This window comes from Mycobacterium sp. ZZG, assembly GCF_054786995.1.
Map to the genome: position 1 here is coordinate 1 of NZ_JBTBFV010000024.1, position 57,671 is coordinate 57,671.

44 protein-coding genes, 1 tRNA gene and 3 pseudogenes (1 of these 48 running past the window's edge) are annotated in these 57,671 nt (G+C 67.9%); 23 read left to right on the forward strand and 25 right to left on the reverse strand.

Annotated elements, in window-relative coordinates; all coding sequences use genetic code 11:
• Positions 1 to 167: pseudogene (locus ACXMYJ_RS15090) on the forward strand (methylmalonate-semialdehyde dehydrogenase (CoA acylating)); the annotation flags it as partial.
• Between the two features lie 131 nt (positions 168 to 298).
• The gene (locus tag ACXMYJ_RS15095) at positions 299 to 1,693 is read left to right on the forward strand and encodes an aminotransferase class III-fold pyridoxal phosphate-dependent enzyme (RefSeq protein WP_460357286.1); all 1,395 of its coding nucleotides are present in this window, start codon (positions 299 to 301) and stop codon (positions 1,691 to 1,693) included.
• A gap of 311 nt (positions 1,694 to 2,004) precedes the next feature.
• Here the strand turns inward: ACXMYJ_RS15095 and ACXMYJ_RS15100 are convergent, their stop codons facing one another.
• The 4 genes and pseudogenes from ACXMYJ_RS15100 to ACXMYJ_RS15115 all read right to left on the reverse strand — a co-directional run.
• Positions 2,005 to 3,054 carry a substrate-binding domain-containing protein gene (locus tag ACXMYJ_RS15100; RefSeq protein ID WP_443187824.1) on the reverse strand — a complete coding sequence of 350 codons (1,050 nt, stop codon included), beginning with the start codon at positions 3,052 to 3,054 and terminating at the stop codon, positions 2,005 to 2,007.
• Between the two features lie 67 nt (positions 3,055 to 3,121).
• Positions 3,122 to 4,163, reverse strand: a pseudogene (locus ACXMYJ_RS15105) (ABC transporter permease).
• Positions 4,160 to 5,728 (reverse strand): sugar ABC transporter ATP-binding protein, encoded by a 1,569-nt coding sequence (locus ACXMYJ_RS15110; RefSeq protein WP_260751024.1) that lies wholly within the window; start codon positions 5,726 to 5,728, stop codon positions 4,160 to 4,162. The pseudogene ACXMYJ_RS15105 and the gene ACXMYJ_RS15110 overlap by 4 nt, the downstream one beginning before the upstream one ends.
• A pseudogene (locus ACXMYJ_RS15115) lies at positions 5,725 to 6,075 on the reverse strand (zinc-binding dehydrogenase); the annotation flags it as partial. The gene ACXMYJ_RS15110 and the pseudogene ACXMYJ_RS15115, both read right to left, overlap by 4 nt.
• 40 nt (positions 6,076 to 6,115) lie before the next feature.
• Between ACXMYJ_RS15115 and ACXMYJ_RS15120 the strand changes: the two are divergent.
• Positions 6,116 to 6,889: an SDR family oxidoreductase gene (locus tag ACXMYJ_RS15120; RefSeq protein ID WP_443187822.1), complete on the forward strand. Its 774-nt coding sequence runs from the start codon at positions 6,116 to 6,118 to the stop codon at positions 6,887 to 6,889.
• Positions 6,890 to 7,185: 296 nt separating this feature from the next.
• On the opposite strand, the gene ACXMYJ_RS15125 is transcribed toward ACXMYJ_RS15120, so the two are convergent.
• On the reverse strand, positions 7,186 to 8,796 hold the full coding sequence (locus ACXMYJ_RS15125) for an FAD-dependent oxidoreductase (protein WP_443187821.1): 1,611 nt from the start codon (positions 8,794 to 8,796) through the stop codon (positions 7,186 to 7,188).
• A gap of 391 nt (positions 8,797 to 9,187) precedes the next feature.
• Here ACXMYJ_RS15125 and ACXMYJ_RS15130 point away from each other — a divergent pair, with 391 nt between their 5' ends.
• Positions 9,188 to 9,859 (forward strand): TetR/AcrR family transcriptional regulator, encoded by a 672-nt coding sequence (locus ACXMYJ_RS15130; protein ID WP_460357290.1) that lies wholly within the window; start codon positions 9,188 to 9,190, stop codon positions 9,857 to 9,859.
• A gap of 208 nt (positions 9,860 to 10,067) precedes the next feature.
• Here ACXMYJ_RS15130 and ACXMYJ_RS15135 read toward each other — a convergent pair whose 3' ends face one another.
• Together ACXMYJ_RS15135 and ACXMYJ_RS15140 are read right to left on the reverse strand one after the other, a co-directional pair.
• Positions 10,068 to 11,330 carry a cytochrome P450 gene (locus tag ACXMYJ_RS15135; RefSeq protein WP_460357377.1) on the reverse strand — a complete coding sequence of 421 codons (1,263 nt, stop codon included), beginning with the start codon at positions 11,328 to 11,330 and terminating at the stop codon, positions 10,068 to 10,070.
• Between the two features lie 32 nt (positions 11,331 to 11,362).
• Positions 11,363 to 12,322 (reverse strand): alpha/beta hydrolase, encoded by a 960-nt coding sequence (locus ACXMYJ_RS15140; RefSeq protein WP_460357292.1) that lies wholly within the window; start codon positions 12,320 to 12,322, stop codon positions 11,363 to 11,365.
• Between the two features lie 241 nt (positions 12,323 to 12,563).
• Here ACXMYJ_RS15140 and ACXMYJ_RS15145 point away from each other — a divergent pair, with 241 nt between their 5' ends.
• The 8 genes from ACXMYJ_RS15145 to ACXMYJ_RS15180 all read left to right on the forward strand — a co-directional run bounded on the left by ACXMYJ_RS15145 (position 12,564) and on the right by ACXMYJ_RS15180 (position 21,356).
• Entirely contained in the window at positions 12,564 to 13,115 is a 552-nt protein-coding gene (locus ACXMYJ_RS15145; protein WP_460357295.1) for a TetR/AcrR family transcriptional regulator, read from the forward strand.
• A 226-nt stretch (positions 13,116 to 13,341) separates the two neighbouring features.
• Positions 13,342 to 14,571 carry an MCE family protein gene (locus ACXMYJ_RS15150; protein ID WP_460357298.1) on the forward strand — a complete coding sequence of 410 codons (1,230 nt, stop codon included), beginning with the start codon at positions 13,342 to 13,344 and terminating at the stop codon, positions 14,569 to 14,571.
• Entirely contained in the window at positions 14,568 to 15,593 is a 1,026-nt protein-coding gene (locus ACXMYJ_RS15155) for an MCE family protein (protein ID WP_260751015.1), read from the forward strand. Before ACXMYJ_RS15150 ends, ACXMYJ_RS15155 begins: the two co-directional genes overlap by 4 nt.
• Positions 15,593 to 16,687 carry an MCE family protein gene (locus ACXMYJ_RS15160; RefSeq protein ID WP_460357301.1) on the forward strand — a complete coding sequence of 365 codons (1,095 nt, stop codon included), beginning with the start codon at positions 15,593 to 15,595 and terminating at the stop codon, positions 16,685 to 16,687. Before ACXMYJ_RS15155 ends, ACXMYJ_RS15160 begins: the two co-directional genes overlap by 1 nt.
• Positions 16,684 to 18,051, forward strand: a complete 1,368-nt coding sequence (locus tag ACXMYJ_RS15165) for an MCE family protein (protein WP_260751013.1) — start codon at positions 16,684 to 16,686, stop codon at positions 18,049 to 18,051. Before ACXMYJ_RS15160 ends, ACXMYJ_RS15165 begins: the two co-directional genes overlap by 4 nt.
• Positions 18,052 to 18,065: 14 nt before the next feature.
• The gene (locus ACXMYJ_RS15170; protein ID WP_443187832.1) at positions 18,066 to 19,241 is read left to right on the forward strand and encodes an MCE family protein; all 1,176 of its coding nucleotides are present in this window, start codon (positions 18,066 to 18,068) and stop codon (positions 19,239 to 19,241) included.
• Positions 19,241 to 20,809 (forward strand): MCE family protein, encoded by a 1,569-nt coding sequence (locus ACXMYJ_RS15175; protein ID WP_460357304.1) that lies wholly within the window; start codon positions 19,241 to 19,243, stop codon positions 20,807 to 20,809. Before ACXMYJ_RS15170 ends, ACXMYJ_RS15175 begins: the two co-directional genes overlap by 1 nt.
• Before the next feature lie 37 nt (positions 20,810 to 20,846).
• Positions 20,847 to 21,356, forward strand: a complete 510-nt coding sequence (locus ACXMYJ_RS15180) for an Rv2253/PknI dimerization domain-containing protein (protein ID WP_460357307.1) — start codon at positions 20,847 to 20,849, stop codon at positions 21,354 to 21,356.
• A 180-nt stretch (positions 21,357 to 21,536) separates the two neighbouring features.
• Here the strand turns inward: ACXMYJ_RS15180 and ACXMYJ_RS15185 are convergent.
• The 6 genes from ACXMYJ_RS15185 to ACXMYJ_RS15210 all read right to left on the reverse strand — a co-directional run bounded on the left by ACXMYJ_RS15185 (position 21,537) and on the right by ACXMYJ_RS15210 (position 31,707).
• Positions 21,537 to 21,610, reverse strand: a tRNA-Met gene (locus ACXMYJ_RS15185).
• 146 nt (positions 21,611 to 21,756) lie between these two features.
• On the reverse strand, positions 21,757 to 23,145 hold the full coding sequence (locus ACXMYJ_RS15190; protein WP_460357310.1) for an FAD-binding oxidoreductase: 1,389 nt from the start codon (positions 23,143 to 23,145) through the stop codon (positions 21,757 to 21,759).
• A 194-nt stretch (positions 23,146 to 23,339) separates the two neighbouring features.
• Positions 23,340 to 23,960: a hypothetical protein gene (locus ACXMYJ_RS15195; RefSeq protein ID WP_460357313.1), complete on the reverse strand. Its 621-nt coding sequence runs from the start codon at positions 23,958 to 23,960 to the stop codon at positions 23,340 to 23,342.
• Positions 23,961 to 24,138: 178 nt separating this feature from the next.
• A complete protein-coding gene (locus ACXMYJ_RS15200) occupies positions 24,139 to 27,564 on the reverse strand; it encodes a BTAD domain-containing putative transcriptional regulator (protein WP_460357315.1) in 3,426 nt (1,141 codons plus the stop codon).
• Positions 27,565 to 27,576: 12 nt separating this feature from the next.
• Positions 27,577 to 30,597, reverse strand: a complete 3,021-nt coding sequence (locus tag ACXMYJ_RS15205) for a UPF0182 family protein (protein WP_460357318.1) — start codon at positions 30,595 to 30,597, stop codon at positions 27,577 to 27,579.
• 87 nt (positions 30,598 to 30,684) lie between these two features.
• Positions 30,685 to 31,707: a YlbL family protein gene (locus ACXMYJ_RS15210; RefSeq protein WP_443187806.1), complete on the reverse strand. Its 1,023-nt coding sequence runs from the start codon at positions 31,705 to 31,707 to the stop codon at positions 30,685 to 30,687.
• Positions 31,708 to 31,820: 113 nt separating this feature from the next.
• Here ACXMYJ_RS15210 and ACXMYJ_RS15215 point away from each other — a divergent pair, with 113 nt between their 5' ends.
• From ACXMYJ_RS15215 to ACXMYJ_RS15225, 3 genes are all read left to right on the forward strand, one after another.
• Complete coding sequence (locus ACXMYJ_RS15215) at positions 31,821 to 33,227, forward strand: zinc-dependent metalloprotease (RefSeq protein ID WP_460357321.1); 1,407 nt, start codon at positions 31,821 to 31,823, stop codon at positions 33,225 to 33,227.
• A gap of 249 nt (positions 33,228 to 33,476) precedes the next feature.
• Positions 33,477 to 34,295, forward strand: a complete 819-nt coding sequence (locus ACXMYJ_RS15220) for a cyclodehydratase (RefSeq protein WP_460357324.1) — start codon at positions 33,477 to 33,479, stop codon at positions 34,293 to 34,295.
• Positions 34,296 to 34,337: 42 nt separating this feature from the next.
• Positions 34,338 to 35,675: a macrolide-binding ATPase MABP-1 gene (locus ACXMYJ_RS15225; protein ID WP_460357327.1), complete on the forward strand. Its 1,338-nt coding sequence runs from the start codon at positions 34,338 to 34,340 to the stop codon at positions 35,673 to 35,675.
• Positions 35,676 to 35,695: 20 nt separating this feature from the next.
• Here ACXMYJ_RS15225 and ACXMYJ_RS15230 read toward each other — a convergent pair whose 3' ends face one another.
• The 3 genes from ACXMYJ_RS15230 to ACXMYJ_RS15240 all read right to left on the reverse strand — a co-directional run bounded on the left by ACXMYJ_RS15230 (position 35,696) and on the right by ACXMYJ_RS15240 (position 38,495).
• Positions 35,696 to 35,971 (reverse strand): WhiB family transcriptional regulator, encoded by a 276-nt coding sequence (locus ACXMYJ_RS15230; RefSeq protein ID WP_260757767.1) that lies wholly within the window; start codon positions 35,969 to 35,971, stop codon positions 35,696 to 35,698.
• 131 nt (positions 35,972 to 36,102) lie between these two features.
• Positions 36,103 to 36,276, reverse strand: a complete 174-nt coding sequence (locus ACXMYJ_RS15235) for a hypothetical protein (RefSeq protein WP_443187802.1) — start codon at positions 36,274 to 36,276, stop codon at positions 36,103 to 36,105.
• A 107-nt stretch (positions 36,277 to 36,383) separates the two neighbouring features.
• Positions 36,384 to 38,495 carry an ATP-dependent DNA helicase UvrD2 gene (locus ACXMYJ_RS15240; protein WP_460357331.1) on the reverse strand — a complete coding sequence of 704 codons (2,112 nt, stop codon included), beginning with the start codon at positions 38,493 to 38,495 and terminating at the stop codon, positions 36,384 to 36,386.
• Positions 38,496 to 38,577: 82 nt separating this feature from the next.
• On the opposite strand from ACXMYJ_RS15240, the gene mrx1 reads away from it, so the two are divergent.
• A complete protein-coding gene (gene mrx1, locus ACXMYJ_RS15245; protein WP_260757764.1) occupies positions 38,578 to 38,829 on the forward strand; it encodes a mycoredoxin Mrx1 in 252 nt (83 codons plus the stop codon).
• Positions 38,830 to 38,854: 25 nt separating this feature from the next.
• Here mrx1 and nudC read toward each other — a convergent pair whose 3' ends face one another.
• Positions 38,855 to 39,781, reverse strand: a complete 927-nt coding sequence (nudC, locus tag ACXMYJ_RS15250; RefSeq protein ID WP_460357334.1) for an NAD(+) diphosphatase — start codon at positions 39,779 to 39,781, stop codon at positions 38,855 to 38,857.
• A gap of 126 nt (positions 39,782 to 39,907) precedes the next feature.
• Positions 39,908 to 40,987, reverse strand: a complete 1,080-nt coding sequence (locus ACXMYJ_RS15255) for a potassium channel family protein (protein ID WP_260757762.1) — start codon at positions 40,985 to 40,987, stop codon at positions 39,908 to 39,910.
• A gap of 46 nt (positions 40,988 to 41,033) precedes the next feature.
• Between ACXMYJ_RS15255 and ACXMYJ_RS15260 the strand changes: the two genes are divergently transcribed.
• The gene (locus tag ACXMYJ_RS15260) at positions 41,034 to 41,438 is read left to right on the forward strand and encodes a DoxX family protein (protein WP_260757761.1); all 405 of its coding nucleotides are present in this window, start codon (positions 41,034 to 41,036) and stop codon (positions 41,436 to 41,438) included.
• Here ACXMYJ_RS15260 and ACXMYJ_RS15265 read toward each other — a convergent pair.
• Both ACXMYJ_RS15265 and ACXMYJ_RS15270 read right to left on the reverse strand, forming a co-directional pair.
• Positions 41,423 to 44,713 carry an ATP-dependent helicase gene (locus ACXMYJ_RS15265; RefSeq protein WP_260757760.1) on the reverse strand — a complete coding sequence of 1,097 codons (3,291 nt, stop codon included), beginning with the start codon at positions 44,711 to 44,713 and terminating at the stop codon, positions 41,423 to 41,425. The two genes, ACXMYJ_RS15260 and ACXMYJ_RS15265, sit on opposite strands and share 16 nt — an antisense overlap.
• Complete coding sequence (locus ACXMYJ_RS15270; protein ID WP_460357339.1) at positions 44,710 to 47,829, reverse strand: ATP-dependent helicase; 3,120 nt, start codon at positions 47,827 to 47,829, stop codon at positions 44,710 to 44,712. The genes ACXMYJ_RS15265 and ACXMYJ_RS15270 overlap by 4 nt, the downstream gene beginning before the upstream one ends.
• A gap of 78 nt (positions 47,830 to 47,907) precedes the next feature.
• Between ACXMYJ_RS15270 and ACXMYJ_RS15275 the strand changes: the two genes are divergently transcribed.
• Both ACXMYJ_RS15275 and ACXMYJ_RS15280 read left to right on the forward strand, forming a co-directional pair.
• Positions 47,908 to 48,690, forward strand: a complete 783-nt coding sequence (locus ACXMYJ_RS15275; RefSeq protein ID WP_260757758.1) for an alpha/beta fold hydrolase — start codon at positions 47,908 to 47,910, stop codon at positions 48,688 to 48,690.
• A gap of 2 nt (positions 48,691 to 48,692) precedes the next feature.
• The gene (locus ACXMYJ_RS15280; protein WP_260757757.1) at positions 48,693 to 48,989 is read left to right on the forward strand and encodes an MGMT family protein; all 297 of its coding nucleotides are present in this window, start codon (positions 48,693 to 48,695) and stop codon (positions 48,987 to 48,989) included.
• A 79-nt stretch (positions 48,990 to 49,068) separates the two neighbouring features.
• Here the strand turns inward: ACXMYJ_RS15280 and ACXMYJ_RS15285 are convergent, their stop codons facing one another.
• The 3 genes from ACXMYJ_RS15285 to ACXMYJ_RS15295 all read right to left on the reverse strand — a co-directional run bounded on the left by ACXMYJ_RS15285 (position 49,069) and on the right by ACXMYJ_RS15295 (position 52,292).
• Positions 49,069 to 49,923: a TIGR02569 family protein gene (locus ACXMYJ_RS15285; protein ID WP_260757756.1), complete on the reverse strand. Its 855-nt coding sequence runs from the start codon at positions 49,921 to 49,923 to the stop codon at positions 49,069 to 49,071.
• Between the two features lie 36 nt (positions 49,924 to 49,959).
• The gene (gene moeZ, locus ACXMYJ_RS15290; RefSeq protein ID WP_260757755.1) at positions 49,960 to 51,138 is read right to left on the reverse strand and encodes an adenylyltransferase/sulfurtransferase MoeZ; all 1,179 of its coding nucleotides are present in this window, start codon (positions 51,136 to 51,138) and stop codon (positions 49,960 to 49,962) included.
• A 122-nt stretch (positions 51,139 to 51,260) separates the two neighbouring features.
• Positions 51,261 to 52,292 (reverse strand): DUF3152 domain-containing protein, encoded by a 1,032-nt coding sequence (locus ACXMYJ_RS15295; protein ID WP_460357343.1) that lies wholly within the window; start codon positions 52,290 to 52,292, stop codon positions 51,261 to 51,263.
• 187 nt (positions 52,293 to 52,479) lie between these two features.
• Between ACXMYJ_RS15295 and ACXMYJ_RS15300 the strand changes: the two genes are divergently transcribed.
• The gene (locus tag ACXMYJ_RS15300; protein ID WP_443187793.1) at positions 52,480 to 53,154 is read left to right on the forward strand and encodes a TetR/AcrR family transcriptional regulator; all 675 of its coding nucleotides are present in this window, start codon (positions 52,480 to 52,482) and stop codon (positions 53,152 to 53,154) included.
• Between the two features lie 81 nt (positions 53,155 to 53,235).
• Here ACXMYJ_RS15300 and ACXMYJ_RS15305 read toward each other — a convergent pair whose 3' ends face one another.
• Positions 53,236 to 53,484: a DUF3107 domain-containing protein gene (locus ACXMYJ_RS15305; RefSeq protein WP_260757753.1), complete on the reverse strand. Its 249-nt coding sequence runs from the start codon at positions 53,482 to 53,484 to the stop codon at positions 53,236 to 53,238.
• Positions 53,485 to 53,722: 238 nt separating this feature from the next.
• Here ACXMYJ_RS15305 and ACXMYJ_RS15310 point away from each other — a divergent pair, with 238 nt between their 5' ends.
• Positions 53,723 to 54,520: a hypothetical protein gene (locus tag ACXMYJ_RS15310; RefSeq protein WP_460357347.1), complete on the forward strand. Its 798-nt coding sequence runs from the start codon at positions 53,723 to 53,725 to the stop codon at positions 54,518 to 54,520.
• Positions 54,521 to 54,604: 84 nt separating this feature from the next.
• Here the strand turns inward: ACXMYJ_RS15310 and ACXMYJ_RS15315 are convergent, their stop codons facing one another.
• A complete protein-coding gene (locus ACXMYJ_RS15315; RefSeq protein ID WP_443187791.1) occupies positions 54,605 to 55,318 on the reverse strand; it encodes a ferritin-like fold-containing protein in 714 nt (237 codons plus the stop codon).
• A 248-nt stretch (positions 55,319 to 55,566) separates the two neighbouring features.
• Between ACXMYJ_RS15315 and ACXMYJ_RS15320 the strand changes: the two genes are divergently transcribed.
• A complete protein-coding gene (locus ACXMYJ_RS15320) occupies positions 55,567 to 57,060 on the forward strand; it encodes a DEAD/DEAH box helicase (protein WP_460357350.1) in 1,494 nt (497 codons plus the stop codon).
• Between the two features lie 9 nt (positions 57,061 to 57,069).
• A protein-coding gene (locus tag ACXMYJ_RS15325; protein ID WP_460357354.1) for an Rv3212 family protein crosses the window boundary here: on the forward strand, positions 57,070 to 57,671 show its 5' portion. It continues 610 nt past the right edge of the window; only the first 602 of its 1,212 coding nucleotides appear in the window; the start codon lies at positions 57,070 to 57,072; the stop codon falls past the right edge of the window.

Genomic DNA, 57,671 nt, shown 5'->3' on the forward strand with positions numbered 1-57,671 from the left:
TTCCCATGGCCTACTACAGCTTCGGCGGCTGGAAAGCCTCCCTGTTCGGCGACAGCCACGCCCACGGCACCGACGGCGTCCAATTCTTCACCCGCCAAAAAGCCATCACCACCCGCTGGCTCGACCCCAGCCACGGCGGCATCAACCTCGGATTCCCCACCAACTAAGACCACCCCCACAGTCCGCGAGCGTGCGTGTCTGCGACCGACACGCCGCCCGCGGACCCAACTTCACGCACCCTCGCGCCGACGGCTTTCCACGCCCCTCTTGCTGCTCCCCTCGTGCCAAAGGATCGATTGTGACCATCACCGAACAGCCCACCGACCTCACCTCGCTGCCCACCGGCGAGGACATCGATGCGGCCATCGCCCGCGGGCAGCGCGCCTACGAACTGGACCGCAAGCACGTGTTCCATTCGTGGTCGGCGCAGGCGCAGATCAACCCGATGACGGTGCTGGCCGCGCAGGGTTCCTACGTCTGGGACGGCGACGGCAACAAGCTGCTGGACTTCTCGTCGCAGCTGGTGAACACCAACATCGGCCATCAGCACCCGAAAGTCGTTGCCGCCATTGCCGAGCAGGCCGCGAAGCTGTGCACGATCGCCCCTCAGCACGTCAACGACGCGCGGTCGGAAGCGGCCCGACTGGTCGCCGAGCGCACCCCGGGTGACCTGAACCGGATCTTCTTCACCAACGGCGGCGCGGACGCCGTCGAGCACGCGGTGCGGATGGCCCGGCTGCACACCGGCCGCTACAAGGTGCTCTCGCGCTACCGCTCCTATCACGGTGGCACCGAGACCGCGATCAACCTCACCGGTGACCCCCGCCGCTGGCCCAACGACCACGGCAACGCCGGGATCGTGCACTTCAACGGCCCGTTCCTGTACCGGTCGACGTTCCACGCCGAGACCGAGGAGCAGGAAAGCCAGCGCGCGCTGGAGTATCTCGACCGGTTGATCCAGATGGAAGGACCGTCGACGATCGCGGCGATCATCCTGGAGTCGGTTCCGGGCACCGCGGGCATCATGGTGCCCCCGCCCGGCTACATGGCCGGGGTCCGCGACATCTGTGACCGCTACGGCATCGTGTTCATCGCCGACGAGGTGATGGCCGGCTTCGGCCGTACCGGAACGTGGTTCGCCATCGAGAACTTCGACGTCGTGCCCGATCTGATCACCTTCGCCAAGGGCGTCACCTCCGGTTACATCCCGCTCGGCGGCGTCGCGATCAACGATGCGATCTACTCGACCTTCGCCGACCGGGCTTATCCGGGTGGCCTGACCTACTCCGGCCATCCGCTGGCGACCGCCTGCGCGGTCGCGACGATCAACGCGATGGAAGACGAAGGCATGGTGGCCAACGCTGCCCGCATCGGCGAGCAGGTGCTCGGACCGGGGCTGCGCGATCTCGCCGCCCGGCACCGCTCGGTCGGCGAAGTCCGCGGCCTCGGGGTCTTCTGGGCGATCGAGCTGGTCGCCGACCAGGCGACCCGCGAGCCGCTCGCTCCCTACGGCGGGTCCAGCCCGGCGATGGCGGCGGTGCTGGCGGCGTGCAAGTCGGGCGGCATGCTGCCGTTCGCGAACTTCAACCGCATCCATGCCGTGCCGCCGTGCAATGTCACCGACGACGAAGTGGCCGAAGGACTTCAGATCCTGGACGCCGCGCTGACCGTCGCCGACGAGTACGCCGTCTGAGTCACCCGTCCCGCACCTGACGTATTGGCGATCGCCCTTCCTCCACCCGTTGCCCGGGTGGCGGAGGGGCGATCTGCGTATCCGAGGACGTCAACCGGCACACAGGTATCCGCGTTCGACGATGGGCGCTGACGAGGGCCTGTCGGTGCCTCCCCTTGAACACTGCGACGAATTGATGTCGCCCAACCTGATCCGAGCGGTGACCGACGCGGACTGAGTGGCATCGACACGACGTGTGAGCGCGGTGTCCTCCAACGACAACGAGGACCGGCCACCGATGGTGGGCCGGTCCTCGTCGCGGATGGCTGCGATCAGGGCTGCGTCTGCCCCGGAATCCCCTCGTAGGCGATATCGCCGGTCTCCAGGTTCTTCTTGATCAGCTCGGACAACCCGTCGAGGAACTGCTGCCGCTCGGTCACCACGTGCTGGATCGCGACGTCGACGTTGTCCTTGGTGATGGCGGGCATGATGTACACCGGCTCGGTGTTGACTTCCTCGCCCTTCGCCAGCGCGTTGGCCACGGCAAGGCCGGCCGCCAGTTCGACGGTGCCGTTCTGCAGCGACGTCCCGATGAACTCACCGCTCTTGACGGCGTTGAGGCCGTCCTCGATGCCGTCGATACCCACGATCGGCACGCCGGTGCGGCCGGACTCCTTGAGCGCCTGCAGCGCTCCCAGACCCATGTCGTCGTTCTCGGCGACCACACCGTCGATCTGGTTGCCGAAGCCGGAGATCCAGTTCTTCATCTTGTTGACGGCCTCATCGCGCTTCCAGTTCGCGGTGTCCATGGCCAGCACCTTGATATCCGGGTAGTTGGCCAGCACGTTGTTGATGCCCTTGGTGCGATCGATCTCACCGGACTGTCCCAGCGGTCCCTGCAGGATCACGATGTTGCCGCGACCACCGAGCGCATCGGCCATCATCTGCATTTCCTGCTCACCGGCGGCCACATCGTCGGGCTGCACGTTACCGGCGACGTCCGGGCTGTTCAGCGCCGCGTTCACCGGCACCAACGGAATGCCCTTCTCCTTGGCGGTGGCCACCTGCGGGCCCAACGAATCCGCCTGCACCGGAACGACGATGATCGCGTCGACACCCTGGTTGATCATCGAGTCGACCTGGTTGGCCTGGGTGGAGACGTCCAGATTGGCCGAGTTCCAGATCAGTTCGATGTTGTTGTCCTTGGCGTAGGCCTCCATGCCTTCCTTGCCCGCGGTGATGAACGAACTCATGTCGTACACCGAGACACCGATGCGGGTGGTGTCATTGTTGGCCGTCGTGTCACCCGCGCCGCAGGCGGTCAGGCCGAGGCCGAGGGCGCCCACCGAGGCGATCGCCGCGATTCTGGTGGTCAGTCTCATGTCATTCTCTCTTTTCGATTGCAGTGATTCGAGGTTGAAAGGCCCTGCGACGGTCAGTGTTCGGTAGTCAGGTTCGCCTCCTGGATGACCACACGTCGACCGCGACCGCGGCGACGATCAACACGCCTTTGATGACGTCCTGCCAGTAGGCGGGGACCACGAGGATGTCGAGACCGTTGTTCAGCGTCATGATCATGAACAGCCCGAGCGTCGTGCCCCAGATACTGCCGCGACCACCCATCAGGCTGGCACCACCGATCACCACGGCGGCGATGGCGTCGAGTTCGTAACCGTGTCCGAGGTTGGGCGGTCCCGAGATGACGCGCGAAGCCAGCATCACGCCGGAGAGCCCGGCCAGCAGACCCGAGAACGCATACACGCTGAACAGCACGTTCTTGGCGTTGATGCCGGCGAGTTCGGCGGCGTTGCGGTTGCCGCCGACGGCGTACACCCGCATGCCGTAGGACGTGCGTTTCATGATGATGGCGAGCGAGACGATGCCGATGATCATCAGCAGCACCGGGATCTGCAGGCCCAGGATCTTGGTGTTCGCGATCGAGCCGAATTCGGCTGGCAGGCCGTTTGATCGGTGCGCCGCCGCCGATGACGTAGGCCACGCCGGAGCCGGCCGTCAAGGTGCCCAGCGTCGCGATGAACGGTGGCACGTTGATGCGCGACACCAGAACTCCGTTGATGCAGCCAAATGCCAGACCGACGGCCATCGCCACCGTGACCGTCATCCAGACCTGCCCGGGGTTCGCCTTGGCCGTCGCCGCACCAGCCATCGCCGACACCGCGATCACGCTGCCCACCGACAGGTCGATGCCGCCGGTGAGGATCACCAGCGTCTGGCCCAGTGCGATCAACGCGAAGGGAGCGGCCGCGACCAGGATGGTCACGAGATTCTCGGGTGTCGCGAAACGCGCGCTGCGGTAGCTGAAGTAAGCGATCACCAGCAGCACCACGATCACCATCGAGTAGCGCAATGCAACGCCCGAGAACCATTGCCGCGAGAAGAGTTTCACCGGCTCGCCGGTGACCGGCGACGCCACCGTCGGGGCCTTGGACGGCCCGGGGGGCTGCTGGTCTGCGTCGACGTCGGTCGTCATGGTGCCTCCTGCTGCGTCGTGGTCTTGGTTCCGCCGTCCAGTGCCGTCGCCAGGCGGAACACCGATTCCTGCACTTCGGGATGATCGAGGGCATCACGGTCGAGCTCGCCGACCAGGGCGCCGCCCCGCATGACGAAGGCCCGGTGTGACAGGCCCACGATCTCGGGCATATCCGACGACGCCATCAGCACCGCCATCCCCTGGGCAGCGAATTCGGTTACTATACGGTAAATCTCACTGCGCGCACCGACGTCGACTCCTCGAGTGGGCTCATCCAGCAGCAGCACGTTCACATCGCCGGTGAGCCAGCGCGCGAGCACCACCTTCTGCTGGTTGCCGCCGGACAGCGTGCCGACCTCCTGTCCGAGCCCGCGGCTGCGCAGCCCCACCGACGACATCACATCCGACACCGCCTTGGTGCGGGCTTTACCGCGCAACCAGCCCGCAAGGGAGAACGACGACAACCGCGGCAAAGTCCCGTTGTCCAGCACGCTCATCGACAGCACGGCACCGGAGAGCTTGCGGTCTTCGGGCACGATGGCCATACCGGCGGTGATCGCCGCGGCGGGATGATTGCGTTTGACCACCTTGCCCCGCACGGTGATCACACCCGCAGTGCTGGTGCGGGCACCGAAGATCGCTTCCAGCAGTTCGGTTCGTCCGGCTCCGACAAGGCCTGCCAGCCCGACGATCTCACCCGCCTTCACCGTGAATGAGACGGGCCCGGTAGCACCTTCGACCTGAAGATCGCGCACCTCCAGTACCGGCTCGGTGCCCGGGGTCGGCCGGTCGGGGAACACCGCGTCGAGTTCCCGGCCGATCATCGCGGTGACGATCTCGTCGTCGGTGATGTCATCGATGCCCTTGTCGAGGATCAGCCCACCGTCACGCAGCACCACCACCCGGTCGGCGATGGCGCGGATCTCGGCCATCTTGTGGGTGGTGTAGACCATCGCGACGCCGTGCTCACGCAGGGTGCGCACCACTTTGTAGAGGCCTTCCACCTCGCGCTCGGAGATCGCCGATGTGGGTTCGTCGAGCATGACGACCCGGGCGCCGGTGCGGGCAGCCTTGACGATCTCGACGATCTGACGAAGGCCGACGGGCAGACTGCCCATCCGCGCCGACGGGTTGATCTCGAGGCCGAACACGCCCAGCGCGTCACGGGCCTCGTCGATCATCGCTCGCCGATTCAGGAATGGACCGATCTTGAGTTCCCTACCGACGTAGAGGTTCTCATAGACCGTCATGTCCTCGATCGAGGCCAATTCCTGCGGCACGATCGCCACCCCATGCCGGACCGCGTCCTTGGTGTTACCCGGGGTCAGGGTGGTTTCCCCCACCTGCACCACACCGTGATCGGCGGTGTACTGCCCGCTGATGATCTTCATCAGTGTCGACTTGCCGGCCCCGTTCTCACCGGCCAGCGCGGTGACGGTGCCGGGGTGCAGTTCCAGCTCGATACCTTTGAGCACCGGCACCCCACCGAAGCTCTTGTGAATGTCGGTGCAGCGCAACAGCGACTGCGTGACGGTACCCGATGCCGGGGCATGTGCAGCGTTCACGCGGGCACCACGATCGATTTGAGGCTGGCCGGATCGGAGTCGCTGTCGAGTGCGTCACCGACGTGCTCGAGGTCGTAGCGGCCTGTCACCATACCGTCCAGGTCGATGGCGCCACTGACGACGAGATGAATTGCGGCGGGCCAAGTGTCGGTGTAACGGAACACCCCGGTCACGGTGATCTCATGGTTCGCGATGTGGCTGACCGGCAGCGCATATTCGTCGGCGCCCATGCCGACGAGCACCACGTGTCCGGCCGGCCCGACCGCCTTGATTCCGCTGACGACGGCGGCCGGCACGCCGGTGGCATCGACGAAGGCGTCGACCGGCTCGATCGCGGTGACGTCCACGATACCCCTGCCGATCATTCGACGAGGACAAGGACGACACATGACACCCAACACCGAACCGGTTGTGGACCTGGACTTTCCATTGAGCGACAAGGTTGCGGTGGTGACCGGCGGCGGCTCAGGCATCGGCGCGGCGATCGTCGCCGCATTCGCGGCGAAGGGCGCCCGGATAGCCGTCGTCGACCTCGACGGCGCGGCCGCCGCGGCACGGGCCGCCGAGGCCGGACCGGACAGTCGCGGATTCGCCTGCGACGTAGCCGATCCCACCTCCGTAACCGCCACGGTGAATTCCGTGGTCGACGCTTTCGGCCGCATCGACATTCTGGTCAACAGCGCCGGGGTCGTCATGCTCGCCCCCGCCGAAGATCTGCCGCTCGACGCCTGGGACAAGACCATCGACATCAACCTCAAGGGCACCTTCCTGATGTGTCAGGCCGCGGGCAGGCACATGCTCGCGGCGGGCCGCGGCGCGATCGTGAACACGGCGTCACAGGCGGCAACGGTCGCCCTTGATCAGCACGTCGCCTACTGCGCGTCGAAATTCGGTGTGGTCGGGGCCTCGAAGGTGCTGGCGGCCGAGTGGGGTCCCCGCGGCGTCCGCGTCAACACGATCTCACCGACAGTGGTGCTCACCGAACTCGGCCGCAAGGCCGGGGACGGACCGCGCGGCGACGAACTGAAGAAGCTCATCCCGATGGGCCGCTTCGCCTACCCCGACGAGATCGCGGCGGCCGCAGTGTATCTCGCCTCAGACGCGGCGGGCATGATCACCGGTGCCGACCTGCTCATCGACGGCGGCTACACCATCAAGTGAATTGACGGTGGGCGCACACCAGTCCAGTCGTGCGGCCGGAACCCCGCGCCGCCGCCAACTGCTCCCCCGTCCCCGCACGAACGCCATATGGGCAGGAAGTGCAGCTGCTGCGGCTGTGTTAGCGAGGGTTTCAAGATCGGCGATGACTACTTCCCTGCCAAAGCCGTTCAACCGGTGAACCGTGGCGGATACGACGAGGCCGAAGCCGACGGTATCAAGCACCGCTTCCGATATGAACAAGGATTCGGCGCGAACGCACCGCGGGCGTCCCGTGCATGGAGTTCGCCGCCGGTGTTCTACATGCGCTCGGCGGCAGCGTCAGTCATCTCTTTGACGGCTAGGAATTTGTTCCGCGGTCGCGTATACCGTTCGCCGCGAACACGTTCAGCCCGGTCGATCCGCTTCCATCCTTGCCAGTCAACGGGTTCTGCTCCGCGCTCCGCCATCAAGCTGTCGAGGGCGGTACGTTCTGGGCGGGGGGTATCCGGTAACACACCGGCGTTGAAGTCGGCGAGAAGCGCCGCGACGGTTTCGGCGGCGCACATCCGGTTTGAGCCGATGACTCCGCGTGGTCCGCGCTTGATCCATCCCGTGACGTAGACGCCCGGCAACGGAGCGCCGGCATCGTCCACGACGCGGCCGCCATCATTGGGCACGGTCGCTGTCGCGGCGTCGAACGGCAGGTTCGGAATCGGCCTGCCGGAGTATCCGATCGAGTGGAGCACCAGACCAGCAGCGAGGTCGTCGGTGACGCCGTCGCGCGATACGCGGACGCCCTCTGCATGGCCACTGCCCAGGACTTCGAGTGGGGTGGAGTGGAAACGGAAGACGATGGTCTTGTTACCGGGATGGTTGGGTGTCTCTGCATATTCGCGGCAGAGTTGCAGTTTGGTTTTGGTGATCATGTCGTCGCCATCTGAGGGATCCAAACTTGAGGGCGCACAGTCGATAGCGACGTCTACGCCGTCGAGGTGCGCGAGAGCGAGAAACTCGCCGACGGAGAATGCTGCATCGCGTGGGCCGCGCCGGCCGATGATGACGACTTCCTCGATACCGGACTGTGCGACGGCGTTGAGGGCATGGTCCGCGATATCGGTGGCGGCGAGCTGTTGCCGGTCAGCGAGCAGTACTCGTGCCATGTCAAGTGCGACGTTGCCGTTGCCGAGGATGACCGCGCGCGACGATCCGAGGTCGAATTGATGGTCAGCGTGGTCGGGGTGGCCGTTGTACCAGCCGACGAAATCTGCCGCAGCGTGACTACCAGTCATGTCCGCGCCAGGTATGTCCAACGTCCTGCCCGAGGAAGCGCCAACAGCGTAGATCACGGCGTGGTGGTGTTCGAGCAGCTCATCGTGGCTGATCTGTTGTCCGACTTCGACGTTGAAATAGCACTGCGCGCGCGTCGATGCTAGGGCTCGATCGAAGAGACCGACGACGGCCTTGGTGGCCTGGTGATCTGGGGCGACTCCGGCGCGGATGAGACCAAAAGGTGTGGGTAAGCGCTCGAACATCGAAATTTCTACCCCGTCTACGGCGATGAGGTCGGCCGCGGCATAGCAGGCGGCCGGCCCCGCGCCCACGATCGCTACGCGAAGCGCTCCCGTAGCGACCGGGCTGTGCTGCTGCTCCACCCAGGGACCGTCAGCCCCTTCCTGATGTTGCTCGAAGTAGGCCGCATTGATGTCGGCGAAACGCGCCTGGCTGGGCGGCAGGTCGTCGACATAGTCGATGGCGCCGACAGGACACTCCTCCATGCACGCCCCGCAGTCGATGCATGCCTCTGGATCGATGTACAGCATCTCCGCGCCCGCCAGCGCTGCGCCCCCAGTGGGGCGGATGCAGTCGACCGGACACACGGGAACGCAACTGGCGTCCTTGCAGCAGTTCTGCGTGATTACGTAAGCCACGGCGTGCTCCTGTCTTTCCTCGGACTGAATGCCCCTACCGGCTTCGTCACCGGATGTCGGCCAATCCCCATGCCAAGCTGACCACTACTTGCGACGCCATAAACTGGACACTTGTCTAGCATAATAGGGTCTATGATAACTTTGCAAAAAGAGGCTCGTGGTGCTGTTTCATTGCAGCTAGAGGGCTATTACTGCCACCTTCGAACTTGCAGACAGCCAGCAGTCGATAGATCAGCGATGACCGTACGCACCCAACAAATAGACAGGTGTCCAATGCAGCTCCGGACGGTTCAATCGAAGGGTGCCGACGTTGCCTTCGCCTAGTGAGTTCCGCGGCCCCAACAATGACGGCGATTGGCTGGGAAGTTCCACCCCCGGCGACGGTCAAGGTGTGGCCCTGCCCGAAGATGCCTTGACCACCGACAGTCAGCGCACGCGACGATCACGGATTCTGGACGCCGCGGTCGAGCTCGCGGGGCGCGGTGGTTACGACCGTGTGCACATGCGCGACATTGCCGAAGTGGCAGACGTCTCGCTCGCCACGGTCTATCACTACTTTCCGTCGAAAGTGCATTTGTTGACCATCGCGTTGTCGCGGGAGCTGCTGCGCTTCGACTCATTTCTGCTCGATGACTTGCAGGGCGTCGAAGACCCCTTCGCGCGGTTGAGGCTTGTTGTATGGCGCCTCATCAACGGCATGGAGGAGTCCGACCGGGTGACCGAGGCACTGGCTCACGCATACGTGGCTTCACACGCCGCGGCTGCAGCGGAAGCCGATACGGTGCGCCGCCAGACCACTGAGCTGTTCGCCCATCAGATAAGTCGTTGTTCGCACGCCGATTTCGTGCCGATGAGCGTCACCGCCGAAGTGCTCGCCGATGTCTGGACCTCAGAGATTCTCGGCCTGGTGCAGGGACCCAGGACCTACGCGGACATACGCCGCCGCCTGAGCACAGTCATCGACCTGGTCGCCCGAGGGCGCAGCGCCGGTGCACACCAAGCAACCCCGATGGGCTTCGCCGACAGCGCCGCACCAATCGAGAGCAACGGTTCACATGACTGAGATGACAGCCGGCTTCGACACCAACGGGTACCTGGAGGCAATGCTGGGCGGATACCGCGCCCGTGTCGCCCCGGTCAATGTGAACCATCGCTACGTCGGCGCCCAATCTGTTCCCGAATCGACGGCAGCTTCGCGACGGGGGCCCCGCCCGAGGGGATGTGCAGCGCTGGCTCATCCTCACCCGGGCCGCCTGTACCCGGCGACCTCGTCAGTCGGTGTGGAAGATGACCGGAAGGTGTGTGGGGCCGCGAAGTGAACTGTTCGTCGACCAGGACGTGGGTCCGGCCGGCGAGATTCGGCTGACGCGGTTGACAAGCTCGCGCAACACGGCGTGGGCTTCCATGCGCGCGAGTGGAGCGCCGAGGCACATGTGGGCACCGTAGCCGAACGCCACGTGCATGCGGGGGTTGCGATCCACGCGATAGGTGTCGGGGTCGTCGAATACGAGGGGGTCGCGGTTGGCGGCTCCAAACGACAGCAGCACTCGTGAGCCGGACGGAATGGTTACCTCCCCCACCTCATACGGCGCCCGGGTGTAGCGGTAGAGGTTTTGAATGGGGCTGGTGTAGCGCAGCTGCTCCTCGATGGCCATGGGAATGAGCTCAGGTTGAGCGCGAATCCTGCTGTACTGATCGGGCTCTCGCGCCAGTGTGTCGATGAGGCCGCCGATCAGATTGGTGGTGGTCTCGTTGCCGGCAATGAGCAGCAGAATCGCGATGTAGAACAGTTGATCGTCGGTAAGGCTGCCGTCGGAGCTGTGCTCGAGCAGCCGCCCGAGGACGGTGTTCGATCCTTTGAGGTCGCCGGTGGCGAGGTGGTCGAGGAAGTAGCGGCGCAAAGCGGCGGCGGCACGAAGGGATCGGCCGGTGTTGAGGACACCTTTGATGGTGGGTGTGAAGTCGATCAGGCGCACGCTGTCTTCTGACCACCTGCGGAAGTCGCTGATGTCAGTGTCGGGGATGCCGAGGATGGCCGCGATCACGCGCAGGGGCATCGGAATCGCCAGTTGGGCTACCGCATCGCTTCCGGGCTGGGCGATCATTGTGTCGACGAGTTCGACAGCGAGCTCGTCGATGATGGTGCGCCAGCTGTCAAGAGCCTTCTTGGTGAAGGCCGGTTGAACCTGTTTGCGCAGACGGCTGTGCTGTTCACCGTCGGTGACGACGACGAGATCGGCGGCCATCCGGACTCTGGTGACGCCGACGCTGCTGGTCACCTGGTCGGTGTCGCGGAGGGCGGCGCGCACATCGTCGAGGCGGTGAAGTATCCAGGTGTGACGGCGCGGGCTGTAGTGCACCCGGCCGCCGCGGTGCAGCGCAGCGTAGGCCGTGAATGGCTGGGCCGCTGTGTGGGGGTCGAGCGGGTCGTAGTCGGTGTTGACCGCGCCGCACCATGCGCTGTAGCCGCGGCGTCGTTGTCTGATCGCGGCGGCGAGGTTGAGTTGGATTGCCGAGGTCAAGGGTTTGAGCATCGAGGTGGCGCCTTGTGCTGGGTTCGTCAGCGTCATGACGCGCGACCTTTCGACGATATGGATGGGGCACCGGAATCTGCGCTCTGCGGGCCGGCAGCGCGGAAGGCGTGGTCGAGAGCGAGACACTGCCGAGCGAAGAACGACTGAGCCACAGACGTTTTGGGGGCAATTGCGTCGAAGCCGTGAAACGCTCCGCCAATCACCTCAAGCGCAGCGGTGACGCCAGCGGCGCGCAATCGCTGTGCGTAGGCGACGCATTCTTCGTAGAAGAGATCCAACGATCCGACTCCGATCCACGCGGGCGCGACGCCGGCGAGATCCTCGTGACGGGCGGGTACCGCTTCGGCGGGGTCAGCCCCAGCGAGGTAGGCGCGCCAGGAGAATTCGTTCGAAGTCTGATTCCAGAAGCGGTACCGCGAGGCCAGAGGGTGCGGCGCGGCAGAGGAACGGTCATCGAGCATCGGATAAGCGAGCAGTTGCAGTACCGGAGCGTAATCGTCGAGGTCGCGGAGACGGAGCGCGAGCGCGGCAGCCAATCCCGCCCCCGCGCTGAGACCACCGATCGCAATGCGCGCCGGGTCAACGTCGGGAAGATGGGCAAGCCGCCTCCACGCGGCATGACAGTCGAGTACTGCGGCGGGGTAGGGATGTTCCGGTGCGAGGCGATAGTCGACCGAGGCCACCGTGATGCCCAACGCGTCGGCAAATGATCGGCAGAGCCGGTCGTCGAGATCGGCGCGGCCCATGACGTACCCGCCCCCGTGCATCCACAGCAGTGCTGGCGCAGGCACGTCATTGGCACCCTGATAGAGACGCATGGTGGCGGCGGTGCCCAGTCGCTCGATGCTGACACCGTCCCCGCGCGGCCTCCGCATAGTCGTCAATCGACGCATGATCTTGAGGGCTACGGTGTTGGGGATCGTGCCTCTCGGCGCCACGCGCGCAACGCCGCGCAGTTCCGGATGGATGACCCCCCGGTCGACCTTCGTCACATCCGTCGAACGCCAGGGCGGGGTCGCAATGCGCAATCACACATGCCGTCAGGCTGCGGGGTGTGACGCCGCTGCGTCAATACGCGAGGACCAGGTTGAGAAGGCCGTGTCCGACAGTCGGGTTAGCCCGCTTCTCTTGGCAGCTACCCGAACTCGCGTTACTGTGAGAATTTCTGCCCTGAAGTTCTCACGTCGATAATTCAATGATCGGTGTGATCGTTCGCAGAAGGAGTCCGGTGACATGGTCCGGCAAGACTGGCTGGTCGGTACGGATCGCCGCGCGGAAGCCGTCGAACGAATCCACACGGCCGCCGCAGAACTGATCTCGCGACACGGGTTCGAGGCTTTCAGCATCGATGCGCTCGCGGCCAAGGTGCACTGTTCACCGGCGACGATTTATCGCAATGTCGGTGGCAAGTCGGTCATCATGGAAGGCGTGGTGCGCCGGATGTCGGTGCGCATCGTCGAACGGGTGAAGACGGCAATCGACGGTCTGGAGGGAGCGGAGCGCGTCGAGAAGGCCATCCTCGTCGCGCTGGACCATATCCGCGCCGAACCGCTGGGCCCTCTGATCATGGGCACTATCCGGCCCCACCACGACACCGGATGGCTGACATCATCTCCGCTGGTCGTGGCACTCGCCGAAGAGATGATCGGTCGGAGCGACCCGATCGCGGCGCAGTGGCTCCTTCGTGCCACGCTCGCGCTGTGGTACTGGCCGGTCAAGAACCGCGACGACGAGCACGCCATCGTCGCGCGATTCATCGGTCCCTGCTTCGCCGCAGCGGAGTAATGGTTGGGTCCGGCTCATCGCTTTTTGCACGGTGAGACAAATGGAGGAGTTTTTCTCATCAATCCCGGCTGGTGGTCCCGGTGCGACCCTGTATCGCACATCGAAGGGGCGTCTTCAGGACTTGTCGACTTGCGCGAAGCGGATTGACCCCGTACCGCGGCGACTTCAAGCTGACCCTGTGTGCTCGACAGCGGTGTGCCTGCAACCTGTCGGCTCGGGCTGAGCAGTGGCCGCGCACCAGAGGTCTCGCAGACCGGGGCGGCTCCACGCCTCGGCAGTCAGACCGTTGACCGGGCTCATCTCCGTGCTGGCATTGGGCGTGGTGATCGCGTTGTGTGTCGGATTGTTTCGGGGCACGTTCACCGAAACAGTTCCGGTGACGGTGCTTTCGCCGCGCGCCGGCCTCGTGATGGATCCCGACGCCAAGGTCAAGATGCTCGGGGTGGAGGTGGGGCGCGTCGCGTCGATCAAGTCGAGCGCTCACGGCGACGCAGTACTTCAACTGGCGCTCGATCCCCGACAGCTGGCGACCATTCCGGACAATGTTGAGGTCGACATCGCCTCCACGACGGTCTTCGGCGCCAAATACGTTCAACTGATCCTTCCTGAAACTCCCTCGTCGCAACCACTGCGGCCGGGGCAGATCTTGGCCGCCCAACAGGTCACCGTCGAAATCAACACGCTGTTTCAGAGATTGACCTCGCTGCTGTCGTCCGTCGAGCCGGGAAAGCTCAACGCGACGCTGGCCGCAGTGTCCACCGCCCTCATTGGTCGCGGGGAACAGATCGGCCAGACCTTCGTGGACCTCGACACCCTGCTCGCACGCCTGGAACCGAGCCTGCCGACGCTTGAACACGAATTGTCAGTAGCGCCCTCAGTTGTCGGAGCCTACGCTGACGCAGCACCGGACCTCATGACGGTCGTGTCGACGACGACGCGAGTCGGCCGCACCCTGGTCGACCGGCAACGCGACCTCGACACCGTGCTCATGTCAGCAGTGGGTTTGGCCGATGTCGGTTCGGAGGTGGTGGGGGCCAATCAGCAGCCACTGACCGAGGTACTGGATTTGTTGGTGCCAACCACGGACCTGACGAATCGCTACCGCGAGGGAATCCATTGCGGTTTGGCGGGTTTGATCCCGATCACTGAGAGCCCGCCGTCTCCGGTGCCCGGCGTGGTGGCCAGCCTGGGGTTCTCGTTCGGACTCGACCGCTACCGCTACCCGTCGAACCTGCCGAAGGTGGCTGCCACCGGCGGCCCCTACTGTGCCGATATCGGGCTGCCGGACATGCCGGCCGGATTCAAGCCGAAGTTCGTCCTCGGCGACATCGGCGCCAACCCCAATCAATACGGGAACCAGGGCATCATCCTGAATTCCGACGGGCTCAAGCAATTCCTGTTCGGACCACTGGACGGGCCCCCACGCAACACCGCTCAGATCGGGCAACCCGGATGACGCGATCGACAGGGACGCTGATCAAATTCGCGGCGTTTGCCACCGTCATGACGCTGCTCACCGCCGCGTTGTTCCTCGCCTTCAGCGAGTACCGCGGCGGTTCAGCCAACAGTTATTCAGCGGTGTTCACCGACTCGTCAAGCCTCAAAGAGGGCGATTCGGTCCGTGTGTCGGGCATCCGCGTGGGTGCGGTGTCGTCGATCTCGCTACAGCCCGACAAAACCGTCGTCGTGGAATTCGACGCCGACCGCGACGTGGTTCTGACCACGGCGACCAAAGTGGCGGTGCGTTATCTCAACCTCGTAGGTGACCGCTATCTGGAGCTTCTCGACTCCCCCGGACAGATGCAGATCCTTCCCCCGGGCGCCCAGATCCCGCGGGAGCGTACCGAACCCGCACTGGACCTCGATCTGCTCCTCGGTGGGCTCAAGCCGGTGATCCGCGGATTGAATCCGCAAGACGTCAACGCGTTGACTTCCTCGCTGATCCAGATCTTCCAAGGACAAGGCGGCACGCTCGAGTCCATCCTGTCGAAGACCTCATCCTTCTCAGAAACCATTGCCGACCGCCACGACGCCGTCGAGCGACTCATCGACAATCTCAACACCGTCGCCAAGGCGCTCGCCGACGACGGTCCTGCGTTCTCCGCGACGATCGACAAACTTCAGACGCTCGTCGCCGGCCTGGCCGCCGACCGCGACCCGATCGGTACGGCCATCGAAAAGCTGGATCGCGGCACCGCCTCGGTGGCTGACCTGCTCACCCATGCCCGGCCGCCGCTGAAGGGAACCGTCGACGAACTAAACCGTCTGGCACCGCTTCTCGACACGGACAAGGAACTGATCGACACAGCGCTTCAGAAGGCGCCCAACAATTACCGCAAGCTGGTGCGTCTGGGGGCATACGGCAGCTTCATCAACTACTACATCTGCGCGGTTCAGTTTCGGGCCAGTGACCTGCAGGGCCGCACCGTGGTCTTCCCGTGGATCAAGCAGGATACGGGGAGGTGCGCGGAGCCCTGATGCTGAAATACCTTGGAACGCAGCTCGTCCGCGCCGGGTTCATCGGTGTGGTGCTGGTGGTGTTGACGATCGCTGTGGGGCTCAACCCCGAACGTCTGCTCACCTGGGCCACCAGCGTGCGCTACCAGGCGCAGTTCACTCACGCCGGCGGGCTCGTTGCAGGCAATGAGGTCAAAATCTCCGGAGTCACGGTCGGGTCGGTGTCCGACATCGTGCTGCGGGACGGTGCAGCGCTCGTCACGTTCACCGTAAGGGGCAAGGTCGGTCTGGGCTCAGAAACCACCGCCCACATCCGCACCGGATCTCTCTTGGGCCAACGCGTCATGACCTTGGAGTCCAGCGGCACCTCGGCGCTGTCGCCCAACTCGGTCATTCCGGTGTCGCGCACCGGTTCTCCCTACTCGCTGACAGACGCCATCGGCGAGCTGACCAGCAACACCGCCGCTACTTATACGTCGACCCTCAACCAGTCACTGGACACCCTCTCGGCAACGCTTGACCAGATCGCTCCGCAGCTGGGACCCGCCTTCGACGCGATCGCGCGGCTGTCACGGTCGATCAACAGCCGCGACCAAACCCTCGCCGAGCTGCTGCGCCACACCAGCGCAGTCACCGATGTGCTGGCAGACCGCAGCCAAGCGCTCAATGCGCTCATCCTCAATGCCAACGATCTGGTTGGCGCCCTCACCGAGCGCCGTCAAGCCATCGTCGACCTGCTGGCCAACACCACCGCTGTGGCTCAACAAGTCTCAGGTCTGGTCGCCGACAACGAAGTTCAGCTAGCACCCACTCTGGAGAAGCTGAACTCGGTGGCAGCCATGCTGGAGAAGAATCGCGACAACATCGCCAAAGCGCTGCCGGGGCTGGCGAAGTATCAGGTGACACAGGGCGAAACCGTCGCCAACGGCTGGTACTACAACGCCTACATTCCCAACCTGGCGCTGCCCGAGGTGTTGCAGCCCTTCCTCGACTACGCGTTCGGATTCCGGCGCGGCACCGACCAGGGACAACCCCCCGACGACGCCGGTCCACGCGCAGAAATTCCGTTCCCCTACAACGGAATACCCCAGCCAGGAGACCTTTCGCCGCGATGAACCGACGACGACTGCTCACCCTCACCGCACTCGCGCTCGTAGCTGGCTTGGTCGGCGGCCCCGCCGTGCTCGTCCACCACACCTTCTTCGGCGCGCATACCCTCACCGCATACTTCACCAAAGCGATCGCCATCTACCCCGGTGACACCGTACAAGTCGCCGGTGTCACCGTTGGGCGCATCGACGCCATCGAGCCGGACGGAACCCGGACGAAGATGACGATGACCGTGGACCGCGACGTCCCGATTCCGGCCGACGCCCAGGCGATCATCGTCTCGCAGAACCTCGTCGCAGCACGTTATGTCGAGCTCACTCCGCCCTACGCTCCCGGAGACGGACCTCTGCTGCCCGACGGCGGGCAGATACCGATCAACCGCACCGCAGTGCCCGTGGAGTGGGACCAAGTCAAAGACCAACTGATGCGGCTGGCCACCGATCTGGGCCCCCGCGCCGACGCTCCACCGTCGATCTCGCGCTTCATCGACAGCGCCGCCACCGCACTGGAGGGCAACGGCCCTAAACTCCGCGAGGTCCTCACCCAACTCTCCGGCGTCACGCGGATACTCGCCGAAGGCAGCGGCAACATCGTCGACATCATCGCCAACCTGCAGACCTTCGTCACGGCACTGCGGGACAGCAACACTCAAATCGTGCAATTCCAAGACCGTTTCGCGACACTGACCAGTGTCCTGGACGAAAGCCGCTCCGACCTCGACGCCGCCGTCACCACCCTCTCCGAGGCCGTCACCGAAGTTCAGCGCTTCATCGCCGGCAGCCGCAACCAAACCTCCGAACAAGTTCAACGGCTGGCCAATGTCACCCAGAATCTCGTCGACCACCGCACCGATCTTGAGAACATTCTCCACGTCGCACCGAACGCCGTCGCCAACGCCTACAACATCTGGAACCCGGACTCCGGTGCCGTCAACGGCTCCTTCGTCTTCACCAACTTCTCCAACCCGGTGCAGTTCATCTGCGGGGCCATCGGCGCGGTGGAGAACACCACTGCCCCCGAGACCGCGAAACTGTGTGCCCAATACCTCGGCCCCGGCCTGGACCTGCTGAACTTCAACGGGCTGCCCTTCCCGGTCAACCCGTTCCTGGCGCCCTCCTACGCACCGGAAAACATGATCTACACCGATCCCAAACTCGCCCCCGGCGGTACCGGTCCCACCCCCACCGCGCCCGAACACCCACCGACCTTATCGGCCTATCCCCCGGCGAACCCCACCTCGCTCCCCGGATTACTGTTACCCGCCGCCTCACCCCCCCTCCCCCCGCCGGCACCTGCTCCCGCTGCGCCGTTGCTGCCTGCCGAAATCCCCGGCGCCGCAACACCCGTCGCCTCGGGAGCCGGAGGATGACCCTCCGCGGCCCCCTGGTGCGCGTGCTGACACCGGTCACCTTCGCCCTGACCGTTGCCGGCTGCGCTTTCGGTGGGGTGACATCCCTGCCGCTTCCCGGAACACCCGGACGTGGACCCGACGCCGTCACCTACCACGTCGAAATCGGCAATGTCGGCACGCTGGAATCCAACGCGCCCGTCCTCGTCAACGACGTTGTCGTCGGAAGCGTCTCGACGATGCGCGTCAACAACTGGCACGCTGACGTCAAGGTCACGATCAACCCCGGCGTGGTCATCCCCGCCAACGCCGTCGCGACCGTCGGGCAGACGAGTCTGCTGGGCTCGATGCATCTGGCCCTCGATCCGCCCCCCGGCGAGGTCCCGACCGGAAAACTGGCCCCCGGTACCACAATCGGCCTGAGTCGTGCATCGACGTACCCCTCGACCGAACAGACCCTCTCGGCCCTTTCTCTGCTGATCAATTCAGGCGGCCTCACCCAAATCGGCGACATCATCCACAACACCAACGCCATCCTCGACGGCCGCCAAACCCAGATCCGTGACGCGCTGACCCGCCTGGACACCTTCATCAGTGCCATGGATCGCCAACGCGACAACGTCGCGGCCACCATCGGCACACTCGACCGCCTCACCGGCATCCTCGCCGGCCAAACCGACACCATCACCGAGGCCCTGCGCGACATCCCGCCCGCCCTCGACGTCCTCGAGCAGGCACGTCCGCGCCTCACCGAGGCACTGACCAAGCTGGGCGCGTTCAGCGACGTGACCACGACGCTGATCAGCCAAAGCCAAGACGACCTCGTGACCAACCTGCGCAACCTGCAACCCACCCTGAAGGCCCTGGCCGACATCGGGCCCAAACTCGATGCCGCCCTGGCCCTGGCACCGACCTTTCCGTTCCCGCAGAACGTCATCGACCGCGGCGTACGCGGTGACTACCTCAACCTCTACGCTGTGGTCGACCTGACGTACCCCCGCCTCAAGCGCACCATCTTCCGTGGCACCCGCTTCGCCGACATCGACGCCGACCTCATTCCGGCCCCCGGGGATCCCTACTACCTCCAATACACCTACGACCCGCTCAACGCACCGCTGACCAAGACACTGCCCACCGGCGCCCCCGGATCCGGACAACCAGCGCCCACGGCCCCGCCAGTCCCCCCGGCGCCCTCGAATGGGGGCGGCTGATGTTGACCCGATTCGTTCGTATCCAGCTCGCGATCTTCACCCTCGCGTCGGTGGTCGGCATCGCGGTGATGGTGCTGAACTATCTCCAGCTGCCCACGCTGCTCGGCGTGGGTCGGATAACGGTGACCGTCGAGTTGCCCAACAGCGGTGGGCTCTACCGTTTCGCCAACGTCACCTATCGCGGCGTCAGCGTCGGCAAAGTCAGCGAGATAACTCTCGATCCGGGACCACCCCGGCACGCCAAAGCCGTTCTGTCGCTTGACGGCTCCACACAGATTCCGGCAGCACTGACCGCCGAGGTCCACAGCATCTCCGCCGTCGGTGAACAGTACGTCGACCTCGTCCCCCGCACCGACAACGGACCCTACCTGCGCGACGGCTCGACCATCGCGATGGCGAATACCACCGTCCCGCAACAGGTGGGCTCCGTCCTCGACCAGACCAGTGCGCTACTGGCGAGCATCCCCAAAGACAAACTCAACACACTGCTCGACGAAACATTCAGCGGCCTCAACGGTGCCGGCTACGACCTCGGTTCACTCGCAGACTCCACCTCCCGACTCTCGGCAGACCTCAACAGCGTCGTCGATCGCACACGCACCCTCATCGACGACTCCGCACCGCTGCTCGACGGACAGGCCGCCACCACCGACGCGCTACGCACCTGGGCCCGCAGCCTCGCCGGCGTCACCACCCAGCTCGACGACAACGACCCACAGATGCGGCAGCTGCTCGCGGCCGGTCCCGGTGCCTTCGACGAGGTCTCCGCGCTGCTGACACAACTCAAACCCACTCTGCCGGTGCTTTTGGCCAACCTCACCACGGTCGGGCAGATCGGCCTCACTTACAACCCGTCGCTCCAACAGGTTCTCGTGCTGCTACCGCCGTTCGTGTCGACCATCCAGGCCGCCATGCCCCGCAACAACGCCACCGGCATCCCGACCGGCGGTGAATTCGCCATCACTGCAGGCGATCCCAACCCCTGTACAGTAGGGTTCCTGCCGCCGTCCCAGTGGCGCTCGCCGGGCGATCTCACCGAGATCGATACCCCCGACGGTTTGTACTGCAAACTCCCGCAGGATTCACCGGGAACGGTGCGCGGCGCCAGGAACTACCCGTGCATCGCCCATCCCGGCAAACGCGCACCCACCGTAGAGCTTTGCAACGACCCGCGGGGCTTCCGACCACTGGCCGCCCGCCCCCACATTCTGGGCCCCTACCCCTTTGACCCCAACCTCATCGCCCAAGGCGTCCCACCCGACTCGCGAGTCTCCCGCGACGAGAACATTTTCGCACCACCGGCCGGCACCCCGGCGCCGCCGCCCGCCCTACCTCCACCGTCGCCCCCAGCACAGCAGCCCGCCGCGCCACCTGCTCCCCCGGTCCCCGCGTCGCCGGCTGCGACCCCCAACGCGTTCACCGGGAGTCCTTCGACGCCCAAAGCGGCAGTCGCGCAGTATAATCCGCGAACCGGAAGCTACGTCGGCGCCGACGGGAACCTGTACACCCAAACCGACTTCGCCGACAAACCCGCTCCCGCCTCGTTCGCGGACCTTCTGCCCCACTAACCGCCGCCAACGTCCCCGCGAACATGAAGGAGCCACGGTGAAGACCGTTTCGATGGCAGCAGCCACCACGGCGCTGGTCCTGGCCGGCGGAGCCACCGCCGCCGCGGACTCACCCGAACTGAAGGGCGCCCTCAACGGCACCTTCCGCGCTGTTTCCAACGGCGACTTGGCCAAGAGCAACGAGATGTACTACAACCAACCAACCGTCACCGCGATGTGGACGATCACCAGCACCTGCACGAACCCCACCGACTGCACGGGAACCGTCATCAGCGACCAAGGATGGAGCGCACCGATCTACAAGATGTCGGGCCTGTGGAACGTCAAGCACGTCGTGCCGAACTGGGCGCCCTGCCCCGACGGGACCGCCCCTGACGGCCTCCAGCACTACCGCTTCTACGCCGTCAACGCTCATACCGGGCAGGCCGACTACAGCCAAGACGATCTGTTCGCCGGCCTCGACGACACCACCGGCCCCAGCGGAGCATGCGGGGTCAACAAACCGCTGCTCATCTCGTTGCCTTTCAAACTGAGCCGCATCCTTTAACGACCAGCCTTACCTGCGAGTCCGTGCCGATCAGCGAAGAACCCCGACTCGCGGCGCGCGACCAGACAGCGTGAGGCCTAGCAAGGCGAGCGACGCCGCAGCCGGAGTATCCAGCTCTGCGATGCCTCATCGGAAACAAAAACGGCCCCCGGAGTGATCTCCGGGGGCCGTCTTACCTAGTAGCGGGGACAGGATTCGAACCTGCGACCTCTGGGTTATGAGCCCAGCGAGCTACCGAGCTGCTCCACCCCGCGATGGTGAACGCTACGTTACCGGGGCGGCCGCTTCGGCTCCAAATCGCCTGCTCAGCGCCGCTGTCGGTCCCTCGCGAGCGTGCGCTTTGTCCGGCTTTCTCCCGGTGTGGCGGCCGCAGACACGCACGCTCGCGGCGAGGGGGCGTCTACCGGGGTGTGCGGATCACCTGGCCGGTGGCCAGGACACCGGCGGGGTCGTATCGGTCGGCGAGGGCAGCCAGCCAGTGCAGCGTGTCCTGGTTGTACACCCGCGCCGGGCGGGCCAGGTCATAGGACGGCGCGAAGTTCGGCATCTGCCCGCCGGTGGCCCACGGCGCCACAGCTGCCGTCACCGCGCGGGCGTGCTCGACCACCACGGCTGCGTTCTCCGGCATCGGTGCCCCGATCACCGCGAGCGAGAACGCCGCGTCGCGATGGCAGAACGCGCTGCGGTGCTGCGGCTCACGGGCCAGCGCTCCCCCGAGCAACCGCAACTCGACGAGCACCTGCGGGGAGCCCGAGCCGGGCCCCGCGACTGCCAGCAGCGCGTCGATCGCCTCGGCCGGCAACTCGGACAGCAGCGCCTGGTCCTCGTTGATGGGCATCGGGTCCACCGGGTCGGCGTGCACGGCCCCGATCGCCGCGTACGGCAGCACCCCGACGCTGTCCAGGATCGGGGTCGCGGCCGCCCGCATCGGCGCCAGCAGCCGCTCCGCTTCGGCGAAATCACCGACGGCCGTGTACCGCACCGCGACCGTCATGCGACCGGCCAGCGGTTCGGGCACGCCCGGCGACGGCGGCAGCTGTTGCACCGCGATCGACGTGTTCACCGTCTCGGGCAGTCCGACACTCCACGCGCGCCAGGCGTGCAGCACCTCAGCCGTCGCGGCACCGTCGAAAAACACTGCACCACCGTAGAACTCGGGAATGGGCAGCAGGTCCATCTCGACCGCGGTGACGATGCCGAGGGTGGCTTTGCCGCCGCGCAGGCCCCAGAACAGGTCCGCGTTCTCGTCAGGGGTGGCGCGCAACAGCCGTCCCTCACCGGTCACCACGTCGAACGCCCGGACGTGATCCGACGACAGCCCCGCGGTGCGGACCAGCGGACCGATCCCACCGCCGGTGAGATACCCCACCACGCCGACCCCGGGCGCCGAACCGCACAGCGGCGCAAGGCCGTGCGGGGCCGCGACATCGATGACGTCCTGCCAGCGCGCCCCCGCGCCCACCCGCACCGTGCGATTGAGGACGTCGACCTCGCAGTGCTTCATCGCCGCCGTCAGCACCAAAATGGTGCCGGGCCCCACCCCGACCGCGCCGTGGCCGGTCGCCTGCACCGCGACGGTGAACCCGTGCGTCGCGGCGAACCTGACCGTGCCGGCGACGTCCTCGGCCGAGGTCGCCAACACCACCGCTGCTGGGGTGACCGGTGCGGCCACGTTCCACGGCACGCATCGCTCGTAGCCCGGCTCGCCGGGCAGCGCCACATGGGTGGCGACCTGGTCGCGCAGGGAGCGCAGCGCCTCGTCGCGGCTCAGATCGGTCGGTACGGTCATCGGAGTCCTTTCTCGGATGCTCGGTGTCGCGGACAAGCATCACCGAGCGGCCTTGGCGACCGCTTGGCCGAGAACACCAAGAAAAATCCAAGCGGAATTTACCGCGCGACCAGGGAGTTCGCCCGCGCTACGACGTCGCAAACGGCGCGCACTGCCGCAAATCGCGGCCTGTACGCGTTCTCACGCGCGCGCTGTCAGACCATCTCCGGCACCCGCAGATGTGCCAGCACCAGGTCGCAGTCGCAGGCGTCAAGCACCTCGGCCCCGGCCTCGCCCACCGCGGCCTTCTCGAGCGCGTCGATCGCGGCGTGGTTGTGCCGCAGCGCCTCGGCGCTGTCGAACGTCAGCGACGCGACACCGAATCCCGAATCGCGGTCGACCATCAGGCTGGCACTGCAGAAGCCGTCCATTTCCTCCAGCGCCGGGATGGTGGCCAGCCGGAAGCCATCGATGGCGCGTTCCGCGCCTTCGGGAGCGACGCGGGCCCACGTGACCCGCACGCAGGCGCCGGGTGCCGAGCGGTGGTCGCGGTGCAGCGCGGCGATCTCCCACTCGTCGACCGTGGGGCTGCCACCGAGGATCTCGGCGGCGCGGTTGCGGTACTCGTCGGCAACGCGCCGGCTGGCGTGCATCGCCGTCTCCGATTCCCACGCCGTGGTCACGATGCAGCGGCCCGACTGGCGGTCCACCAGCAGCGACAGACCGACGTAGCCGTCGAGTTCGGTCAGCGCGGGCCACACCGTGTCGTGGATATAGGTGATCCCGGCGTCGATTGCCGAGGACCGCGCGTGGACTGTTGAACTACGCGCATACATGTCTGCCTCCGTCGTCGTTGGCAGCGTCCCAGCGGCGCCGCCGGACCAACCCATCGTCCTCTCCGGCCTGCCTGAGGGCAATGGCCGCGGCAGCCGCGCGCTCGCGAAAGCGCCACCACGGTCGCGGATCCGGCGCGGGAACTACCGTGAAGGCGCTTTCGCGACAAACCGGGGGCGTTCAGCCCAGCCGCGACGCCGCGGCCGCCACCGCCGCCATACCGACCTCGGCGGCCTCTGCCGCCAGCGCCGCGGCGGACGCCGCCCGCCCGGGCGACGGGTCGGTCAGCTCGCACTCCAGCAGGCGGCAGCGCAGCAGCGCGGGGACGCCGGCGGTGCGCTCGGCGATGCCGCGGGCCACCGCCAGATCCTCGAGCGCGCCCGCCCTGTTGCCGCGCAACGCGCGCAGGCGTGCGGTCGCCAGCGCCACCGGCCCGGCCATCCCGACCTGTCCGATCACCGCAATCCGGTCGCGATACGGGTCCAGCTGGGCCAGAAGAGGTTCGGCGAACTCCCTCAGATCGTGGTCGGCGGCCAGATGTGCCAGCAGCGCATGATGGCCCAGCGTCGTCCAGATATGGGCCCGGTCGGTATTCCGCGCCCACTGCCTCAAGGTGGCCAGCGCTTCGGCACGGGCTTGCGAGCCGGTCAGCAAGGTCAGCACCCCGGTCCGGACCACGCCGACCATGCCCAGGCCGCCGGCCTGCCGAGCGTTCAAGTCCGTCCAGCTGGGGTCGACGGGTCCGCCGCGCTCGCGCAGCAGGGTCGCCCGCGCCAGCAGTCCGCTGCCCGCCTCGTACAGTTCGGTCTGCTCGTGCACGTGCGCCGCGATCGCATGGTGCCGTTCGGCTTCGGCGAAGTCTCCCTGCCACACCGCCAGCACCGCCTCCATCCACCGCAACTGCGCGCGCAGTACCGGCAGCTGCAGCTCCTCACTACCGGCGATACCGGCCTGCACATGGCGCCGGGTGCCCTCGACGTCGCCGAGGTTCATCGCCGCCATCGTCGCCACCGAATGCGCGATCACCGCGTCTTCGCGGGACCTGGTGTGCCTCAATGAGTTCAGACGTTCCGCCCACTCCAGCGACTGGGTGCTCAGCGTCGCCACCCCGGAGAAGGTGATCAGCCGGCCGGTCAGGACGTCGGCGATGACATCCGGATCGCCGGTGGCTTCGGCCAGTCGCTCAGCCCGGTCGAGCAGTTCGGGCGCGACCGTCGCGTCGGGGTGGTAGCAGTGCCCCACGGCCAGCGCTGAGAGCACCCGCGCCGCCGAGGCCGGATCGCCCTCCGACAGCGTCGCCGCCCGCGCCAGCAAGGTCAGCAGCTCTCCGGGGTCGTTTCCCGGTGCCAGCCAAGGCCATCCGCCGCTGGCCCGCAACAGCGCGCTCGCCACGCGCCCGGCACTCGCGGCCCGACCGGTGCGCAACGCCTCCCCGAGGTAACGCTGCACGCTGTCGAGCACCAACTGGCCGCGACCGGCCCGCGAATGCGCCTCCAGCAGTTCGACGGTCAGCCCGTCCCGCTGCGCATCGTCGCGTTCGGACACCGGAAGACGGTCGTAGGCGTCCAGTGCCGCCTGCCACCATCGGGCGGCGATATCCGAGCTCCACTGCGCAGTGGCGTGTTCGGCCGCCACTCGGCAGGCCTGCACCACCGTCGCGGGCTCCGCCAGCGGTTGCGCCGCCACCAGGTGCTGCGCGCGCCAGGTCGGCGCATCCGGCAGCGCGCTGTCGGCGAGCACGTCGGCGACCTTGGCGTGCAGCCGCTGTCGACGCAGCGCCGGCATCCCGGTCAGCAATTGCTCGCGCAGCAGGCCGTGGGCGAACACGTATCCGTCACCGGTGTGGGAGGTGACGATGATCCGTTCGTCGGCGGCCTCGTCGAGATAGTCGGCGAGGGTGTCCAGATCCAGCGCCGTGGCCTGTGCCAGTAGCGGGACGGTGACGGAGTCGAGGACGTCGGCGATGACCGCGGCGGTGCGCAGCACCTGCATCACCGCCGGATCCAGCGCGGCCAGCCGGCGGTCCAGCACCGAGCGCACGGCGTGCGGAATCTCGCTGCCCGCGCGCTCTTCTCGGGGCAGGCGCGCATACTCGGAGACGAAGAACGGGTTGCCGCCGGTGCGGTCGGCGAGTTCAGCGGCCTCGGCGGCGGTGACGGCCTCCTCGGCGACCTCGTTGGCCAGCGTGGCGACGTCCTCCGACGACAGCGCCGGCACCTCGATGAGCCGATTGTCCTTGCCCCGTGCGACGGTGCTGAGCAATCGCGCGACCTCCGGCGTGTGCTCACCGTCGCGCACCGTGACGATCACCAGGATGGGGTGGTCGCGCAGGGCCCCTGCGATGTAGGCCAGACAGGCCGCCGAGGTGGTGTCGGACCACTGCACGTCATCGACGACGACGGCCAGCAGTCGCGGCGCGGATTCGAGCAGCCGCTGAATGCGTTCGTAGACGAGGAATCTCGCGGTGTCGGGGTCGGCATGCGGCGGGATCTCGAGCACCTCGTCGGCATCGGCCCCCAACGCCCGGACCAGGTGACGCATCGGCCACCACGGCGGGGTACCACGCTCGTCGGGGCAGTTGACCCACACCACGTCGCCGCCGTCGGCGTCGACGAGCCCGGCGATCTCCTCGGCGAGCCTCGTCTTGCCGATGCCCGGTGGACCCGACAGCACCAGCCAGCGAGTCGCCCCGGCGGTGACCCGCGCCAACATCTCCGCCGCCGTTGCCAATTCGCGGTCACGCCCAACCAACGGGGCGCGGTGCGGCGGGGCGTCGGCCACAACCGCCGACACCGTCGTCACCTCCGGCTGCGGCAACGTCGTCGCGCCCGTCCACTCCGGCGAGCGAGGCCAGCCGGTGAGCTCGGGCGCCTGTCGCAGCACCGCGGTGTGCAGTTCCCGGAGCTCGGAGCCGGGGTCCAGGCCGAGTTCATCGGCCAGCAACCGCGCATGCCGGGCGTAGACCTCCAGCGCCTCGGGTGCGCGCCCGGCGCGGTAGAGCGCCAGCATGTGCAGCCGGCAGCCCCGGTCGGCCAGCGGATCGAGTTCGCGCAGCCGCAACACCTCGGTCAGCGCGGCAGGCACCTTGCCCAACGCCAGCAGCGCCGTCACCTTGCAGGTCACGCATTCGGTGCGCATCTCGGCGATCCGGGCGGCGTCCTCGCGCACCCAGTCGGCGTCGGCCATGTCTTCGAGCAGCTCGCCCCGCACCAGGCTCAGCGCGGCATCGGCCTCGGACAGCGCCTCCTCCCACCGCTCCCCCTCGATGGCGGCGCTCGCGCGGGCGCACGTCGCGGCCAACACCCCGACGGCGACCTCGTCGGGGCCGACGTCGAGGTAATAGCCCGGCGGCTGACGCACGATGGGCGACGCCATCTGCGAATCGCGCAGCGCCCGGCGCAGATTCGAGATGTACACCTGCAGGCTGGCCGTCACGCTGGCCGGAAGGTCATCTCCCCATACCGCGTGAGCGAGCCGGTCGGTGGACACCACCCGACCCTGCGCCAGCAGCAGGGCGGCAAGCACCGCCCGCTGCTTGCGCGGACCGACATCGATCGGGCTCCCCCCGTGGACCACCTGCAGTGGCCCGAGCAACCGATAGCGCACCGGCGTCGATGGTCAGTTGGCCGACTGGTATTCGCTCACCGCGTCGTCGAGGCGTTCCAGCGCCTCGCCGAACTGCGCGAAGTCACCGCTGCGCTGAGCTTCCCGCAGCGCGTCCAGCGCCGCGTTGACATTCTGCAGCGCAGTGGCTTTCGCCGCGGACAGCTGGGTCGGACCGCTCGGCGGCACCGCCGCCGGCACCTCCGGCTGTTGCGGCGCCGGCGCCTGACCTGGACGGTTCGGCTGCGCCGCGGGCGGCTGCTGATTGTTGTTGGCCTGCGGCCTCTCGGGTGCCTGCCCGGCGGGCGGTTCGGTCGCCGCCGGCCCGGTCGCGGTGGCGTCCGCGCCGGGGCCGAACAGGTCGGTCAGCGCGTCACGCACCGTCGGTCCGTAACCGATCTGGTCGTTGTACATCATCGCGACGCGGATCAGACGCGGGTACGACGACGCGGCGTCCGTGGATCCCGGCGACGCGTACACCGGTGCGACATAGAGCAACCCGCCTTGCCCGATCGGCAGCGTGAGCAGGTTGCCCCACCGGATCCGGTTCTGGTTGTCGCGGCCGATGACACCGAGGTCCTGGCTGACCGCGGTGTCGGTGCTGATCGCGTTGAACGCCAGCTTCGGACCGTTGACCTGCCCGGGAATCGTCAGCACCGTGAGCCTGCCGTACGTCTCGGGATCCGAGCTGGCGCTGATGTAGGCCGCGAGGAAGTCGCGACGGAACCGGTTCATTGCACTGGTCAGCTGGAAGGACGCCGAATTGCTGTTCTGCGCAAGGTCTTTGGCAACGATGTAGTACGGCGGCTGGTAGCTGCTGGCGGTCGGGTTCGGGTCCAGCGGGACGTCCCAGAAGTCCGACGTCGAGAAGAACGTCACCGGGTCGTCCACGTGGTACTTGGCCAGCAGCGCGCGCTGCACCTTGAACAGGTCCTCGGGATAGCGCAGGTGCTCCTGCAGCTCCGGGGAGATCGCGCTCTTGGGTTGGACGGTGTCCGGGAACACCTTCATCCACGCCTGCAGCACCGGGTCCTGCTCATCCTGGGCGTACAGGGTCACGGTGCCGTCGTAGGCGTCGACGGTGGCCTTCACCGAGTTACGGATGTAGGACACCTGCTTGTCGGGTTGCAGCCGGTTCAGCGCCACCTCGTTGGAGTCGGTGGTCGCCGAGGACAGCGACATCAGCTCCGAGTACGGGTAGTTGTCCAGCGTGGTGTAGCCGTCGACAATCCACACGATGCGCTCGTTGACGATCGCCGGATAGATGGCGGTGTCGGTGGTCAGCCACGGCGCCACCGCCTCCACCCGCATGGCCGGATCGCGGTTGAACAGGATCTTGCTGTTCTCGTTGATCACGTTGGAGAACAGGAAGTTGCGTTCGGCGTACTTCGCGGCGAACACGCTGCGGGTCAGCCAGTTGCCGATCGGGACACCGCCGCTGCCGGCGTAGGTGTAGTTGCGGGTGGCGGTGTTGGTCTCGTAGTCGTACTCGCGCGGGGCGCCGTTCTCGCCGACGATCGCATAATCGGCGGCGGTGTTGGCGATCACCGGGCCGAAGTAGATACGCGGCTGGGCCAGCGGGGCCGGGCCGGGTGAGACCACCTCGCCGTTGGGACCCACGACGCTGGCCAGGAACTCCGGGTAGCCGCCGTTCTGGTTGGGGTCGTTGGCGATTCCGCGCACCGTGTTGGCCGGTGAGGCGATGAACCCGTTGCCGTGGGTGTACACGGTGTGCCGGTTGATCCAGTCGCGCTGGTTGTCGATCAGGCGGTCGGGGTTCAGCTCGCGCGCGGCGACCACGTAGTCGCGCAGGTTGCCACCCTCGTCGCGGTAACGGTCCATGTTCAGCTGGTCGGGGAAGTAGTAGAAGTTCTTGCCCTGCTGGAACTGGGTGAACGCCGGGCTGACGATGTTCGGGTCGAGCACCCGGATGTTCGACGTGGTGGCCCGGTCGGCGGCCACCTGCTGCGCGGTGGCGGCGGCGTTGCCCGGATAGTCGCGGTATTCCACCGCTTCGTCGGTCAGACCGTACGCCTGTCTGGTCGCCGCGATGCTGCGGCTGATGTATTCACTTTCCTTCTGCGCGGCGTTGGGACGCACGCTGATCTGCTCGACGACCAACGGCCAGCCCGCGCCGACGATCAGCGACGACAACAGCAGCAGCACCACACCGATCGCCGGGATGCGCAGGTCGCGCAGCACGATCGCGGAGAACACCGCGGCCGCGCAGATCACCGCGATCGCCATCAGGATCAGCTTGGCCGGCAGCACCGCGTTGATATCGGTGTAGCCGGCGCCGGTGAACGGTTTGCCTCCGCGGGTGTGGCTGAGCAGTTCATACCGGTCGAACCAGTAGGCGACCGCCTTGAGCAGCATCAGGATGCCGACCAGCGTGATCAGTTGGATACGGGCCGCTCGGCTCAGGGCGCCGCTGCGGCCGGCCAGCCGGATACCGCCGAACAGGTAGTGGCCCAACAGGTTCGCGATGAACGCCAGGAACGTCGCAGCGAACAGGTAGGTCAGCACCAGCCGATAGAACGGAAGATCGAACGCGTAGAAGCCGAGGTCGATGCCGAACTGCGGGTCGGCGACGCCGAAGCTGCCGCCGTGCAGGAACAGCTGCACCTGCTGCCAGTAGTTCTGAGCGATCAGGCCGGCGAGCAGGCCGATCACGACCGGCACGCCAACCCCGACCAGACGCAGCCGCGCCATCACCGCGGTGCGGTAGCGGGCGACCGGGTCGTTGGGGCCGGCGGTCGGCACGAACACCGGCCGGGTGCGGTAGGCCAGCGCCAGCGCCGCGAACACGACACCGCCGATGACCAACGCGACGGCCAGGAAGATGACCAGCCTGGTCACGATCTGGGTGGTGAACACCGACCGATAACCGAGCTCGCCGAACCACAACCAGTCGACATAGGTGTCGATGAGCCGCGGGCCCAGCAGCAACAACACCACCACGACCATCGCGATGGCGATCAGAACCCGGCTTCGTCGGGTCAGACTCGGCATTTTCGCCGCGGGCCGCATCCCCACTCGTTACTCCACTCTCGGAAATTCCCAGCAGATCTTCAGGTGTGACAACTTAGACATCACTCTACGCACCGGCCCTGTGCCCGTGATTCAGCAGCGGGGGGGTTCACCACCAGCGGAAAGCGTGCGCATACCGTCGATCGCATGCTCCAGAGTGTCCACCTTGAGCAGCTCGATGCCGTCGGCGTCGGCGGTCTTGGCTTCGGCGCAGTTGTCGGCGGGCACCAGGAACGCGGTGGCGCCGGCATCCCGGGCGGCGGCGATCTTGTGGGTGATGCCGCCGATGGAGCCGACCTTGCCGTCACCGCTGATGGTGCCGGTGCCCGCGACGAACTTGCCGCCGTTGACGTCGCCGGTGGTCAGCTTGTCTACCACGGCCAGGCTGAACATCAGCCCTGCTGACGGTCCGCCGATGTTGGCGAGATTGAAGTCGATGGCGAACGGCGCCCAGGGCGCGTCGAGCACGTTGACCCCGAGGAAGCCCTGGGCGCGTTCGGGGTGGGAACCCAGCGTGATCTCGGTGCTGCCCATCGGCGCGTTCTTGCGGCGATAGTCGACGACAATGGTGTCCCCCGGCTTGGTGTCCTTGAGCAGCCCCTGGAACTGCTCCAGCGTCGCCACCGGGATGTTGTTGACCCCGTCGATGGCGTCACCGGCCTGCAGCTTGCCCTTCGAAGGGCCGTCCTCGTCGATGCTCTCCACGGTGACGGCCATCGGGTACTTCAGGTACTGCAACGCGGCGTACTCGGCGCTGTCCTCGGACTGGCGGAAGTCCTTGGTGTTCGCCTCGTCGATCTCTTCCCTGGTCTTGTCCGGCGGATACACCAGCTCGCGCGGGACGAGTTGATCGCGGCCCGAGGCCCAGAAGATCAGCGCCTGACCGAGCGTCAGACCGTCCCGCTGGGCCACCGTGGTCATGTTCAGGTGCCCGGAGGTCTTGTGAACGTCGGCGCCCTCGATCGCGACGACCTCCTTGCCGTCGACCTCCCCGAGCGTGTCGAAGGTCGGCCCCGGGCCGAGCGCGACGTAGGGCACGGTCACCACGGTCAGCAACACCCCGAAGATCAGGATGGGCACCAGCGCGACGACCAGCGTGGAAATCCGCCTGTTCACGCCGCCCACAGTAAAGGTCGGCGACCGCGGCCGGCCGCGAAGACCACCCCGGTTCACTCTCAGCGTGACCCGGCCACCCGCACGCTGCGTCCCGGGTGAGTACCGTTGAGGGCATGGCTGACCTGCCTTTCGGCTTCTCCGCCGGGGACGACCCCGACCGCGACAAACCCAAGAAGGACCCCAACTCGGGTGGGGACCCGTTCGGCGGCGCCTTCCCCGGCGGCGAGTTCGACATGTCGCAGCTGGGCCAGATCTTCTCCAAACTCGGCGAGATGTTCAGCGGGGCAGGCACGTCGATGGCGGGCGGCAAGTCCGCCGGCCCGGTCAACTACGACCTGGCCCGCCAGCTGGCGTCCAGCTCGATCGGTTTCGTCGCGCCCGTGCCGGAACAGACCGCGTCCGCGATCACCGACGCGGTGCGGCTCGCCGAGACCTGGCTCGACGGTGTCACCCCGCTGCCCGCGGGCACCGTCCGCACGGCGGCGTGGACACCGACCGACTGGATCGACAACACCATGGAGACCTGGAAGCGGTTGTGCGATCCGGTGGCCGAGCAGATCTCGACGGTGTGGGCGCAGGCCCTGCCCGAGGAGGCCAAGGCGATGGCCGGGCCGCTGCTGTCGATGATGTCGCAGATGGGCGGGATGGCGTTCGGCTCACAGCTCGGTCAGGCGCTGGGCACGCTGTCGAAGGAGGTGCTGACCTCCACCGACATCGGTCTTCCGTTGGGCCCCAAGGGAGTCGCCGCGCTGATGCCCGAGGCGGTGGAGTCGCTGGCCGAGGGACTGGAGCAGCCGCGCAGCGAGATCGTCACGTTCCTGGCCGCGCGGGAGGCGGCCCACCACCGGCTGTTCAGCCATGTGCCGTGGCTGTCCACCCAGCTGCTCAACGCCGTGGAGGCGTTCGCCAAGGGCACCAAGATCGACATGTCCGGGATCGAGGAGTTCGCGCGCGGTTTCAACCCGGCGTCGCTGACCGATCCGTCCGAAATGGAGCAGCTGCTCAACCAGGGCATCTTCGAGCCGAAGGCCACCCCGGAGCAGACCGCGGCGCTGGAACGGCTGGAGACCACCCTCGCGCTGATCGAGGGTTGGGTGCAGACCGTGGTGTCCGATGCGCTCGGAGACCGCATCCCCGGGACGTTGGCGCTGTCTGAGATGCTGCGCCGCCGGCGTGCGACCGGAGGGCCGGCCGAGCAGACGTTCGCCACCCTGGTGGGCCTGGAACTGCGTCCCCGCAAGATGCGCGAGGCCGCCGACCTGTGGCGCAGGCTCACCGAGGCCGTCGGCGCCGACGCCCGCGACAGTGTGTGGCAGCACCCCGACCTGCTGCCCAGTGCCGCGGACCTCGACGAGCCGGCCGCCTTCATCGACCGGATGATCGGCGGGGACACCAGTGACATCGACAGCGCGATCGAGCAGGCTTTCGGCGAGGCGCTTTCCGGGGGACAGGACGAGGGTCCCCGCGAAGAAACCGGCGACGGCGGACGTGACGAGGGGCGCGACGACCCGAAGGCCTGACACCCTCTACCCGTCCGCCCCTGGTCGAAGTCACAACCGTCACAAATTTCCACGCTCTGCAGGGAAAGTCCGAGTAGACCCCTGAAAAACGCGGATAGTTGTGGCTCTTGGGGCTGGTGTGCCCCTCCGACGAGGTGGGTGATCCGTAGCCCATGCGTTCTCGCCGGCTGGGCCAGGGCGACCTCGCGGGTGAGGCCGGCCCTGTGGATAACTGCGCCCGCCGACGTCGCGCCATGACACTGTCAATGCATGACGCGGTACGCGCTGAGCACCGCCACCCCGGTGCTGTCCCGTCCAGACGGCACCGTGCAGGTCGGGTGGGATCCGCGGCGCGCGGTCATCGTGCACCCGCCCACCGGGCTGTCCGCCGCGGTCCTGGCCGAATTGCTGCGGGCGCTGCAGGGTGCGGCGACCGCGCCGGAGCTGCAGAGGCTGGCCGCCGGTCGAGGCGTGGCCGAAACCGTCGTCGCGGGTCTTCTCAGCCATCTCGTCGACCGCGGCGTCGTCACCGCTGCCCCGGCCGACGCCCGCGCGGCCTCGGTGCGGGTGCACGGCGACGGCCCGTTGACCGATCTGCTCACCGCATCGCTTCGCTGCTCGAATGTGCGGGTCAGCCTCAGCAGCCGGACCCACGCCTCGACCACGCAGGTCGATCTGGTGGTGCTGGCCGACTACCTGGTCGCCGATCCGCGGGTCGTGCGTGAACTGCACGACGGGGGTGTGGCGCACCTGCCGGTGCGGGTGCGCGACGGCACCGGGCTGATCGGGCCGCTGGTGATTCCCGGCGCCACCAGCTGCCTGCGCTGCGCGGACCTGCACCGCAGTGACCGTGACGCCGCCTGGCCCGCCGTCGCCGCGCAGCTGTGCCGCACAGTCGGCAGCGCGGACCGGGCCACGTTGCTGGCCACCGCCGCGCTTGCGCTCCACGAGATCGACCACGTCATCCGCGCGGTGCGCGGTGAGCGCGCCGACAGCCCCGCGACCCTGGACACCACACTGGAGTTCGAGGTGACCAGTGGATCGGTGACTGCGCGTCGCTGGTCGCGGCATCCGGACTGCGCATGCTGACATCGCGCGTTGCCAAGTCGTTGGTCGAAGTTCAGCGCCGTCATGGATGATGGACCGGTGAGTGAGATCAAGCGCGGGCGCGCGGCGCGCAACGCGAAGTTGGCGTCGCTGCCCGTCGGTATGGCAGGACGTGCCGCGCTCGGCATCGGCAAGCGGTTGACCGGCAAGTCGAAAGACGAGGTCAACGCCGAGCTGATGGACAAGGCGGCGCAGCAACTGTTCACCGTGCTCGGCGAGCTCAAGGGTGGCGCGATGAAGGTCGGCCAGGCCCTGTCGGTGATGGAAGCCGCCATTCCCGAGCAGTACGGCAAGCCCTACCGGGAGGCACTGACCAAGCTGCAGCGCGAGGCGCCACCACTGCCGGCCGCCAAGGTGCACCGGGTTCTCGACCAGCAGCTGGGCACCAAGTGGCGGGAACGCTTCCAGTCCTTCGATGACAAGTCGGTGGCATCGGCCAGCATCGGCCAGGTGCACAAGGCCGTCTGGTCCGACGGCCGCGAGGTCGCGGTCAAGATTCAGTACCCCGGCGCCGACGAGGCGTTGCGCGCCGACCTCAAGACCATGCAGCGCATGGTCAGTGTGCTCAAGCAGCTTTCCCCCGGCGCCGACGTGCAGGGGGTGGTCGACGAGCTGATCGAACGTACCGAGATGGAGCTCGACTACCGACTGGAGGCCGACAACCAGCGCGCGTTCGCGAAGGCCTACGAGGGCGACCTGCATTTCGTCGTGCCGCACGTGGTCGCCAGCGCGCCCAAAGTCGTCATTCAGGAGTGGATCGAGGGCATCCCGCTGTCGCAGATCATCCGGGAGGGAACTCAGGAGCAGCGCGACCTGATGGCCACCCGGCTGTTCGAGTTCTGCGACGACGCACCGACGCGGCTCGGGATGGTGCACGGCGACGCCCACCCCGGGAACTTCATGCTGCTGCCCGACGACAAGATGGGCGTCATCGACTTCGGCGCCGTCGCCCCGATGCCCGGCGGCTGGCCCGTCGAGCTCGGCCAGATCCTGCGCTACGCGGTGGACAAGAACTACGACATGTTGCTGCCCACCATGGAGAAGGCCGGCTTCATCCAGAAGGGTCAGCGGGTCTCCACCCGCGAGATCGACGACATGCTCAAGCAATACGTCGAACCGCTGGAGGTGCCGGTGTTCCACTACACCCGGCGGTGGTTGCAGAAGATGACCGCCCTGGAGCTGGACAAAGCTGCCGGCCAGATCAAAACGGCCCGGCAGATGGACATCCCGCCGAAGCTGGCGATCCCGATGCGGGTGATCGCATCCATCGTCGCGATCTCCTGCCAGCTCGACGCGCACGTCGACACCCGGCGTATCGCCATGGAGAAGGTGCCCGGATTCGCCGACCCCGACGCGGTGTGAGCGCCGGGGCCGACTGAATCTCACGCGGCCACAGTTTCTTTGGCGTCCTTTCGGGGCCGTCCGCGGGGCCGCTTGCGCGCGATGACCGCACCCCGGTCGAGGATCTCACCACCCCAGACGCCCCACGGCTCCTGACGCTGCAGCGCAGCGTTGAGGCATTCGCGCCGGATCGGGCAGTCCGCACACAGCCCCTTGGCCCGTTCCAGATCCTGGGGATCCTCGGCGAACCACAGATCGGGGTCCTCGACATGACACGGCACCGTTAACTTCGTCTTCTCGCATGTCGGCGAAGACATGTCGCTCCTCTGCTTCCTGGTCGTTGGTGCTGTCTGTGCTGTGAACTTCTCGGGGATCTGCGACCAGAAACGACGAAGGCCACGGATCCGTGATTGCGGGTCCGTGGCCTGGTTGGCGGTTGGGGGCTTACCTAGAGGTGGCCCCCCACGGACGCAATCGCACCGGCGGCGGCGCGGCGCTTACGCGGCGCGGCGGCGACGGCTGCGGCGGTGATGGGATGAGCGGGACGTGCCCAGAACTGGGCAGGGAGGGTCCGCGACATGGCGGCAGCTACGCCGGCAACCGTGAAAACGTTGCTGTTCATGATGGGCACCCTCCTCTCGCACAAGGCCGTGGTCTGCGTGTTCTGAGGCTAGAGGTTAGCAGCAAAATCGCACAACACATTTTTGACCAGCTCTTTTGGCGCGATCTTTACGCTTTTTGGCGGCCTTTGACCAGTGCGAGGATGTCCGGCCCGTACTGCTCGAGCTTGCGGGCGCCGATACCGGGGATGGCCACCAACGCGGCGTCGTCGGACGGCAGCGATTCCGCGATCGCGATCAGGGTGTTGTCGGTGAACACGACGTACGCGGGCACACTCATCTCCTTGGAGACCCGCAGCCGCCAATCCTTCAGCTCGGCCAGCAGTTCCTCGTCGATGTCCGAAGGGCAGCTTTCGCACCGGCGCAACATGATCGCCGGCGGTGTGGTCAGCGGCGCGTTGCACACCCGGCAGCGCGGCGCCGGTCCACGAGGCTTCCGCGGCTTGCTGGGCCCGTCATCCCGCTGGGACTGCGGCGCGATGCCGTTGAGGAACCGGGACGGCCGCCGCCCCTGCCGACCGCCCGGGTTGCGGGCCAGCGCCCAGCTCAGCGTCAAATGCACACGCGCCCTGGTGATTCCGACATGGAGGAGGCGACGCTCCTCCTCCACGGGCTCGCTGTCGGGGCCGTGCGCGAGCGCGTGGCTGATCGGCAGGGTGCCGTCGGCCAGCCCGACCAGATACACCGCGTCCCACTCAAGGCCCTTGGCGGCGTGCAGCGAGGCCAGGGTGACGCCCTGCACCACAGGTGGGTGGCGGGCGTCGGCGCGCTGCCGCAACTCGGTGAGGAGTCCCCGAAGATCCAGATGCGGACGTTGGGCCACCTCGTCGTCGACGAGCTCGGCGAGCGCGGCCAGCGCCTCCCAACGGTCCCGGGCCTTGGTGCCGGGCGGCGGCTGAGCGGTCAGACCGAGCGGCTCGAGCGTCTGGCGCACCACCTGCGGTAGCGCACCGGCGCTGTCGTCGGGGCCGCGCTCGGCGACGCGCTGCAACGCCAGCAGGCCCTGCCGGATCTCCTGGCGGCTGAAAAACCCCTCACCGCCGCGCACCTGAAAGGCAATGCCGGCCTCGGTGAGAGCTTCCTCGTAAACTTCTGACTGAGCGTTGATGCGGTAGAGCACGGCGATTTCCGAAGCGGCAGTACCGGATTCGATGAGCTTGCCGATGCTGGCGGCCACCGCGGTCGCTTCGGCGACCTCGTCGGGATACTCCTTGAACACCGGTTCGGGCCCCGGCGGGCGCTGGCCGATCAGGTGTAGCCGGCTGCCCGCCATCCGCCCGCGCGCGGCCGCGATCACCCGGTTGGCCAGCGAGACGACCTGCGGGGTGGAGCGGTAGTCGCGCTCCAGCCGCACCACCGCGGCCTCGGGGAACCGTCGCGAGAAGTCGAGCAGGTAGCGCGGTGAGGCGCCGGTGAACGAGTAGATGGTCTGGTTGGCGTCGCCGACGACCGTCAGGTCGTCGCGGCCGCCCAGCCAGGCGTCGAGCACGCGCTGCTGCAGCGGCGTGACGTCCTGGTACTCGTCGACGACGAAACAGCGGTACCGGTCACGGAACTCCTGGGCCACCGCGGGATCGTTCTCGATGGCGGCGGCGGTGTGCAACAGCAGGTCGTCAAAGTCCAGCAGCGCCATGCCTTCTCGGCGGGACTTGAGGGTCTCGTAGCTGGCATAGGCCGTCGCGACCTTCTGCGCGTCGAACGGGATGTCGCGGCCGACCTCGGCGACGGCCCGCGCGTAGGCCTCCGGAGTGATCAGTGACGCCTTGGCCCACTCGATCTCCCCGGCGAGGTCACGGACATTGTCGGTGCCGGTAGGGAGCCCGGTGCGGTTGGCGGCCTGGGCGACGACGGCGAACTTGCTGTCCATCAGCTGCCACTCGGTGTTGCCGACCACGCGCGGCCAGAAATACGACAGCTGGCGGCGGGCGGCGGCGTGAAACGTCTGCGCCTGCACCGCGCCGGTGCCTGCGCCCTCGTCAAGAGCGCGCAACCGGCCCCGCATCTCCCCGGCCGCGCGCTGGGTGAAGGTGACCGCCAGCACCTGACCGGGGGCGACGTGGCCGGCCGTCACCAGATGGGCGATGCGGCGGGTGATGGTGCGTGTCTTTCCGGTGCCCGCACCGGCGAGCACGCAGACCGGGCCCCGGGGCGCGAGCACCGCCTCGCGCTGTTCGGAGTCGAGGTCACCCAACAGCCGGTCACGAGAGGCTGTCGAGGGCATGCCGACCATCATGTCAGCGTGCCCCGACAAGCGCGGACCTCGGGACGGGCATGTCGGGCGCGTCGGCTACGTTGATGGGCTTATGAGCGCTGACGAAGCCACCCTGACCATGTACACGACCACGTGGTGCGGCTACTGCTCGCGTCTGAAGATGGCGTTGAAGTCCGAGGGCATCAGCTGGACCGAGGTCGACATCGAGGCCGATCCCTCCGCCGCGGAGTTCGTCGGGTCGGTCAACGGAGGCAACCACGTCGTGCCGACGGTGAAGTTCACCGACGGCTCCACGCTGACCAATCCGAGCATAAAGCAGGTCAAAGCCAAGCTGGCCGGATAACTCGCAGGGCCCGGCTCCGGCGACGTCAGTCCAGCGCGGCCCAGGATTCGATGATCTCCCGCGCGATCGAGATCGACCCGGGCAGCAGTAGTTTCGAGGTGCTGCCCGAACTCCAGTCCCCCTGGTCGAGCGCCTCGCGGATCTCGGCACGGGTGAACCATGCGGCTTCGGCGATCTCGCCGTCGTTGAAGGAGAACGGTTGCTCGGGGTCACCGAGGGCGTGGAAACCGACCATCAGCGACCGCGGGAACGGCCACGGCTGAGACCCCAGGTACTCGACGTCGGTGACGGTCAGGCCGATCTCCTCGGCGATCTCACGCACCACGCAGGACTCGAACGACTCCCCCGCCTCGACGAAGCCGGCCAGAATCGAGAACAGCTGCGGCGGCCACACCGTCTGTCGGGCCAGCACCGCGCGGTCGTGCCCGTCGTGCACCAGGCAGATCACCGCGGGGTCGATGCGCGGGAACTCCTCGTGACCGGTGACCGCGTTGATCCGCGCCCAGCCGCTCTTGATCGGCGTGGTCGGGGCACCATCGACCGGGCTGAAGCGGGCATGGTCGTGCCAGTTCAGCAGCGCGGTCGCGGTGGCGACCAGTTGAGCGCTGACGTCGTCGAACACCTCGCCGGTGCGACGCAGGTCGAGCACTTCGAGCGGGGCGTCGGAGTCCTCCGGGGGTTCGAGCTCCGAGCGCAGCGCCCACACGTGGGTGCCGTCGCCGAGCTTGCCGAGAAACACGGCGTCCTCGGGCGGGGCGGCACCGGCGGACACGGCGCGATTCAGCACCGCGCGGCCGCCGGAGATCAACACCTGGTTACGCCGGTCTACCCGCAGCAAGAGCGCGTCGGGCCATCCGGCGACCGCGGCGTCGACATCGGTGCGCAACGTGTCGGCGCGGTCGGCGCCAACCCGGGACAGCAGCGGGACATTGCGTAGCCGGAAAGGTGTCATCGCTGCCTTCTGCTCTTCGCGCAAGCGCTCATCGCTGCCTTCTGCTCTTCACTCGACGGCTCCTCGCCCGAGGGCTCGTCGCGGCGCAAGCGCTCATCGCTGCCTTCTGCTCTTCGCGGCAAGCGCTCATCGCTCCTCGTCCGCGGACCTGATGTAGAGCAGCCTGTCTCCCGGCTCCAGAGCGTCGACCTCGGGGTCGTCGACCCGGATCAGCCTGTTGCCGCGGACCACACCGAGCACGATGTCGGGCAGATGGCGTGGCGAGCCACCGACCTCCTTCGGCGTGACCTCCCGTTCGGCGATCGCGAAACCGCGGTCGGGGGTGAGCAGATCCTCCATCATCTCGACGACGCTGGGGGTCTTTACCGCGATGCCGAGCAAACGGCCCGCCGTCTCGGAGGTGACGACGGTCGAGTCCGCCCCGGACTGCTTGAGTAGGTGTTCATTGTCGGTTTCGCGCACCGCGGCGATGATCTTGGCCTTCGGCGCGAGTTCGCGGGCGGTGAGGGTGACCAGGACAGCGGTGTCGTCCCGGTTGGCCGCGACGATGATGGTCCTGGCGTGCTGAGCGCCGGCCAGGCGCAGAACCTCGGAGTCGGTGGCACTGCCGCGAACGGTGACCAGGCCCGCGCTCTTGGCGCGTTCCAGGGCCGCGGTGTCCTCGTCGACCACCACGATGTCGCCGGGTGCGATCTCGTCGCCGACCATCGCCGCGGCGGCGGTGCGGCCCTTGGTGCCGTAGCCGACGATGATGATGTGGTTGCGCAATCTGCTCCTCCAGCGCTGGATTTGATAGACCTGACGCGATTGCGTGGTGAGGGTCTCGACGGTGGTGCCGATCAGCACGATCAGGAAAGCCACCCGCAGCGGCGTGATCACCAGGACGTTGACCAGGCGCGCCTCCGGGGTGATCGGGGTGATGTCGCCGTAACCCGTCGTCGACAGCGACACCGTCGCGTAGTACAGGCAGTCCAGGAAGGACAGTGGATTCTCTTGGCTGTCGCGGTACCCGTCGCGGTCGAGGTAGACGATCAGCACCGCGGCGAACAGCGCCCCCAGCGCGTAGATGACGCGTACGGTGATGCGCCGCGCCGGGCTCACCGTCTCGGTCGGGATCTGCACGCGGTCGGTGAGCGCGTGAACCGGAAGATCGGCCAGCGCCTGATCGAACCGGCGTACCCGCCGGCGTAGACGTCCCTTAGCCACGAGGGCCGGTCAAGGAGTGAGGCAGCCGCACCAGCACAATGTAATCATGACCACGTCTCCAACGGCACGGCAGCAGATCACGAAGTCCTCACGCGGCGCCCGAATGGGCGCCTGGCTGGTCGGCATGGGCATCCTGCATTTCGTCGCCCCGAAGCCCTTCGACTCGATCGTGCCCGCGGAACTCCCCGGCACACAGCGCTTCTACACTTACGCCTCCGGTGCCGCCGAGGTCGGTGTGGGCGCACTGCTGCTGGCGCCGAAGACCCGCAAGGCCGGCGCGCTGTCGGCGATCGCGTTGTTCGTCGGCGTGTTCCCCGGCAACGTGAACATGGTCCGGCTGTGGTTCAACGACCCGACCAAGTCACTGCCCATGCGGTTGGGTGCGATCGCCCGACTGCCGTTGCAGATCCCGATGATCACGCAGGCCTGGAAAATCTACCGCGACAGCTGAGCCACCTCCCCGTCCCGGGACCGGTCGGTCAGCAGCGCGATCAACTCGTCCTCGTCGGGCAGGTGGTCCGGGATGACCGTGCGTCCGGACCGCACATAATGGAACGCTGCGCGCACCGAGGACAGCGGGCAGTCATGCAGGCGTGCCCACGCCAACCGGTACACCGAGAGCTGAACAGCATTGTGCCGCAACTCCTCTTCGGTCGGCGGCAGCTCGCCGGTCTTCCAGTCCAGCACCGTGACCCCGCCGTCGTCGTCGGCGAAGACCGCGTCGATGCGGCCGCGGACCACCCGTGCGCCGATCATCATGTCGAACGGCACCTCCACATCGATCGGGGTGCGAGCAGCCCACGGTGACACCACGAACGCGTTCTGCAGCTCCTCCAGCTCGCCACGATCGTCACGGTCGGCGTCCACCGCGCCGGGCAGGTCATCGAGATCGAACAGCTTCTCGGCCTGGAAGTAGCGTTGCACCCAGTCGTGAAATGCGCTGCCCAGCAGGGCCTGTGCATCCGGGCGCCGGGGCAGCCGGCGCTGCAGACGTGCGGCGACCGCCTCCGGGTCGCGGCCGAGTTCGACCATCGCGCTGACCGACAACTGCTGCGGCAACGGACGCACCGGCCGCCGGGCGGCACGTTCGCGTTCGGCCAGCAGTGCGTCGACGTCGGCGGCCCATTCGTGGACATCGGGTGTCGGATCCGGTGGTGACTCGGCGGACATCGCCGAGGCGACCAGCTGCGCGCCCCGGTCGGTGTGCGCACGCCGACCGCCCAGCGGATCTTCCGGCCACACGGCCTCGACCACCCGGTCGCGCAGCGGGTTGGACTCACCGTCGGCGGGGGCGTCAGTCCAGATGTCGACGGTTCCACACGGAGTTCCGTCGGCGATCGACGCGTCGATGACGTCCTTGAGTTCGGTCAGGAACGTCGACGGACCTCTGGGCTTGGATTCGGTCGCACCCCAGTGATGGCCCGACACCAGCAGCGTGTCCTCGGCGCGGGTGATGGCCACGTACAGCAGGCGGCGCTCTTCGTCGGTGCGACGTTGGTCCAGGCTGCGCTTGTGGTCATAGATCTTGTCGGACAAGCCTTTCCGGTCGCTGACGTCGGAGGTGTCGAGCACCGGAACGCCGTGTTCTGACACCGCCGCGCAGTCACCGCGCAGCAGCGGGGGCAGGTCGGCGGCGTCGGTGAGCCAGGTGCGCGGGGAGGCGGTGGACGGGAAGATCCGAGCGGACAGGTGCGGCACGGCGACGAGCTGCCATTCCAGGCCCTTGGCGGCGTGCACGGTGAGGATCTGCACGCGGTCCGCTGACACCGTGACCTCGGCGGGCGCCAGACCGTTCTCCACCTGCTCGGCGGTGTCGAGATAGGCCAGCAGCGCCGACACCGTGGTGGCGCCCCGGGACGCGAAGTCGGCCACCACGTCGGCGAACGCGTCGAGGTGCTCGGTGCCCGACCATCCTGCCGAGACTGGTTGTGCGGCACGGACTTCGGTGTCGATACCGAGGACGCGGCGCACCTCGGCGAGTAGCTCGGGCAGCGGGCTGTCCAGATGGGCGCGCAGCGCGGTCAGTTCACGCCCCAGCGCGACGATCCTGGCGTGCCCCTGCGGGGAGTACGCCGCGGCCGGGCCCGGATCGCAGATCGCGTCGGCCAGGCACGCGGCGTCAGCGTCCGGACCGAGTTGCGCGACGATCCCGGCGGTCGTCGACACCGCATCGGGCGCGGGACCGCCCGCGTCGACGAGGGTGACCGCCCGCCGCCACAGCGCCGCGACGTCGCGGGCGCCCAGGCGCCACCGTGGCCCGGTCAATACCCGCACTGCCGCCGCCCCGGCGGTCGGGTCGGCCGCCAGCCGCAGCATGGCGACCACATCGGAGACCTCCGGCACCGCCAGGAGGCCCGCGAGGCCGACCACCTCCACGGCGACTCCCCGACGGGTCAGCGCATCGGCCATCGGTCCGGCGTCGACGTTGCGGCGCACCAGCACTGCGGCCGTCGGCGCCGCCCCACCGGAAGCGGAACCGGCGTGCCACCGCGACGCGATCTGCTCGGCGACCCACTCCCGTTCGGCCTCCACGTCGGTCAGCAGCGCACACCGCACGCTGCCGGGCTCGGCGCCCGGGCGCGGCTGCAGCGCGCGGACCGAAACCGACCGGCGCCGGGCTTCGACGGACACCTCGTTGGCAAGGTGCAGGACTTCGGGCGGGTTGCGCCAACTGGTGCGCAGCTCCAGCGTCGGCGCCGGGCTGCCGTCCGCCAGCGGGAAGTCGGTGGTGAACCGCGGCAGGTTGGTCGCCGAGGCTCCGCGCCAGCCGTAGATCGACTGGATCGGGTCCCCGACGGCGGTCAGCGCCAGCCCGTCGTCGGCACCGCCGCCGAACAACGAGGACAGCGCCACCCGCTGCGCATGCCCGGTGTCCTGGTACTCGTCGAGCAGGACCACGCGGTAGCGTTGCCGCAGCTGTTCGCCGACCTGCGGGCACTGCGCGGCCAACCGCGCGGCCGAGGCCATCTGCATCCCGAAATCCATCACCCGCTCCTGCCGCATCCGCTGGTGCAGCGCGTCGATGAGTGGGACGAGCATGGTGCGCTCGGTCTGGGTGGCGAGCATGCGGAGGAGCCACTGGCTGGGCCCGCGATCGCGCTGGTAACGGCCCGCGGGCAAGTGGTGCACCAATCGCTCCAGCTCGACATGGGTGTCGCGCAGCTGAGCAGTGTCGACGAGGTGTTCGGAAAGCTGCCCGGCCAACCGCAGCACCATGTCGGTGATCGAGGCCGGCGACTTCTCGGTGTCGAGGGCCGCCGGATGTTCACACACCACCCTGAACGCCAGCTGCCACAACTCGGTTTCGCCGAGCAGCCTGGTGTCGGGTTCGGCGGGGAGCAGCAGACCGAAGTCGCGGAGCAGATTCCCGGCGAATGCGTGGTAGGTGCTGATCGTGACGGGGTCGTCGGCGAGATCCGCACTGCCCGCCGGGAGCATCAGACCCGCCCCAGCCAGCCGGGCCAGCCGGGCACGGACCCGGCGCAGCAGCTGCCCGGCCGCCTTGCGGGTGAAGGTCAGACCGAGCACCTCCCCGGGCCGGGCGTACCCGTTGGCCACCAGCCACACCACCCGTGCGGCCATCGTCTCGGTCTTGCCCGCCCCGGCGCCGGCGATCACCACGAGTGGTCCCGGCGGGGCCGAGATCACGGCGGCCTGCTCGTCGGTGGGCTCGAAAAGACCCAGTGCTGTGGATAATTCGGCGGGACTGTACCGCGGACCCGTCATGCGTCCCTCCTGGTGTTCTGCGCCGGGCACATGGCGCGGACCGGGCAGTGCGCGCAGCCGTCGTTGATCCGGGCGGCGAACTCCGGCCCTTGCGTGGCTGCGGCTGCCTCGTGGACCTGGGCTTCCCACTCGCTGCGGCCGTCGGCGGTCAGCGCGTCCTGGTGGCGTTCGGTCGCGCCGCCACCGGTGGTCTTGCCGAGGTAGACCAGGCGTCCGCCTCCCGGTTCGTCACCGTCGGGCAGCAGGCCGGCCGCCACCGCCAGCTGGTACAGCGCCAATTGGGCGTGGCTCTGGGCGTCGTCCTTGCTCACCGGGCTCTTGCCGGTCTTGATGTCGATGACGACGAGCCGGCCTTCACTGTCGCGTTCCAGGCGGTCCAGTCGCCCGCGCACCCGCACGGCCGGCCGCTCACCGTCGGCCTCGCCGACCTTCCCGTCGACCTCGACCTCGGTGCCGACCTCGGTGAGCTCCCCGCGGGTCTCCTCCCGCCACCGCAGAAAGGTACGCAGCATCTCCAGGTGCCGGGCCCGTTCGTTGTCGGCATACCATCGGGCATCGAAAGGAAGCTCGCCCCACACCTTTTCGAGTCCATCGAGCAGCTGGGCCTCGGTGCGGCCCGCTTCGGAGATCAGGGCGTGCACCAGCGAGCCGAGGCTGGAGCGCACGTCACGGCCACGGGATCCGCCGTGACGCTCCAGCAACCACCGCAACGGGCAGTCCGAGAGCATCTGCAGTGTCGACGGCGACAGCGTCACCACGTGGTCGTCGCCCTCCCACAGCGGTTCGGCGCTGGACAGGTCGCGGGCTCCGTACCACGTCGCCGGATCCGCGCCATGCACCCCGGCCTCGGCCAGACGCGCCAGTTGCGCTGCGGCGCAGGCTCTTTCCATGTCATCAACCGCGTCCGGCGCTGCGCACACCACCGACCGCAAACGACCGACGACGGCCGACGGCGCCAGCACCCTCGGAGCGCGTATCGGCGGCGGCGGCTGAGGTGCCGGTTCAGTGGCCAGCGCGGCGATCTCATGGCAGAAGGAGGACGGCAGCATCGCAGCGTCCCCGCTGTCGCTGTCGACCGCCGTCACCAGCAGCCGGCCGCGGGCGCGGCCGATCGCTGCGATCAGTAGCCTGCGCTCCTCAGCCAGCAGCGGTGCCCGGCTCGACAGGGCGCGGTCCCCGGCGTCGACGACGCCGTCGATGACGTCCACCAGCTGCTGGGTGCCCAACACCCCGCCGCGCGGAGCAACGTTGGGCCACAAGCCTTCCTGCAGTCCAGCGAGCACCACGAACTCCCACTCCCGGTCCAACGCGGAGTGCGCGCTCAGCAGCGCGACCGCCTCCGGCGCCTGCTCGACGGACCGGGCCGGCGGCAGCGACAACGCGCCGATGTGATCGACAAAGCCGCGCAGCGACGCGCCGGCGGTCCGCGCGACGTACTGTTCGGCCACGTCGAACATCGCGGTGATGGCATCGAGGTCGCGATCGGCCTGAACCGCGGCCGGGCCGCCCCGTTCGCTGGCGGCCAGCCAGCGCCGTTGCAGGCCGCAGCGGTGCCAGGCCTGCCAGAGGGTATGGCGCGGGTCGCGCCCCTCGTCAGCGCTGCGCCGGGCGGCGGCCAGCACCCCGGCGACCCGCCGCACTGCCCGCGCCTGCTCGTCGGGCAACGAGTTCTCGTCGCGGTGCAGAGCGTCGACCAGCAGATCACCGAACGCCCCGCGTGCGCCCGGGGCCGCCCGGCGCAGCGCCCGGCGCAGCTGCCGCAGCGAGACGGGGTCGACGCGCCCGATCGGTCCGGTGACCAGTGCCAGCGCCCGGTCACCGTCGAGGCCGTCGGCGGTGGCCTCCAGAACGGTCAGCAGTGCCCGCACCGCCGGCTGGTCGGCCAGCGGAGAATCGTTCTGCGGGAGGTCCACCGGCACGCCCGCTGCCGCCAGTGCGCGGCCCAGCGCGGCGCCCGTCCGCGGCACGGACCGAACGATCACCGCCATCTGTGACCACGGCACGCCGTCGACCAGGTGCGCCCGGCGCAGGGCGTCGGCGATCAGCGCCGACTCGGCGTGCTGGGATGCGGCGATGCGCACCGCGACCGAACCTGCCGCGTCCGTGCCGGTGAACTCCCGCACGGCGTCGGGACCGGGCAGTCGGCGCCCGACCGCGGCGATCAGCTCGGCGATCGGAGCCGCACTCCGGTAGGAGCGCGTCAGGGCCAGTGCGGGCCCGTCGCCGCGCAGCAGCGCGGGATCGGCGCCGCGGTAACCGAACACGGTCTGATGGGGATCGCCGGCGATCACGGTCAGCTCGGCGCCGGCGGCGAGCACCTCGACCAGGCGAGCGGCCTGGGGGTCGAGGTGCTGGGCATCGTCGACCAGCAGCAGCTGCACCCGCGCCCGCTCGGCGGCCAGCAGGTCGGCGTCGGTGGCGAACGCCTCCAGCGCCGCACCGACGAGTTCGGCGGCTCCCAGGGCCGGCACAGTGGCCTGCGGGGCGGCCATACCCACCGCCGCCCGCAGCAGCATGATCTGCTCGTAGGCCTGGGCGAACCGGCCCGCGGCCTGCCACTCCGGCCGGCCTGCGGACCGGCCGAGGCGTTGCAGCGCAAGCGGATCGACGCCGCGCTCGCTGCAGCGGGCCATCAGGTCGCGCAGTTCGGTGGCGAACCCGACGGTGCTCAGCGCCGGCCGCAGCCGCTCCGGCCACCGGACGGGTGACGCGTCGCCGTCCTCGAGGTCACCGGTCAGCAGCTCACGGATGATGCCGTCCTGCTCGGCGCTGGTGATCAGCCGCGGCGGCGGGCTGCCGTTGCGCTGGGCGGCCAGCCGCAACACCGCGAACGCGTAGGAGTGCACCGTGCGCACCAGCGGCTCGCGCACGGCGCTGCGTCCCCCGGCGCCGAGCAGGGCGGTGGTGATGGCCGCCCTGGCCTGCGTATTGAGCCGGGCCGAACCTGTCAGCAGCAGAACCGATTCCGGGTCCCGCCCGGCCTGGATGTGGGCCGCGGCGGTGTCCACCAGCAGCGTGCTCTTACCGGTGCCGGGCCCGCCCAGCACGCGGAATGTGCCCCGCACGTCCCGTCGACTGAGGACTTCGGCGGTGAGTTCGGCGTGCGGCGCGGACATGCACGCATCAGATCACGGGGGTCCGACAACACCGCTCGGATAGACCCCGGCCCCGTCGACCTGGCAGCATCTGCACGTGTGACCGATGTGTTGTGCACCTACCGTTTCGGGTCGTCCGGCCCTGCCCGTGTGCTGGCGATCCACGGACTGACCGGCCACGGCAAGCGCTGGGAGAGTCTGTTCACCAGGCATCTGCCCGACGTGCCGGCGATCGCACCGGATCTGCTGGGGCACGGCCGTTCGTCGTGGGATGCGCCGTGGACGATCGAGGCCAATGTCGCCGCGCTGGCCGCTCTGGTGGACGCCGAGGCCGACGGACAGGTGGTGGTGGTCGGTCACTCGTTCGGCGGGGCGATCGCGCTGAACCTCGCCGCGCAGCGCCCCGACCTGATCAAAGGCATCGTGCTGTTGGATCCCGCGGTGGCCCTGGACGGGCGCTGGATGCGTGAGGTCGCTGACGAGATGTACCGCTCCCCCGATTACACCGACCGCGCGGAGGCCCGCGACGAGAAAGCCGGCGGGTCCTGGGGCGAGGTCGCCGAGGAGGAGCTGGACAGGGAACTCGACGAACACCTCGTCGACCAGCCCAACGGGCGGGTCGGGTGGCGCATCAGCATCCCGGCGATGCTCTGCTACTGGAGCGAGCTGACCCGCGCGGTGCCGCTGCCGCGGGACGGCACACCCACGACGCTGGTGCGCGCCCTGCACACCGACCCGCCCTACGCCGGTGACGAGCTGATCGCCGCGCTCGATGCCGGCCTCGGCTCGGATTTCACACTGCTGGAATGGGATTGCGATCACATGGTGCCGTTGGCCAAGCCGGCCGAGACCGCCGCGGTGATTCGCGACCACCTGGGCTGAGCATGGCGGCGATCACCGAGGAGCAGGTCGAGACGGTCCGCGGACTCGTCGCGTCGATACCCTCGGGCGCGGTCGCGACCTACGGTGACATCGCCGAAGCCGCCGGGCTGTCGAGCCCGCGGATCGTGGGCTGGATCATGCGGACCGACTCGTCGGATTTGCCGTGGCACCGGGTGATCTCGGCGTCCGGCCGACCTGCGGCGCACCTGGCCACCCGCCAACTGGAACGGCTGCGCGCCGAGGGGGTGCTCGCAGTGGACGGACGGGTGCAGCTCCGCGAGTACCGGCACGCGTTCTGATCACCGAGTGAGCGGTCACGGCTGCGATCGTGGGACAAATCGCAGCCAGGAATGCTATTCCGCGGGAGACGTGGCCCGGTCAGACTGCCAGCCGCACCAGCGCCGCGGTACGAGCCAGACCGGGAAACGCCGCCGACGTCGACCGCGGGTGCAACGCATGCACCGCCAGCCGGAACATCAACGCGCGCAACAGCATCTGCGGCCACTCCGGCAGCGCCGACCACCGCTCGATCAACGCGTCGTCCGCTTCGCCCCAGGCCAGCGCATCCACCACGACCACACCGGCCGCCCAGGCCGGGGGCCGCCAGTACGGGGTGATGTCGGTGATGCCCGGCGCTGCGGTGCCTGCGAAAAGCACTGTGCCGTAGAGATCTCCGTGCACAAGCTGACTGGGGCTCTTGGTCGGCCGGCGTAGCGTCGCGAGCTGGTTGATCAACTCGATCGACTTCTGCCCGTCGGTGGTGGCCGGCGCCACCCGCGCGCCCGGCGGCAGTGAATGCAGCGGACGCTCTTCCCACGCCGCCCGGTCGGCGGCGGTGAACACGTCGACGTCACCCCACGGCGCGACAGGCGGCTGGGTCAGGAACCTGGGCCGCTCCAGCTTGGCGGTGGCCTCGTGCAACCGCACCGCGGCCGAGACCACTTCGTCGTGCCGCGGTTCGGGCGTCCCGGCCACGTAGGTGTCGGCGCGCCAGCCGGCGACCACGTACCGCCCGTCGGTCGACCGCACCGGACGGGCCAGCCGCACACCGTCGACGAACAACGTCTCGCGCACCTTGGCCGACCACGCGGCCCGCGCGTGGTCGGCGACCACCGAGAGCACCACCTCGCCGCAGCGCCAGCCGCCCTCCCAGCTGGATCCGAGCGGCGCAGGCTGCACTCCGGACAGCCCGAAGGCTGTGAGTACGTGCTCTGGCGGTCGCTCGGCGGTCACCGCCACAGCCTAATTGCCGCGAGCGCCAACCCAGCGTTAGTACATGACCATGTCGGGTTCGAGTTGCCTGCCCCAGGCCACGATCCCGCCCTGCACGTGCAGTGCGTCAGAGAATCCGGCCTTCTTCACGATGGCAAGCACCTCGGCCGAGCGGATCCCGGTCTTGCAGTAGAACACCGGCGTCCGGTCCACCTTCAGTTTCGCCAGCGCCTCGCCGGATTCGAACGCGCCCTTGGGAATCAGCTCGGCGCCCTGGATGTGGTTGATGTCCCACTCGACCGGTTCCCGGACGTCGATCAGCGCAAGCGGCTTGCCCGAATCGATCAGCTCACGGAGCTCGCGCGGGGTGATCGTCGACTCGGCTGCCGCCTCGGCCGCAGCGTCGGACACCACGCCGCAGAACTCCTCGTAGTCGATGAGCTCGGTGATCTTCGGGGTCGACGGATCCTTGCGGATCTTGATGGTGCGGTAGGTCATGTCGAGCGCGTCGTAGACCATCAGCCGGCCCAGCAGCGGTTCACCGATGCCGGTGATCAGCTTGATGGCCTCGGTGCCCATCACCGACGCGATCGACGAGCACAGGATGCCCAGCACGCCGCCCTCGGCGCACGACGGCACCATCCCCGGCGGCGGCGGCTCCGGGTACAGGTCGCGGTAATTCAGGCCAAGGTCGTCCGGGGCATCCTCCCAGAAAATCGAGACCTGCCCCTCGAAACGGTAGATCGATCCCCACACGTACGGCTTGCCGGCCAGCACGGCGGCATCGTTGACCAGATACCGCGTCGCGAAGTTGTCGGTGCCGTCGAGGATCAGGTCGTACTGGGAGAACAGGTCGACGGCGTTATCGGGCTCCAGTCGGAACTCGTGCAGGTTGACCTTCACCAGAGGGTTGATCTCGGCGATCGAGTCCTTGGCGCTCTGCGCCTTCGATCGGCCGATGTCGGAGACTCCGTGGATGATCTGGCGCTGCAGGTTGGATTCGTCGACGACGTCGAACTCGACGATGCCGATCGTGCCGACACCCGCGGCGGCCAGGTACAGCAGCGTGGGCGAACCCAGCCCGCCCGCGCCGATGACCAGCACGCGGGCGTTCTTCAACCGCTTCTGCCCGTCCAGCCCGAGGTCGGGAATGATGAGGTGGCGGCTATAGCGCGCGACCTCGTCGCGAGTGAGTTCAGCCGCTGGCTCGACCAGCGGCGGCAACGGTGAGGACACCGACTATCTCCTTGGTTGGCGGTATGACCCATCTCAGCAGGTAAGGGTTTCAACAGCAACGAGGGCCCGACGCTTCCCCGCTGCTCGCAGACGACAGGCGCAGCCGGGCGCGGCCGCGGTGATCAGGCGATCGGATACGGCCAGGGGTTGAACCGGCACGTCAGCCCGTCCGGGGTGACCGTGCCGGGGTCGAACTTGGCGGCGTCGCTGTTGTTGGTCGAAAACGTCTGCTGCATCATGATCGGCGCGAGCGCGCCGTTCTCGGTGCACTGTTCGTGGCGCTGGTAGCCGATGGCGTGGCCGACCTCATGGTTGACCACGTATTGGCGGTACGAGCCGATGTCGCCCTGGAACGGCACCGCGCCGCGCACCCACCGCGCCTCGTTGATGAACACCCGCGGCTGCCCTTCGAAGGCCGGGTTGTAGCAGGACGCTTCGAGTTGGATGTCGTAACCGCAGCCGTCGCGGATCGTCATCGGCGAGGTCAGCGACACCCGGAAATCGGGCACCACCCCGGAGGCGGCGTCGACGCGGGTGAACGCGAACTGCGGGTTGTGGGTCCAGCTCTTCGGGTTGGCCAGGGTCTCACTGACCATGCGGGCGAACCCCTCGTCACCGCCGAAACTCGTGGTGTCGAGCCCGTCTTCCACCTCGACGGTGTAGGTGAAGACCTTGGTGGTGCCCTGCCCCACCTGCGGGGTGGCGCCCGGCACGACGTGCCAGGTGCGGGCGCCTGCCGCGGTGAACGGCCCGCCGTCGGGCAGGATCCCGGTTGGCAGGTTGGCATCGAACTGAGTCAGGCCTTTGGCCGGGGCGCCCACGATGGACGTGCTCGGGACGCCGATCGTGGGCGGTCCCTGCACCGGCCCTTCGTCGTCGACCGCCTGCGGAGCGCTGGTGCCGGTGATGGTCTGGTACACGACCACCGCGGTGAGCACGACGAGCAGCGGCAGCGCGTACGCCCGCCATCCGTACGTGGAGACGAACCGACCGAGCCAGGTCTGCTTGCGCCAGCGCTTGCGGTCGTCCCGGTTGGAGCGGACCCGGCCCGGCTGCTCGGCCAGCGGGTCACGCTGGGCACGTAAGGGCTCTCGCCACTGGTCGCGAAGCACCGGAACGCGACCGCCCTCGCGACGCCCCGGTCCGTAGGTCACCGGAACAGGATGACACAGCTCAGAGGACATCCCGTGCTGGCACGCCACCGGATCACCGCAAACGGCGGGACGGCGCGAACCGGCGACGTGACACCTGTCATGACACGTATGGTCGCCCGACGGTAGTAGTGTCAGTGCGAGCGAATTCAAGACGCCGGTCGCGCCGGCTGTAGATCTCGAGGTTCTGATGAGCGAACTGGCAAAGACGGCGCAGCGACGAGGGGGGCAGCCGGCAAACGGCACCAGCGCCTCCGGCGCAGCCCGGCGTGGCAACCGTCTGCCGCGTGATGAACGCCGCGGCCAGTTGTTGATCGCGGCCAGCGAGGTGTTCGTCGACCGCGGCTACCACGCCGCAGGCATGGACGAGATCGCCGACCGCGCTGGTGTCAGCAAACCGGTTCTCTACCAACACTTCTCGTCGAAGGTGGAGCTCTACCTGGCGGTGTTGCAGCGCCATGTCGACAACCTGGTCTCCGGCGTGCGCCAGGCGCTGCGCACCACCACCGACAACCGGCAGCGCGTCCGCGCCGCCGTGCAGGCGTTCTTCGACTTCATCGAGCACGACAGCCAGGGCTACCGGCTGATCTTCGAGAATGACTACGTGACCGAGCCGCAGGTCGCCGCGCAGGTCAAGGTGGCCACCGAATCGTGCACCGACGCGGTGTTCGATCTGATCAGCCATGATTCCGGGCTGGAGCCGCACCGCGCGCGGATGATCGCCGTGGGGCTGGTCAGCATCAGCGTCGACTCGGCGCGCTACTGGCTCAACGCCGAGCGCCCTATCGACAAGGACGACGCCGTCGAGGGTACGGTCCAGTTCATCTGGGGTGGGCTCTCACACGTGCCGCTGACGCGGTCCTGATCCGGTTTCGGGCCGAAACTGCATCCGGGCCGGGGGTTTCTCGAACTTTCCCGGCGCGGATGCGGTCTCGGCCCGCGACGATCAGCTCTTGGTGACCTCCGCGCCGACGACCCCGAACCCGACCCGACGCGAATCCGCCGCGCCGATCTCGACGTAGGCGATCCGTGCGGACTGCACGAGGAACCGGCGACCCTTCTCGTCGGTCAGACCCAGGACGCTCGGATCGCCGCTGAGCGCATCGGTGACCAACTTCTCCACCTCGGCCGGCGTCTGCGCGCTGGACAAAATCAGCTCGCGCGGGCTGTCGGTGACACCGATCTTGACCTCCACGGTGGAAACCCTTCTGTTCGTGTGCTCGTACTCCAAGGAGGCTAATGGACGTGGGCCCACAGAGGCGGTCCCGGGACCCGCGTACGCGACGAGCGAACGAACGCGCACGGTCATAACGCCGGAGCGATCCAACCGAGTCCCGAACGTGACCGCCTGCAGGGCCTCGTCAGCCCCATCTGTCACTTCTGCCTCAGTAGCATCGGGGCCGAAATCGGAAAAGACGACTGGGACAAGCTGAATGAACAGGCCATACACCGCTACTTCACCGTATTCCCTGACGCCGACCGAGCGGATCCGAAGCCCGCGGGGCAGTGGGCGATACGGCTCCTACGGGAGCCCTGGCGACGACCATCCGGACCGTTACGGGGACCTGGACACCGACGCACTGCCGCCGTTCCCCGGTGACGGCTACACCGAGGACTACGACCAGTACCTCGACGAGGAGCAGCTCGACCGCCGCTGGATGTGGATCGCCGGAGTGGCCGGGGCGATCCTGTTCGTCGCGGTGATCACCGCGAGCATGATCCTCGGCGGCGGTGACAGCGGCTCGGTGTCGGCGACGGTGGCCGCTCCGGTGCCGTCCAGCTCCGCACCGGAGCCCTCGTCCACGCCGTCACCCCGCGCCGCCGCGCCCGTGTCGCCGTCCCTGCCGGCCGAGACGGTCACCACGGTGACCCCCACTGCCGAGGCACCCACCCCGGCACCGGCCGCGCCCGCGCCGGTGCTGCCGGCCCCGCAGGCCGCGCCGCCCCCACCGGCCGCGGCGGCGGGCACGGTGACCTACCGCATCACCGGCAACCGCCCGCTGCTCGATCTGGTCACCGTGATCTACACCGACGCGCAGGGTGCGTTGCAGACCGACGTGAACGTCGCGCTGCCGTGGTCGAAGACGGTGGTGCTGAACCCCGGAGTGACGCTGAGCTCGGTGACGGCGACGAGCATGTCCGGTCAGCTCAACTGCGCGATCATCGACGCGAACGGATCGTTGATCTTCGCGCAGAACAACAACTCGATCATCACCAACTGCACCCGCTGACACTCGACCGCCGACATTGCATTCCAGCCGCCGAAGTTCGAGTGGCGACCTACCGGAATGCAATCTCGGCGAGAGAAGCGGATTTCAGGCCAGGCCGAGTTCCTCCATGCGGCTGGCGTGCGTCTTCTGCAGCCGATCGAAGAAATCGGTCATGTGGGACAGGCCGCCGCCGGACATCACCAGGTCGACGAGTTCGTCGTGGTCGGCCAGCACGAACTGGGCCTGCGTGATCGCCTCGCCGAGCAGGCGCCGCGACCACAGCGCCAGCCGGTGCCGTTGCCGATCGCTGGCCGTCACCGCGGCCCGTACCTCGGCCACCACGAACTGCGAATGGCCGGTCTCGGACAGCACGGACCGCACGACGTCGGCCACCTCGGCGGGCATCACGTCGGCGATCTCCAGGTAGAAGTCGGCGGCCATCGCATCGCCGACGTAGGTCTTGACCAGTGCCTCCAGCCATGTGCTGGGGGTGGTCAGGCGGTGGTAATTCTCCAGAGCGGACGCGTACCTGGTCATGGCCGGGACGACGTCGACGCCGCGGCGCTCCAGCGCGTCGCGCAGCACCTCGTAGTGGTTCATCTCGGCCGCCGCCATGCTGGCCATGTTGATCCGCCCGCTCAGGTTCGGCGCCATCCGCGCCTCCTCGGTCAGGCGGTAGAACGCCGCGACCTCACCGTAGGCGAGCAGCGCGAACAGTTCGTTGATGCCCGGATGCTCCGTGGTCACGGGCGAACCGTTCGAGACCACCGGTTCGCTCGCCTGGGCGGAGGAAGCGGCCGCTGACGGCGTCGAAGACATGGCCCAACTCTAGACTCCGGGGCCGGCGATGCCGCTTCTGCGGGATCGACCGGTTACCATGGAGTCGGTGTCGGCGCTCGAGCCGACTGATCGAACCAGGTCACGCCGGCCGTTTTGGCCGCAGGCACCTTGGAAATGTGCGTGCACGCGGCGGCCCGCCTCCTCAGCGCAGGGCCCGGCGAAGTTCTCTTCACAACTCGTGCGCGCGTGGAACGCATGAGGAATAAGTGAAAGGCTCCGTTTCCTGCATGACACCTGTAACTACACATCCGAATCCCACATTCGCCGAGCTCGGAGTACGTGACGAGATCGTCCGCGCGCTGGCCGACAACGGTATCGAGCACGCCTTCGCGATCCAGGAGCTGACGCTGCCGCTCGCACTGGCCGGCGACGATCTGATCGGCCAGGCCCGCACCGGCATGGGCAAGACCTTCGCGTTCGGCGTGCCCCTGCTGCACCGGATCACCACCGACACCGCTCGCCCGCTCACCGGCGCGCCGCGCGCCCTGATCGTCGTCCCGACCCGCGAGCTCTGCATCCAGGTCTACGAAGACCTGGTCGGAGCGTCGAAGTATCTGATGGCCGACGACACCCGCAAGCTCACGGTCACCGCGATCTACGGCGGCCGCCCCTACGAACCCCAGATCGAAGCACTGCAGAAGGGTGTCGACGTCGTCGTCGGCACGCCCGGCCGGCTGCTCGACCTGGCCCAGCAGGGGCACCTGCAGCTCGGCGGCCTGTCCGTGCTCGTCCTCGACGAAGCCGACGAGATGCTCGACCTGGGCTTCCTGCCCGACATCGAGCGAATCCTCAAGCAGATCCCGGCGCAGCGGCAGGCGATGTTGTTCTCAGCCACCATGCCGGACCCGATCATCACGCTGGCCCGCACCTTCATGACGCAGCCGACGCACATCCGCGCCGAGGCCCCGCACTCCGCCGCCACCCACGACACCACCGAGCAGTTCGCCTACCGAGCGCACGCACTCGACAAGGTCGAGATGGTCGCCCGCATCCTGCAGGCCGAGGGCCGCGGGGCGACGATGATCTTCACCCGCACCAAGCGCACCGCCCAGAAGGTCGCCGACGAGCTCGCCGAGCGGGGCTTCAAGGTCGGTGCGGTACACGGTGACCTCGGCCAGGGCGCGCGCGAGAAGGCGCTCAAGGCGTTCCGCACGGGCGAGGTCGACGTGCTCGTCGCCACCGACGTGGCCGCGCGCGGCATCGACATCGACGACATCACGCACGTCATCAACTTCCAGATCCCCGAGGACGAGCAGTCCTACGTGCACCGGATCGGCCGCACCGGCCGGGCGGGCAAGACCGGCATCGCGGTCACCCTAGTCGACTGGGACGAGCTACCCCGGTGGGAGATGATCGACAAGGCCCTCGGCCTGGACACCCCCGAGCCGGCCGAGACCTACTCGAGCTCGCCGCACCTCTACGAAGAGCTCAAGATCCCGGCCGACGCCGGCGGATCGATCGCCAGGCCGAAGCGCACCGCCGACAAGGAACCGCGCGAACCGCGCGAACGCGCCGAGAAGCCGGCCCGCAACCGCACCCGGCGCCGGACCCGCGGCGGTAAACCGGTCAGCGGACATCCTGAGGGCGCTGCCGAGCAGACCGCTCCCGACGGGGAGAACCCCGGCGCCGAGGCCGGCGAAGGCGGCGCACGCCCCGCCCGTCGCCGGCGTCGACGCCGGCCCGGCAAAGCCGCGACCGCGGGCACCGGCACCACCAACTGACCCACTGCGTTGGTCAGACCCGAGCGCCGCACCCGGGGAGACCTGCTGGCGGCGACGGCCATCGTGGTGGTCATCGTCGTCGTCGGGGTCTTCGTATGGTGGACCAGTGATGCCAGGGCCACCCGGAGCCAACCCGCCGAACAGCCGGTCGTGAGCCTGAAACCGGCTGCGGCCGTTCCTGATTCGCTCGAACAGCGGTGGACGGCCCGCAGCGCCAAGACCACCGCACCGGTCGTCGTCGGCGGCGCCGTCGTCACCGGCGAGGGCACGGCGATCCAGGGCCGCGACCCGGCAACCGGGGCCACGCTGTGGAGCTACTCGCGCGACCGCGAGCTGTGCGGCGTCACCTGGGTCTACAACTACGCCGTCGCGGTCTATCCCGACGTCCGCGGCTGCGGACAGGTGAGCACCGTCGACGCCAAGACGGGCCGGCGCGGCCCCGCGCGCAGCAGCTACGCCGACCCGCACGTGACCCTGTCCGGCGACGGCACCACGGTTCTGTCGGCGGGACAGACGCGGCTGGAGATGTGGCGCTCCGACATGGTCCGGATGCTCAGCTACGGCGCGCTCGACGCCCCGATCAAACCGGGCGTGCCGGCCTCACCGCTGTG

Excerpts from the sequence above, each read along its gene's own strand:
- ACXMYJ_RS15100 (WP_443187824.1), bottom strand. The coding sequence starts at position 3,054 with ATGAGACTGACCACCAGAATCGCGGCGATCGCCTCGGTGGGCGCCCTC.
- ACXMYJ_RS15120 (WP_443187822.1), top strand. The coding sequence starts at position 6,116 with ATGACACCCAACACCGAACCGGTTGTGGACCTGGACTTTCCATTGAGC.
- ACXMYJ_RS15135 (WP_460357377.1), bottom strand. The coding sequence starts at position 11,330 with ATGCTCAAACCCTTGACCTCGGCAATCCAACTCAACCTCGCCGCCGCG.
- ACXMYJ_RS15145 (WP_460357295.1), top strand. The coding sequence starts at position 12,564 with ATGGTCCGGCAAGACTGGCTGGTCGGTACGGATCGCCGCGCGGAAGCC.
- ACXMYJ_RS15155 (WP_260751015.1), top strand. The coding sequence starts at position 14,568 with ATGACGCGATCGACAGGGACGCTGATCAAATTCGCGGCGTTTGCCACC.
- ACXMYJ_RS15160 (WP_460357301.1), top strand. The coding sequence starts at position 15,593 with ATGCTGAAATACCTTGGAACGCAGCTCGTCCGCGCCGGGTTCATCGGT.
- ACXMYJ_RS15165 (WP_260751013.1), top strand. The coding sequence starts at position 16,684 with ATGAACCGACGACGACTGCTCACCCTCACCGCACTCGCGCTCGTAGCT.
- ACXMYJ_RS15175 (WP_460357304.1), top strand. The coding sequence starts at position 19,241 with ATGTTGACCCGATTCGTTCGTATCCAGCTCGCGATCTTCACCCTCGCG.
- ACXMYJ_RS15190 (WP_460357310.1), bottom strand. The coding sequence starts at position 23,145 with ATGACCGTACCGACCGATCTGAGCCGCGACGAGGCGCTGCGCTCCCTG.
- ACXMYJ_RS15195 (WP_460357313.1), bottom strand. The coding sequence starts at position 23,960 with ATGTATGCGCGTAGTTCAACAGTCCACGCGCGGTCCTCGGCAATCGAC.
- ACXMYJ_RS15215 (WP_460357321.1), top strand. The coding sequence starts at position 31,821 with ATGGCTGACCTGCCTTTCGGCTTCTCCGCCGGGGACGACCCCGACCGC.
- ACXMYJ_RS15220 (WP_460357324.1), top strand. The coding sequence starts at position 33,477 with ATGACGCGGTACGCGCTGAGCACCGCCACCCCGGTGCTGTCCCGTCCA.
- ACXMYJ_RS15225 (WP_460357327.1), top strand. The coding sequence starts at position 34,338 with ATGGATGATGGACCGGTGAGTGAGATCAAGCGCGGGCGCGCGGCGCGC.
- ACXMYJ_RS15230 (WP_260757767.1), bottom strand. The coding sequence starts at position 35,971 with ATGTCTTCGCCGACATGCGAGAAGACGAAGTTAACGGTGCCGTGTCAT.
- ACXMYJ_RS15235 (WP_443187802.1), bottom strand. The coding sequence starts at position 36,276 with ATGAACAGCAACGTTTTCACGGTTGCCGGCGTAGCTGCCGCCATGTCG.
- ACXMYJ_RS15240 (WP_460357331.1), bottom strand. The coding sequence starts at position 38,495 with ATGCCCTCGACAGCCTCTCGTGACCGGCTGTTGGGTGACCTCGACTCC.
- mrx1 (WP_260757764.1), top strand. The coding sequence starts at position 38,578 with ATGAGCGCTGACGAAGCCACCCTGACCATGTACACGACCACGTGGTGC.
- nudC (WP_460357334.1), bottom strand. The coding sequence starts at position 39,781 with ATGACACCTTTCCGGCTACGCAATGTCCCGCTGCTGTCCCGGGTTGGC.
- ACXMYJ_RS15260 (WP_260757761.1), top strand. The coding sequence starts at position 41,034 with ATGACCACGTCTCCAACGGCACGGCAGCAGATCACGAAGTCCTCACGC.
- ACXMYJ_RS15265 (WP_260757760.1), bottom strand. The coding sequence starts at position 44,713 with ATGACGGGTCCGCGGTACAGTCCCGCCGAATTATCCACAGCACTGGGT.
- ACXMYJ_RS15270 (WP_460357339.1), bottom strand. The coding sequence starts at position 47,829 with ATGTCCGCGCCGCACGCCGAACTCACCGCCGAAGTCCTCAGTCGACGG.
- ACXMYJ_RS15280 (WP_260757757.1), top strand. The coding sequence starts at position 48,693 with ATGGCGGCGATCACCGAGGAGCAGGTCGAGACGGTCCGCGGACTCGTC.
- ACXMYJ_RS15300 (WP_443187793.1), top strand. The coding sequence starts at position 52,480 with ATGAGCGAACTGGCAAAGACGGCGCAGCGACGAGGGGGGCAGCCGGCA.
- ACXMYJ_RS15310 (WP_460357347.1), top strand. The coding sequence starts at position 53,723 with ATGAACAGGCCATACACCGCTACTTCACCGTATTCCCTGACGCCGACC.
- ACXMYJ_RS15315 (WP_443187791.1), bottom strand. The coding sequence starts at position 55,318 with ATGTCTTCGACGCCGTCAGCGGCCGCTTCCTCCGCCCAGGCGAGCGAA.
- ACXMYJ_RS15320 (WP_460357350.1), top strand. The coding sequence starts at position 55,567 with ATGACACCTGTAACTACACATCCGAATCCCACATTCGCCGAGCTCGGA.